Origin of the sequence: Pseudoxanthomonas fibrivorans (assembly GCF_041464125.1) — a bacterium.
GTDB lineage: Bacteria > Pseudomonadota > Gammaproteobacteria > Xanthomonadales > Xanthomonadaceae > Pseudoxanthomonas.
Window position 1 is genome coordinate 1634120 of record NZ_JBGNUG010000001.1, and the last position, 55935, is coordinate 1690054.

A 55935-nucleotide genomic window follows, 5' to 3' on the forward strand; every position below is an offset into this window, starting at 1 on the left:
CACCCCGTACGGCACGCGCGAGGTCACCGACCGCGCGGCCGACACCCGGCGGCCGGCGCTGCTGTACCAGTACGACAACGAGCAGCCGGCCGATCGCGCCGAGTTCGATGCGCGGGTGGCCTCGATCGCCAGCCTCGCCGGCCAGGGCTACGAGGTGCGCGCGATCAGCGGCTACGCATCGCCGGAGGGCACGGTCGCCTACAACCAGGCCCTGGCCCAGCGCCGCGCGGACCACGCCCGAGGCGGGATCTCGGCGCGCCTGCCCGCGGGCGCCAGCGCGCTGCCGGTGGCGAGCGGGGTCGGCGAACTGCTCGGCGAGTCCTCCAGCGCGCCGGGGCAGGAGGCGCGCAACCGGGAACTCACCACGGAGCTGCGCAACCGCCTGGTCGCGCTCGGCCCCGACGAACGACTGGACCTGCTGGGCGTCGACAGCGCGCGCCGGTCCGACCCGGTCCAGCGCCAGCAGGCGCTCGATGACATCGAGTCGTTCGTGCAGGGCCGCGATGCCCGCGGCCGCGGGCTCTCCGGACGCGCGCGCTGGGAACGGGTGTTCCCTTTCCTGCGCCGGGTCGAGGTGGAACTGCACCGCCCCGCGGTCACCCACACCGAACGCGTGGACCGCCCCGGGGCGCGCGGTGGCTGCAGCCCCGACCAGCAGGCGCAGATCGACCGCGAGCATCCGATCCCGGACGAGGCCCGCCTGCCGACGCGGAGCTGCGACGGATGAAGGACCACGACGCCATCCCGTCGCAGGCGGCTACGCCGCGGCACGCGCCGGTTCCCGACCTGGGCCGGTCGCTGGACGGGCCGGCGCAGGCGTTGCCGCCGGCGCTGGCCGTGGAACTGGCGCACCACTATGGCCGCGACTTCGGCGACGTACGCATCCACGCCGATGCCGACGCCGGCATGTCCGCCCTGGCGCTCGGCGCCGAGGCTTACACGGTCGGCCGCGACATCGTGTTCGCGCCGGGGGCGTATCGACCCGACAGCACGGCCGGCCGGCGCCTGGTGGCGCACGAGGCGGCGCACGTCGTGCAGCAGGGCGCGCAGCCGGCACGTGGCGGCGACCTGCGGCTGGACGCCGGCGAAGGCGCCGCCGAACGCGAGGCCGAGCAGGCCGGGGCCGCGTTCGGCCAGCCACGGGCGGCCGGCGCGCACCACCTGCAGCCACGGGGCGGAGGCGCCGTCGTGCAGCGTTCGCTGTTCGGTTCGATCCTCGGCGGCGTGCTGGGCGCCGGCGCCGGCATCGCGCTCGGCGCGTTCTTCGGACCGCTCGGCATGGTCGTCGGCGGCATCGCCGGCCTGGTGGCCGGCGCGGTGATCGGGGACCAGGCCTCGCGCCGCAGCCGCAGCCTGTCCGGCACCGAGAAGACCTACCTCTACGAGATCTTCCGCGACTCGGTGGACTACGACGACGTCACCATCACCCGCGGCAGCGCGTTCTCCGCCGGCGCGGCACGGACCATCGGCAACACGATCAACCTGCAGGACGAGCAGTTCACCGGCGACACGATGGACCTGTCGGACGACGGGATGCTGGTGCTCGCCCACGAGATGGGCCATGTCTGGCAGTACCAGAACGGCGGCCTGGACTACATCCCGTCGAGCCTGATTCCGCAGCTCCGGGCCGCGATCACCGGCGGCGACCGCAATGCGGCGTACGACTGGCGCAGCGCGGTGCGCAACCACGTCGACTGGGCCGACTGGAACGCCGAGCAGCAGGCCGAGTGCATCTCCGATTACAACGAGGCCCTCCGCCGGCTCAGGGCCAACGCCTACACCGCCGATGCCCGGCGCGCGCAGCGGCGGCTGGAGGACATCCAGACCGTGTCGCTGGCGGAGCCGTTCATCGAACGGGTACGCGCCGGCACCGGCGCGCCGGGATCGCGCCGGCACGGTGCCTCGGCGCCGGCGGACGAAGGAGGCGCGCCGTGAGCCGCACGCCGATCCGCATCGAACGCAGTGCGGCCACGGACGCCGGCGGTCGCGCCTCGCCGTACCGCTCGGCGGCCGGCAGCGCCCCCGGCCCGGCGCGGATGCGCGTGGGCGAAGCCGACGGCGCCGGTGAACGCGAGGCGTCGCGCGCCGCCGATGCGGTGGCCAGGGGAGGCGAGGCCCGCGTGCAGCCGTGGCCGGGCGCAGCGCCGTCGAACGGTGCGGGTGCGCCTGCCACTGCCCTGTCCGACACGGCCGCCGCGTGTGTCGATGCGGCGCTGGCCACCGACGGACAGCGGCTCGATCCGGCAAGCCGCGGATTCATGGAAGGCCGCTTCCACCGCGACTTCTCCCAGGTCCGCGTGCATGCCGATGCCACCGCGGTGGCCTCCGCCGAAGCGCTGCATGCGCACGCCTATGCCACCGGCAACCACATCGTGTTCGGCCGCGGTGCCTATGCGCCCCACACCGCGGCGGGTCGCCACCTGCTGGCCCACGAGCTCGCGCACGTCGCACAACAGCCAGGGACCGGCGCGGGACTGCCGCTGCAGCGGCTGCTCCAGCGCCAGCCGACCTCGCTGGCGGCGATCCCCGAGGCGGAGCGCCGCGCGATCCACGCCGGCATGACCGCGGTGAGCGTGCCGACGGAACGCATCACCGCGTTCTTCACGATCATGCCCAGCGGCCGGCCCAGCGAATCACGCTCGATCGGTGCCACCAACAGCTTCGACCCGGCCATCCCGGCGGCGATGCACACCGGCCTGGGCAGCATCGGGGCGTGGATCGCGGGCGACACCAATGCACTGCCGTTGAACAGCAGCATCGAAGTCGACCTGGACCTGAGCGCCCACGGCGGAGCCCGCACCACCTACCGCTTCACCCATTTCACCCACACCACCGGCAGCGGCCGCAGCGCCAGTTCGGCGAGCGTCATGCTGGTCGAACCGGTCGGCGCCACGCTGGCCGCGCCGGCCGCGCAGACCGTTCCGGCCAGCGGCACCTTCGCCGTGGGCAGCGCCAGCTTCACCGTCGGCGGCAACTGGAACGATGCCGACTACACCACCCTGCACCAGGCGCTGGGACTGCTCCCGGCCGCGGCGCTGACCGCCGCCACCGGACTGACCTTCCGCCGGGTCGGTGCCGGCACCGGCGCCGAAGGCGGGCACTACGACAGCGGCACCGACGCGGTCGAACTCAACAACCGTGCTTTCCCCGCCAGCAGCGACCTGCGCGTCGGCCAGCGACCGCTGGCCGTACGCAACGTGCTGCACGAAGTCGGCCACGCGATCGACCTGCGCGTGCTCGAGCGCGCCTGGCAGGCGTACAACAGCGCCGGCCAGACCCCCGCGGCGCGACGCACCCTGCTGGCCGTGCGCTCGCCGTCCGGCAGCCGTTGGGGCGCCGCCACCGACGGCAGCGGCAACGACGAGATCCAGGAGAACGCGGGCGATACCGCACCCGCGTTCCGCGCGGCGGTCCGCCGCGACGGCGTCCGCCGCGATACCAGCGGCGCGCGCACCACCCCCGAAGGCACCACCGCCACGCTGAGCGGCGGCGTCACCACCTACTCGGATACCGACTACCAGGAGATGTACGCCGAGTCCTTCGCCATGTACGTGGGCGCGCGCGAAACCCTGCGCCAGCTCAGGCCCGCCACCTTCGCCTATTTCCAGAGCATGTTCCCCTGAGCCGCGACCATGAGCCTGTCCTCTTCCCCGAAACTGATCAAGGGCGGCCTGGTGATCCTGCCGCCCGGCGGCAACGGCGCCCCGCGGCGCACGATCGCGTTGCAGTACAACCCGGACACGCTGAGCCGCAGCTACCAGGTGCAGGGCACGGGCGGCGACGGCGGCGGCGAGCGCGCGCAGCCGTTCCGGCTGAAGGGGCCCGCGATCGAGACGTTGCGGGTCGAGGCCGAGATCGATGCCACCGACCAGCTCGAGGCGCCCGACCGGAACGCCACCGCGGTACGCCACGGGATCGCCCCGCAGATCGCCGCGCTGGAGTCGCTGGTGAATCCCTCGGTCGAGGAACTGCTGGCGCTGGACGCGCTGGCCGCCGGCGGCACGCTGGAGATCCTGCCGCCCGAGGCGCCGCTGGTGCTGTTCGTCTGGAGCCGCAGCCGCGTCGCCCCGGTCCGCGTGACCGAGCTCTCGGTGACCGAGGAAGCCTTCGACGCCGCGCTCAATCCGCTTCGCGCCAAGGTCAGCCTCGGCCTGCGCGTGCTGACCACGGACGACCTCGGCTTCCGCCACCGCGGCGGCTCGCTGTTCATCAACCACCTGCGCACGCGCGAATCGCTCGCCGGCAAGGCCGCCGGCGTCTCGCTGGAGGCGCTCGGCCTGGATGCGCTGCCGTGAGGACCCTGCCATGAGCACCGACCCCATCCAGCTGCTGATCGACGCGGGCGCCATCCCCAGCGAACCGTTCGACCCGACGAGCCGCTACCGCGGCGTGCCGCTGGCACTGCACGCGCGCGGAGGCGGGGAGCCTCCCCTGCCCTACGTGCGCCGGCGCTTCATCGCCCAGCGACGCGACATCCCGGTGGCGGTGGAGGCCGCCGTGGCCGCGTTCGACCGCCCGGACCTGCTGGCCGCGCGCACGCTCGGCGAGCCGTTGCTGTACTGGCGCATCGCCGACGCCAATGCCGTGTCCGATCCGTTCGAACTGACCGGTCGGCCCGGCGACCGCGTCGCCATCCCCGGGAGCATCGGCTGAGCATGGACGCGCGCGGGATCAAGCTGAAACTGCTGATCGGACCGGTACCGGTACCGGCGCCGCGCGAGGTCGTCGAGGCGCTCGTCTCGGCGAAGGTCGAGGCCGGCTCCGGCGACACGCAGAGCGGTTTCGAGCTGACCTTCGAACTGCCGGCGCGCTCGCCGCTGCGCACCCTGTTCCTGCTCGGCGGCGGGGGCGGCGGCGTACCGCTGATGCGGGTGGTGCTGGTGGTGTCGATCAACGGCAGCGACGAGGTGATCGCCGACGGGATGGCCACCCACGTCGACACCGTGCCCGGCGAAGGCGGCGTGGCCCGGCTGGTGGTCAGGGGCAAGGACCTGTCGGCGCTGATGGACGTGATCGAGATCCCCGGCCTGCCGTTCCCGGCGATGCCGCCATCGGTGCGCGTGCTGCTGATCCTGTCGAAGTACGCGGCGCTGGGCGTGGCGCCGCTGGTGATCCCCGGCATCGTCGACGAACCGCCGTTGCCGACCGAACGCATCCCGACCCAGCAGGGTTCGGACTACGCCTACGTCAAGCGGCTGGCCAGCGAGACCGGCTACGTGTTCTACGTCGAGCCGGGCATCGCGCCGGGCAACAGCATCGCCTACTGGGGCCCGGAGATCCGGGTCGGCGCGCCGCAACCGGCGCTGACCACCGGGATGGACGCGCTGACCAATGTCGAGCAGCTGTCGTTCAACTTCGACCGCGAGCGCAAGAAGATGCCGATCGTGTACTTCCAGGAGGCCAACAGCAAGGTCGGCATCCCCGTGCCGATCCCCGACATCACCCCGCTCAACCCGCCGCTGGGCGCGATCCCGCCACTGCCGCCGAAGATCGAGAAGCTCACCGACACCGCGCACCTGGGCGTGGCCGGCGCGCTGGCCAGGGGCCTGGCGTTCGCCGGGCAGAACAGCGATTCGGTGTTCGGCAGCGGCCAGCTCGATGTCGCCCGCTACGGCCACCTGCTCCGGTCGCGCCGGCTGGTCGGCGTGCGTGGCGCCGGCCTGCCGTTCGACGGCCTGTACTACGTCAAGAGCGTGAGCCACCAGATCGAGCGCGGCGCGTACAAGCAGAGCTTCTCGCTCGCGCGCAACGGCCTGGTCTCCACGGTGCCGGTGGTGCAGACATGAGCGGCGAGCGCTTCTACGGCAAGTTCCGCGGCTCGGTGCGCAACAACATCGACCCGATGATGAAGGGCCGGCTGATGGTCGAGGTGCCCGACGTCGGCGGCAACCTGCTCAGCAGCTGGGCGATGCCCTGCCTGCCGGTGGCGGGCATGAACATGGGCATGTTCACGGTGCCGCCGATCGGCGCCGGGGTCTGGGTCGAGTTCGAGCGCGGCGACCCGGACTACCCGGTCTGGGTCGGCGGCTACTACGCCGAGGCCGACGTCCCGATGATGGCGCGCATGGTCTCCCCCGGCGTGTCCGGGATCGCCCTGCAGACCCTGGCGAAGAACGGCCTGGTGATCAGCGACATGCCCGGCCCGGCCGGAGGCATCCTGATCCAGACCACCACCGGCGCGATGATCTCGGTCAGCGACGTGGGCATCGTCATTTCCAACGGCAAGGGCGCGGTCATCAACATGACCGGCCCCACCGTCGACATCAACGCCGGCGCGCTGACGGTGGTGTGAGATGCCCATGCCCATCGTCCATCTCGGCGCCACGGTCATGTGCATGCACGCCGGCAATGCGGTGGCGACGATGCCGTTCCCGCGGGTGACGGTGTCCGGCCAGCCGGTGGTGCAGACCACCACGCCTTACGTCATCGCCGGCTGTTCGCTGTCGACGTCCTCCGGCCCGTTCTGCGCCAGCGGGCAGTGGATCGCCGGGGCGACCCGCGTGCTCGCCGGCGGCCTGCCGGTCGCGGTCGCCGGCGGCACCGCGGTGTGCATCGCCACCGGCACCGGCATGCAGGCCCTGGTCACCCAGGCCCGGGCATTGGCGACCTGAGGAGGGACGACCATGGACCACCTCGACTTTCCCTACCACTTCGACGGGCGCGGCCGCACCGCCGGCACCGGCGATGCCGCCCATGTGCGCGACCTGATCGAGCAGGTCCTGCTGACCGCGCCGGGCGAGCGGGTGATGCGGCCGGACTTCGGCAGCGGCCTGCTGCAGCTGGTGTTCGAACCGAACAGCGCGCCGGTGGCCGCGGCCACGCAGATGCTGGTCCAGGCCTCGCTGCAGCAGCACCTGGCGCACCTGCTCGCCGTGCGCCAGGTGCGGGTCGACAACATCGACGGCACCCTGCTCGTCGGCATCGACTACCAGCTGCTGCGCGACGGCAGCGAGCAGCAGGCCACGGTCCGGCTTCCCGGAGGTGGCCCATGAAGTTCCACTGCTGCGACCCGCGCCGGCTCGAGGTGCTGCGCCGCTTCGGCAGCGACAACGCGATCGACTTCGTCGAGGTGCTGGACCGCGCCGCGCCCCCGGGCGTGCCGCGCCAGCGCACGCTGTTCGTGCGCCTGCTGCGCGACGTGCCCGCCGGCACCGACGCCCTGGCCCCCGACAACCTCCGCATCGACGGCGGCGAACGCATCCGCCGGATCGGCGTCGCCTGGTGCGCGGCCGCCGACGCGTTGCCGGCGGACGCCGAGCCCGGGCTGGTCGACGGCGTGGACGATCTCCAGCGCACGCTGGTGGTGCGTACCGACGGCGAGGGCGACTTCTCGCGCTATACCCTTGCCCTGGTCGCCAACCCGGGCAGCGACGCACCGCCGCCGGGCTTCGATCCGCGCCTCTCGCACGTGGAATTCTCGTTCAAGGTCGAATGCCCGTCCGACTTCGATTGCGCGCAGCCGCAGGCGTGCCCGCCGGCACCGGCCGGGCAGCCGAACATCGACTACCTGGCGAAGGACTACCCCGGCTTCCGGCGCCTGATGCTGGACCGGCTCAGCCTGCTCGCGCCGGGCTGGACCGAGCGCTCCGCCGCCGACGTCGGCATCGCCCTGGTCGAACTGCTGGCCTATGCCGCCGACAACCTGTCGTACCGCCAGGATGCGGTGGCCAACGAAGCCTACCTGTCCACCGCGCGCCGCCGCCCCTCGGTGCGGCGCCACGCCCGGCTGGTCGACTACCGGATGCACGACGGCTGCAACGCGCGCGCGTGGGTGCAGGTACGCGTGGCCGCCGGCGGCGGCGCGCTGGTCCTGGCCCGGGGCACGCCGTTGCTGAGCCGCGTCGCCGGGACACCGGCGGTGGTGGCCCGCGGATCGCGCGCCGAACGCGAGGCAATGGCCACGGATCCGGTCGTGTTCGAAACCGCCCGGCGCGCGGAGCTGCACGAGGCGTGCAACGAGTTGCACTTCCACGCCTGGGGCGACCTCGGCTGCTGCCTGCCGCGCGGGACCACGACGGCCACGCTGGTCGGGCATCCACCGCTGCGCGCGGGCGACGTGCTGGTGCTGTGCGAGGTGCGCAGCCCGACCACCGGCAACCCGGCCGACGCGGACCGCGCGCGGCGCTGGGCCGTGCGCCTGACCGAGGTGGAAGCAACGCAGGACCCTTGCGGTCGCCTGTTCGAGGATCCGCCGGTCGACGCACCGCTGGACGTGACCCGCATCGCCTGGGATGGCGCCGACGCGCTGCCCTGGCCGCTGTGCCTGGGCGTGGCCGAACGCCCGGGCGAGATCATCAGCCTGGCGCTGGGCAACATCGTGCTGGCCGACCATGGCCGCAGCCTCGACGGCGAGAAGCTGCCCGTGGTGTCGGATGCCTTCCGCCGCCAGGCGGTCGCACCCGGCGTGGCCGGATGCCACTGCGACAGCGTACCGGCGTCCCCGGTGCCGGTGCGCTACCGGCCGACGCTGGCCGGACGCCCCCTGACCCAGGGTTTCGACCTCGACGGACTGCTGTCCGCCCTGCCCGGTTCGACCGCCGCGCCGTTCTGGCCGGCCAGCCTGCTGCTTCCGCTCGATGCGCGCCACGCGCTGCCGCGCATCGCGCTGCACGGCATCGACAGCGTCGGGGAACGGTCGTGGCTGCCGCAGCGCGACCTGCTCGGCAGCGGGCCCGGCGACGCGCATTTCGTCGTCGAAACCGAACACGACGGCCTGGCCCGGCTGCGCTTCGGCGACGACCGCCACGGCGAACGGCCCAATCCCGGCACGGCGTTCACCGCGCGCTACCGCGTCGGCAATGGCAGTGCCGGCAACATCGGCGCCGATGCGCTGGCGCACCTGGTGTTCGACCGCGACCTCTACGATGACCCGCTCGACGTGCCGGATCCAGACCAGATCGCCGGCGTGCGCAATCCGCTGCCCGCCTGCGGCGGGACCGATCCCGAAGACGTGGAGGCCGTGCGGCGCGACGCGCCATGGGCGTTCCGGACCCAGGAGCGCGCGGTCACCGCCGCCGACTACGCCGAGGCGGGCGAGCGCAGCGCGGAGGTGGCGCACGCCGCCGCCACGTTCCGCTGGACCGGCAGCTGGCACACGGTTTTCGTCAGCGCCGACCGTCCCGGCGGCGTCGGGGTCGACGATGCGTTCGAGGCCCGCCTGCGCCGGCATCTCGAGCGCTTCCGCATGGCCGGGTACGACCTCGAAGTCGATTCACCGCGTCCGGTTCCGCTCGACATCGCCCTGCACCTGTGCGTCGAGCCCGGCCACTTCCGCAGCGACGTGGTCGCCGCGGTCGGGCGCGTGCTCGATGCGCACCTGCACGCGGACGGCAGCCGCGGGCTGTTCCACCCGGACAACTTCAGCTTCGGCGACCCGGTCTACCTCAGCGCCGTGGTCGCCGCGGCCCAGGCGGTGGAAGGCGTCGGCTCGGTTCGCGTGGACCGCTTCCGGCGCATGGACGACGGCGGCAACGCCGCGCTCGAGGCGGGCGTGGTGCGCATCGGCCGCCTGGAGATCGCGCAGCTGGCCAACAACCCCAACTTCCGCGAACGCGGCCGGCTCGTACTGTCGGCAGGAGGCGGCCAATGACCCCGCTTGTCCCTGATGCCAAGGCCCGGATCGAACCGCCAGCGCCCGGCGGCGAAGCCTGCGGCTGCTGCGAAGGCATCGATGCCGGTACCCCGCAGGCCCACGTCAACCGGCACGGCCTGTCGGCCGTCGGCTACCGCATCGGCCAGCACGCCGACGTCCGCGCCAGCCTGCTGGCGGGGCTGTCGGATTCGCGGTTCGCGCCGCTGGACCGGCTGCTGACCCGGGATGCGGACGACTTCACCATCGGCCTGGTCGACGCCTTCGCCTGTGCCGCCGACGTGCTCGGCTTCTACCAGGAGCGCATCGCCAACGAATCATGGCTGCGCACCGCCGGCGAACGCGTATCGCTGCAGGAGATGGCACGCCTGGTCGGCTACCGGTTGCGGCCGGGGGTCGCCGCCGAGACGGCGCTGGCCTTCGCACTGGAGCCGCCGCGCCAGCCTCCCGCCGCCGCGGCCAAGGATCCCGGCGCCTTCGTCACCGGCATCCCGGAACAGGTGCTGCTCGAAGCCGGGCTCAAGGTCATGAGCGTACCCGGCCCCGGGGAGAAGCCGCAGACCTTCGAAACCGTGGAGACGATCGCCGCGCGGCCCGAGTGGAACGCGATGCGTCCGTGGCTGTCGGGGACCCGCGCACCGGCGCTGCACGATACTGGCACCTGGCTGCAGGGCGTGCGGACCGGGCTGAAACCGGGCGACGCGCTGTTGATCGTCGGCGCCGAGTTCGACGCGGATACCTCCAGCAACCGCTGGGACTTCCGCATCCTGTCCACGGTCACCGCGCATGCGGACCAGGACCGCACGTACGTGGCATGGAAGCGCGGGCTCGGGTCGCTTGCGCCGGCGATGAACCCGGCCGCGGCCGGACTGCGGGTATTCGCGCTGCGCCAGCGCGCCTCGGTGTTCGGCCACAACGCGCCGATGTGGCGGACCCTGCCGCGTGAATTCCGCAGCCAGTACAGCGCGAGCCATGTCGACGACGGGCAGTGGCCCGGCTTCGTGGTGTCCACCGCCGGCAGCGGCTACGTCGACCTGGACAATGCCTACGCGTCGGTCGTGCCGGGCGGTTATGCGGTGCTCGCGATCGGGCAGTACGACTATCCCGCGGAACCGGCGCCGGCGGGCACCTACGTGGAGCTGTACCGGATCAGCCAGGTCGCCGACGTATCGCGCGACGAGTTCGCCCTGTCCGGCAAATCGACGCGGCTGAGGCTGTCCGGCGCCAACCACGCCCTGTTCGCCGGCCAGGTGCGCGGCACCCGGGTATTCATCCAGTCCGAAGAACTGGCACTGGCGCCGTATCCGGTCGAAACGTCCGTCCAGGACGACGAGATCCCGGTCGCGGTGGCAGCGGACGGCCTGGACGCCGGGCGCCGGATCGTGGTCCAGGGCACCGCGCTGGATGGCAGCGCCGTGGTCCACGAAGCCGTGCTGGCGGGTCCGGCGCGGACCGATGCGCAAGGCGCCAGGCTCGACATCGCGCCGCCGCTGCCGAAGCCGCTGAAGCGCGACACCGTCGTGGTCGCGGCGAACGTCGCCCGGGCACGCCATGGCGAAACCGTCGCCCAGGTGCTCGGCTCCGGCGACGCCAGCCAGGCCCACCAGCGCTTCGAGCTCAAGCAGCTGCCGCTGAGCTTCCGCGCCGCGCCGACCGACCTCGGCGCCGCCAGCGAACTTTCCGTCCGCGTCGGCGGCGTGGAATGGAAGGAGCGAGCCACCTTGTACGGCAGCGCACCGGGCGACCGCGTGTTCACCCTGCAGACCGACGAGGCCGGACGCGAATGGGTGCACTTCGGCGATGGCCGCCGCGGCGCCCGCCTGCCCAGCGGCAGCAACAACCTGCGGGCGAGCTACCGCAAGGGGATCGGCCGCGACGGCAACGTGCGCGCGCAGACCCTCACCCAGCCGGTGACCCGGCCGCTGGGCCTCAAGGGCGTGGCCAATCCGGCGCCGGCGCTGGGCGGCACCGACCCGGAGAGCGCCGGACAGGCGCGTGAGTCGCTCCCGCTGACGACGCGCACGCTGGGCCGGGCGGTGTCGCTGCTCGACTACGAGGACTTCGCCCGCGCGTCCGCCGGCATCGCCAAGGCCCAGGCCGCGGTGCTGCGCCTCGGCCACGGCCCGGTGATCGGGATCACCGTCGCCGGCCAGGACGGCGCACCGATCACGCCGGACAGCGCGCTCTGGACCCACCTGCGCGACGCGCTGCTGGCGCACGGCGATCCGCGGGTGGAGCTGCGCCTGCTGGGCTACCAGGCCGGCACGTTCCGCCTGGGAATGAAGGTCAAGTGCGATCCCGACCACGAGGCGGCAACGGTGCTCGCCGCGGTCGAAGCCGCCTTGCGCGACGCGTTCTCCTTCGCCCGCCGCGAGCTCGGCCAGCCCGTGCAGCAGTCCGAGGTGGTCGCGGTCGTCCATTCCGTGCCCGGAGTGCGGGCCGTCGACCTCGACCTCCTCTACGGCGGCAGTGTCCCCTACGCGCAGACGCTGCCGTCGCGGCAGGTGCGCCTGCTCGCCTCGCGCATGCACGTGGCCGGCGCCACGCCCAAGCCCTCGGAACTGCTGATCCTGCATCCCGGCCCGCTGCAGCACCTGGAGGTGATGCCATGAGCCTCGATGCCGAACGCCTGTACGCGCTGCTGCCGGCGATCCTGCGCCAGCGCGACGTCGAGCAGGGCCGGCCGCTGCAGGCGCTGCTGGCGCTGTTCGCGCGCGAGCTGGAGGGGCTGGAAGAGGACGTCGAACAGCTCTACGACGACCAGTTCATCGAAACCTGCGCCGACTGGGTCGCCCCCTACATCGGCGACCTGATCGGCTATCGCCCGTTGCGCGGCGCCAGCCCGGCGGTGTCCTCGCCACGCGCCGAAGTGGCCAACACCATCGCCTACCGCCGGCGCAAAGGCACGGCGCTGATGCTGGAGCAGCTGGCGCGCGACCTGACCGCCTGGCCTGCGCACGTGGCCGAGTTCTTCGAGCAGCTGGCGACGACCCAGTACATGAAGCACCTGCGCCCGCATGCGCTGGCCAGCGCCGACCTGCGCTCGCAGGCGGCGATGCGCGGCCTGGGCGGCGCCTTCAACACGGTCGCGCATACCGTCGAGGTACGCCGGCCCGCGCGCGGCGCGCGCAGCGGCGGCGGGCGCTACAACATCCCCAACGTCGGCATCTTCCTGTGGCGGCTGCTGCCGTTGCGCCTCAGCGGGGTGACGCTGACGCCCCACCCCGGGGACGCCTCCGGCACGCGGTTCCGGCTCAATCCGCTGGGCGCGGACCTGGCCTTGTTCCGCACGCCGCGCAACGAGGAATCGATCGCCACGCTGAGCGGGCCGGCGCACGTGCCCGGGCCGCTGGGCGTGCGCGCGATGGCCGCGGCCGTGCGCGCCGCCAACGCACCCGGCGCCTCCGCCGAGGCGCAACGCGATGACGGCTACGGCCCCGGCGAAAGCCTGGTGTTCCTGCGGCCGGGCGCGCAGCCCGGACGCTGGGACCCGGTGCCGGCCGGAGAGATCGTGATCGCCGACCTGCGCGACGTGGGCGGCGGCGACTGGAACCACCAGGATGCGGTCCCGGCCGATCGCATCGCCGTCGATCCGGAACGCGGCCGCGTGGTGCTCGGCGCCGGCGTCGACCCGCAGCTGCGCGCGAGCTTCCATTACGGTTCCGCCCGCGCGATCGGCGGCGGCGAGTACGAGCGCACGCCCGCAGGCGAGCGCCTGGCCGTCCAGGTCACGGCGCGGGAGGCGGAGGCCCTGCAGCCGCACCTCGATGCGATCCGCGGCGGCGGGCGCCTGCTGGTCGGAGACAGCCGGACCTACGCCGGCGCCTTGGCGTTCGGGGTCGATCCGCAGGTGGATCCGCAGGCGCCGGGCCGGGAAGTGGTCGTCGCCGCGGCGAACGGCGCGCGACCGCTGCTGGCCGCCACCGGCGACATGGCGCTCGACATCGGCGCGCGCGGGCGGCTGGTCCTGGAAGGGCTGGTGGTCTCCGGTGGCGCCCTGGTCCTGGCCGCCGCCGCGGACGACGAGCCGCGCGAACTGGTCCTGCGCCACTGCACCCTGGTGCCGGGGCTGGCGCTCGATCCGGACGGCCGTGCGGTCTCCCCGGGCGCGCCGAGCCTGGTCATCGCGCACCCGTTCGCGAAACTCACGCTCGAGCACTGCATCGTCGGCGCGCTGCAGGTCGCCGACGGCGCCGAGGTACGCATCGTCGACAGCGTCGTCGATGCCGGCGCACCCACGTCGCCCGCGTACGCCGGCGCCACCGCCGGCATGCCCGGTGGCACGCTGGCCATCCACGACAGCAGCGTGGTGGGCAAGCTGCACGCGAAGGTCGTCGAGCTGGCGTCGGACTGCATCTTTCATGCGGCGCGTGCGGCGGCCGATCCTTGGCCCGCGCCGGTGTGGGCGCAGCGCACGCAGCAGGGCTGCGTCCGCTTCTGCTGGCTGCCCGCCGATTCGATCGTCCCGCGCCGGCACCGCTGCCTGCCCGATGCGGGACACCGCGACGCGCGCCCGCACTTCGCGTCGCTGCGCTACGGCCATCCGGCCTACATGCAGTTGCGCGCCAGCACCGCGCGGGAAATCCGGCACGGCGCCAGCGACGAAGGCGAGATGGGCGTCATGCACGCTCTGTCGCAACCGCAGCGCGAAGCCAACCTGCGCATCCGCCTCGATGAATACCTGCGTTACGGACTGGGCGCAGGCGTTTTCCACGTCACCTGATGGGGTTCCGCCATGGCCACTGATCTCTCGCGCATCCGCCACGACCCGCTGCTCGACTGGGCCGGCGTGCAACTCAAGCAGGGCGGCGTCCTGCTCGACGCCGACGCCAACGAACTCGTCGCCGTGCTCGACCGGCGCCTGCGCGCACTGGCCGGCGATGTGCTCGGCCGGAGCACCGTCTCGCAGACGACCCCCGACGCGTTCCGTATCGTCCCCACGGGCGGCGGCGACCTCGACATCGGTCGTGGCCGCCTGTACGTGGACGGCCTGCTCGCCGAGAACCATGGCGGCGGAGCCGCCGCGTTCGATTCCCTGCTGGCCGAGCCGCGTCGCGCCGATCCGGTGCGTTACAGCGCCCAGCCCTATCTTCCCCAGCCACCGCCGCTGCCTACCGCCGGCCGCCACCTCGTGTACCTGGATGTATGGCAGCGTGAAGTCACCGCGCTCGAGGCGCCGGGGCTGGTGGAGAGCGCGGTCGGCGTCGACGCCAGCTCGCGCCTGCAGACGGTGTGGCAGGTACGCGTGCTGGACGCCGATGCCGGCGCGGCTTCGAGCTGCGCGACGCCCGACGGCGAGCTGCCGGGGTGGGCGGAGGTCATCGCACCGAGCGGAGGACGGCTGACCACCGGCACGTTCGAGGTGCCTTCGGTGCAGGACCCGTGCGAACTTCCGCCGACCGGGGGCTACCGCGGCCTGGAGAACCAGCTCTACCGCGTCGAGATCCACGACCCCGGCCTGCCCGGCGCGGGCGCGACCTTCAAGTGGTCGCGCGAGAACGCCAGCGTCGGCGCACGCGTCGCCAATGTGGTGTCGGCGACGGAACTGGAACTGGACAGCCTGGGACGCGACGACGTGCTCGGCTTCGCCGATGGCGACTGGGTGGAGGTCCTCGACGACGCGCGCGAGCTGTCCGGCCTACCCGGCGAGATGCGCCGCATCGACATTCCCGACCCGAGCAACCGCCGGATCGGCTTCGCGCCCGCGTTGCCCGCGGCCCTGGCCGCGGGCACCGGCCTGCGGGTGCGCCGCTGGGACCAGAAGGGCCGCGTGTTCCGCGCCGGCGCGGGCGGCACCACCGTCCAGGTACAGGACCTCGACGCACCCGCGTCCACCGGCGTGATCGCCGTTCCGGCCGCCGGGACCGAGCTGCTGCTCGAGAACGGCGTCACGGTGTCGTTCTCGAACATCGGCGCTGCCGGGTTCCGTCGCGGCGACTGGTGGGTGTTCGCCGCGCGCACCGCGGACGCCTCGGTCGAGGAACTGCAGGCCGCGCCGCCGCGTGGCATCCACCACCACTACGCGCGCCTGGGCATCTGGGATGTCGGCACCGGCATCACCGATTGCCGGCAGCCGTGGCCTCCCTCGGGCGGCGACGACTGCGGTTGCACGCAGTGCGTCAGCGCCGAGGACCACAACAGCGGGCGCCTGACCATCCAGACCGCGGTCGACCGGCTGCGCGACACCGGCGGCACGGTCTGCCTGAAGCCGGGCAACTACCTGCTCACGGCGCCGGTGCTGATCGCCGGCGGCCGCTCGATCGCGATCCGCGGGCAGGGCAGCGCCACCGTGATCACCGCGCCCGGCACCGCCTTCCGCGTCGAGTCCGCGATGGCGGTCGCGATCGAGAAGCTGGCGGTGCTGTCGCTGGGGCGGGAGTCGGCGATCGAAGCGCGCACTGTGCTCGGCCTGGCCCTGCGCGAGCTGCTCGTGTTCGTGTTCCAGAACAGCGACCTGCGCAACGCGGCCATCTCGCTGGGTGGGCTGTGCGCGGGCGTGACCATCCGCGACAACCTGATCCTGGCGAGCGACGGCATCCGCACGGACACCGGGCAGCGCGGCGACGCCCCCGCGCTCGCCCTGCTCGCCGCGCTGGAGATCGAGCACAACGTGCTGTCCTGCCAGCGCCGCGGCATCGCCCTGGACGGCCCGGTCGCGTGGCTGTGGGACAACCGCATCGCCGCCAACCAGCTGCTGAACTGCCGCAACGGCGGCGTGCTCGCCGGGGGCCTGGCCGTGCCGGCGGCCTCGCTGCATGTCGTCGACAACAACCTGGGCCTGCAGGGCAGCGGCATCACCTGCGCCCTGGGCGGCGCATGGATATCGGGCAACAAGCTGGTTTTCCAGAACACCGACAACCGCACCGGCATCTTCGACGGCATCGCGCTCACCGCCGGGCTCAACCCGGCCGGCGTCGAGCAGGTCCACGTGCTGGCCAACCAGGTGGAAGGCTTCACCGGTACCGGAATCGCCGTGCGGGCTCCGGTCCGCGACCTGGTCGTCAAGCTCAACATCGTCAGCCGGTGCGGCAACGGAATCGTCATGGAGGAGGACGCCGAATCCGATTCCGCCAGCATCGAGAACAACCACGTGCGGGGGATCCTCGGCACCGCCGATGCGTCCGGTGCGGGCATCGCCGCGGGCATCTCGCTGCTGCGCACCGCCAGCGCCACGGTGGCCGGCAACCAGGTGCACGAGATCGGCACCGGCGGCCAGCTGCAGGCGCTGTGGGCCGGCATCGCCGCCTCCGGCGTGGTGCGCACGCGCATCGCCGGCAACGAGGTCAGCCGGATCGGTCCGGCCGTGCGCGCCGCGGGCCGCGCGGTCGGCATCCTCGTGCGCACGCCGTTCGAGCAGACCGAAATCGCCGGCAACAGCGTGCGCCGCGACGATGAAACCCAGCCGGACGAGTCGATGTGGTACGCGCTGGTGGTGCAGGATGGCCGCCGCGCGCCCGCCAACACGCTTACCAACCGCGCCGCCGGCTCCGTGGCCCATGCCACCGGCATGACCACGGTCGGGCTCGATGACCGCCGCACGCTGGTGATCACCGGGACCCGCGCCTACATCGCCAGCGCGAAGCCGGGGCTGGCCGCCGCCGCGGCGGCCGCAGGCTCGGTCGCGCTGGTCAACGGCAACAGCCTGTCCGCGCGCGGCAGCGTGCCGGCGGTCGAGCTGCAGCTGGGCGCGGAAGTGATGTTCAGCAGCAACCGCTGCGAGCTCGCCGGGTCCGGCCGGGTGCCGGGGGTGGCGATCCTGGCGCCGCTGCTGGTGTTCTCGTCGAACCGGGTCGCCTGCGCCGGCGACGTCGGCGCGACGCTGACCGCCGGCGCCGCGACGGTGCTCGGCAACGCGACCACGTCGCCGATCCGGCTCAACAACGCGCCGCTCGCGGCACCCTGGAATGCATTGAACGTCGCCGGCTGAGAAGGAGCAAACGCCATGCGCATTTTCGTGATCAAGCAGGACACCGACCTGAAAGGCATCGGGGAAGCCGTGCTGAAGAAAGCCGGTACGCCCGCGCGCGCCTCCCTGGACCGGATCAGGACGCTCAACCCGCACCTGGACGAGAACCGCGTCGCCGCGGGCACCGTGGTCCTGCTGCCGGACACCCCGGAGTTCGCCGCCGACGGGACCGATGCGGTCGCCGCTTCCGGCTTCGACGGATTCCAGCGCGACATGGCCGCATCGCTTCGCGCAGCCGGCGTACAGCTGCGCGAAGGCCTGGCCCGGCGCGAAGAGCACGACAAGGAAGTCGCCAAGGCGGTCAAGAGCGCCGCCATCACCCGGCTTGCGGCCGATGACGCCGAGCTGCGCGGCCACCTCGAAGGGGTCGGCAAGCAAGCGGACGCCCGCGCCAGGCAATCGAAGCAGGCCAGCGGCGAGTTCGCGGCGCTGGAGAAGGCGCTCGCCGCGGAGCTGAAGAAACTGGGCGGCCTGGCCGGCATCTGACCCGGGTCCGTGGCGCGCTCACGGACCCTGCGAAGGAGCCGTCCCGGCGGTGACCCGACCCGACCGGACCTGGAATCGGCGGAGAGATGTCCGCACAACGGCGCCGTTCCGAACGCATCCGTGCCGCGCGGCGCCATCCCGGGGCCGGCCCACCGGACCGCAGAAACACGAAAGGCCCCGAAGGGCCTTGTGAATCCACCAGTTACGGTGGTGGGCGGTACAGGGTTCGAACCTGTGACCCCTACCATGTCAAGGTAGTGCTCTACCGCTGAGCTAACCGCCCGGATGCTGCATCCCGCGCGGATTGCCCGCGACAGGGCGCGCATTCTACCCCGCCGCCGGGCCCGGCCACAACCGGCCCTCAACCCAGGCTGGCTTCCTTCAGCTTCCGGATCTGGTCGCGGATCCGCGCGGCGTCCTCGAACTCCAGGTCGCGGGCGTGCTGGTACATGCGCTGCTCCAGTTCCTGGATGCGGGCCGCGGCCTTGGCGGGGTCCATGACCGCGTAGTCGGCGGCCGCCTCGGCCACCTGCCGGGCCTTGCCGCGGCCGGCCTTGCCCCTGCCCTCGCCGGGCTCGGCGCGGGCCCCCTCCATCACGTCCATGATCGGCCGCACCACCTGCCGCGGCACGATCCCGTGGGCGGCGTTGTGTTCTTCCTGCTTCTCGCGGCGGCGGGTCGTCTCCTCGATCGCCGCCTGCATCGAACGGGTGATCGTGTCGGCGTAGAGGATCGCGGTGCCGCGAAGGTTGCGCGCGGCGCGGCCGATGGTCTGGATCAGCGATCCGGTCGAACGCAGGAAGCCTTCCTTGTCGGCGTCGAGGATCGCCACCAGCGACACCTCGGGCATGTCCAGGCCTTCGCGCAGCAGGTTGATGCCGACCAGCACGTCGAACTTGCCCAGGCGCAGGTCGCGGATGATCTCCACCCGCTCCACCGTGTCCACGTCCGAGTGCAGGTAGCGCACGCGGATGCCGTGCTCGGACAGGTAGTCGGTCAGGTTCTCGGCCATGCGCTTGGTCAGGGTGGTGACCAGCACGCGGTCGCCGTCGGCCACGCGCAGGTTGATCTCCGACATCAGGTCGTCGACCTGGGTGGCCACCGGTCGGATCTCCACCTTCGGATCGACCAGGCCGGTCGGGCGGACCACCAGCTCGACCACCTGGTCGGCGGCCTCGCGCTTCTCGTACGGGCCGGGCGTGGCCGAGACGTAGATCGAACGCGGCGCGCGCGCTTCCCACTCCTCGAACTTCAGCGGCCGGTTGTCCAGCGCCGACGGCAGCCGGAAGCCGAACTCCACCAGCGTCTCCTTGCGCGAGCGGTCGCCCTTGTACATCGCGCCGATCTGCGGGATGGTCACGTGCGATTCGTCCACCACCAGCAGCGCGTCCGCCGGCAGGTAGTCGAACAGGGTCGGCGGCGGCTCGCCGGGGGCCTTGCCGGTCAGGTGCCGCGAGTAGTTCTCGATGCCCGAGCAGTAGCCGACCTCGGCCATCATCTCCAGGTCGAACTGGGTGCGCTGCGCCAGGCGCTGGGCCTCGACCAGCTTGTTCTGCGCGTACAGCTGCTCCAGCCGCTCCTTCAGCTCGACCTTGATCGTCTCGATCGCCGAAAGCACCCGCTCGCGCGTGGTCGCGTAGTGGGTTTTCGGATAGATCGTGTAGCGCGGCAGCTTGCGCAGGACCTCGCCGGTCAGCGGGTCGAACAGGGCGATGTTCTCGATCTCGCCGTCGAACAGTTCGATCCGCACCGCTTCGGCGTCGCTTTCGGCCGGGTGCACGTCGATCACCTCGCCGCGCACGCGGAAGGTGCCGCGCTGCAGCTCGTACTCGTTGCGGGTGTACTGCAGCTGGGTCAGGTGGCGCAGCAGGTCGCGCTGGTCCAGGCGCTCGCCGCGCGAGAGGATCAGGCGCAGCGACAGGTAGTCCTCGGGCGCGCCCAGGCCGTAGATCGCCGAAACCGTCCCCACCACCAGCGCATCCGGCCGCGACAGCAGCGCCTTGGTCGCCGCCAGCCGCATCTGTTCGATGTGGTCGTTGATCGAGCTGTCCTTCTCGATGAAGGTATCGGTCGAGGGGACGTAGGCCTCGGGCTGGTAATAGTCGTAGTAGCTGACGAAGTACTCGACCGCGTTGTGGGGGAAGAACGCCTTGAACTCTCCGTACAGCTGCGCGGCCAGGGTCTTGTTCGGCGCCATCACCAGGGTCGGCTTCTGCACCGCCTGGACCACGTTGGCGATGGTGTAGGTCTTGCCCGAGCCGGTCACGCCGAGCAGCACCTGCCGGGCGAGGCCCGCCTCGAAGCCCTCGATCAGCTTCTCGATGGCCTGCGGCTGGTCGCCGGCGGGGGCATACGGGGATACCAGCTCGAAACGCTCGCTCATCCGCGGGGCGCCGTCTTGGGGGACTGGCCAGTATAGACAGCCGGTGCGTGCAGGCCGCGGATGCGCCAGCGCCCCGGGCCCCCGGTTGGCCGCTGGAGTCCGCCGTTCGAGGCGAGCCGATTTCCTACGCGCGGCGCCGGATATCGCCGATTACCCGCGGCATCGGCCCGGGCGATCCTGCATGCCCCGAGCGAAAAGGATTCGCCCATGCGCAAGGACGCGCCGGGACCCGAAACAGGCTTCACCCTCCTCGAGCTCTCGCTGTGCCTGGCCGTGGCCAGCGTGCTGGCGGTGCTGGCCGTCCCCGAGCTGCAGCGCATGACCCAGCGGTACCGGGCCGGCGCGGCGATGCACCTGCTGGCCACGGACCTGGCCCTGGCCCGCAACGCGGCGGTCAGCCGCGGGGTGCCGGTCACGCTGTGCCCGTCGCGGGGCGACGGCCGCTGCCGCGACACCCCGGACTGGAGCGCGGGATGGCTGGTCTACCGCGACCCGCAGCGGGCCGCCCAGCCGGCGTCGGCCGGGGACATCCTCCAGGACGTCCGCCAGCCGCTGCATGCCTCGGTACGCGTGGCGGCCTCCGCCGGACGGCTGCGCGTGCGCTACCAGCCGCAGGGTTTCAGCCCGGGCAGCAACCTGACCCTGCGTGTCTGCGCCGCGATGCGCCTGCAGGGCGAAGTGGTGGTCAACAACGCCGGGCGGCCACGCAGCCGGCGGGTCGACGGGCGCGTGGACTGCCCGTTCTGAGGACAACGGGCGCGCGGCCATGCCCCGGAAAGCACAAAGGCCGCTTTCGCGGCCTAAGTGCTTGAATCATGGCGCCCGAAGTTGGACTCGAACCAACGACCCCCTGATTAACAGTCAAGTGCTCTAACCGGCTGAGCTATTCGGGCGGGGCGCACATTGTAGGGGCAGTCCTCGGCCCTCGGCAAGCGCGCCGCGCCCGAGCTGCGGCATCGAGCGGCCTTGGCTACCAGCAGTCGGCCACGGAGCCCGAACCGCTGGCCGTGCGCGCACCCTGGGCATTGATCGACAGCGTGCCGCACTTGCTGTCGCGTTGCTGGGTACCGATCGGGGTCGCGGTGAGCGTGAAGGCCTTGGCGCCGGGCGTGCCGTTGAAGGCGATCGTGTAGAAACTGTCGAGGTCGGCGCCGCACTGTGCCGGATTGGGCGCGCCGGCGTAGCTGAGCTGGGTCGTGTAGTAGCGCTCCATGAAGTGCGCGCGCTCCTGCAGGCAGGTCGCGGCCGCCGCGCGGCGCGACCTCAGCACGTAGCTGTCGTAGCTGGCGTTGGCGATCGCCGCCAGGATCGCCACGATCGCCACGACGATCAGCAGCTCGACCAGGGTGAAACCGCCCGCCGCCCGGGACGGGCGACGGCGCATCGGATCAGTTCGCATTGAGCAGCTCCCTCCAGGAGACGCGCTTGACGTTGGCGGCACCCGCGCTGGTCTTCATCTTGGCGTAGGTGCCGTTGTCCAGGCTGGTGTACATGTACGACCCCAGGAAGATCGGGTTGTTCGGGCCGCTGTCGTAGCCCACTCCCGAGTACGGGGTACCGGTCGATCCGCCGTAATAGTCGCCGCTGTCGCCGACCGTGCCGGAATTGTTCATGTCGAAGAACGCGTTGCCCAGCCGCCCGCCGGTGAACGGGTCGATCGCCATGGTGAAGCCCTTGCCGGTCGGCGAACACGGGTCGTTCGAATCCGGGAAGCGGGTGGTGCCGACCAGCGCCATGCCCTGGAAGAAGTTGGGCACGACCATGCGCTCGCCCCGGGCGGTCGCGGTGCCGGCGGCCTCCTCCGGGGACTGCAGGTCGATGTACCAGCCATCGGTACCCGGCGCGGCGACCTTCTCGATGACGCGGCCAACGCTGTCCTGGTACTGGATGCTCACGTCCCTGAGGTTGGATTCGGTCACCAGTTCGTCGCGGTCGATGATGCCGTACCACGTCTGCACGACCTGGTTCGACGCGGTGCTGGTGTCGGTCATGCTCAGGTAGCGGCCGGTGCCGAAGAACAGCCAGGTATCCGGCGGGCTGTACGGGTTGCGCGCCGCCAGCGGGGCGGCGGTGATCGGCTGCCCGGTGCGGGTCTGGTAGAGCTTGGTGGCGTCGCCCGCCGCCAGGTCGAACTTCCACATCGCGCCGCTCATGTCGCCGGCATAAACGGTATCGAAGTTGCCGTCCGGGGTGCTCGGGATCGTCGTCCCGTACGCATCCCATACGTTGACCGGGGAGAGGCCGTTGTTCGGGGAGCCGATGTTGGTGTTGACGGTGCCGTCATTGGCGCCGGTCATCACATCCAGCGCGATGAGCGCGGAGGTACCGGCCGTGCTGTTGGGACCGTTGCCCAGGAACACGCGCCAGTCGCCGGTGGCGACCTTGGCGATGATCGGGCGGCCCAGGCTGTTGCCCAGCAGCGTGCCGATGGCCGCATCGGCCGCGGTCTTCTCCCAGAGCAGGACCGGGCTCGCCGGGTCGGTCACGTCCAGCGCGAACACGGTCTTGCCACCGCGCCCCATGGTCCCGACCAGCACCGTCTTCCAGGTGGAGCCGTCCTTGACGTCGGCGACGGTCAGCTCGCCGTCCACCGAATAGGCGTGGTCGTACTCCGGGTCCCAGTACGGATACTTGTTGGTGGAGGCGTCCAGCTGCTTCAGCACCGACATCGCCTCGGTCGGCATGAAGGCGAACAGCTCCTTACCGCAGTCGGCCCCGGTGGCCGTGCACGCGACCGAGGCATCCGGCGCCTTGAACGCATGCAGCATGCCGTCGTTCGCGCCGACATAGACGACCGGCGTGCGCGATGCGCGCGCGGTGGCGAAGGTGGCATAGCTGGTGTCGGTGGCGTAGAGGTTGGCGTTCGGCTTGCCGACGTACACCGGGGTCGAGTTGATGATGTCGCCGAGCATGCCACGGCGGTTGCGGAACTCGCGGGTGCTTCCGGTCGTCGTCGACTGGCGCTCGTTGGTGCGGTCGCCGAGCACGTACTTGAGCTGGTTGTCGGTGAGCGTCGACAGGCCGCCGGGCTTGACCAGGGTCGGGCTGGCCAGGACGTTGCCGCTCCAGTTGCTGATGAAGTTCGCCAGGCTGCCGCCGTTGTTGTAGAAGATCTTGCGCTGGGTGTAGTCCAAGGTCGTGGCCGAGGCGTTGACCTTCACGTCGCCGGCGGCCTGGCCCATCCAGTCCGAGGCATCCCAGCGGTCGGTCAGCGTGCCGTTGGTGGTGTCCACGTCGCTCGAGGTGAGCCGGCCGCCCCAGCCGTTGGAGATGTACTTGGCCTGGTAGGTGCGCGAACCGGTTTCCAGCTTGGTGGTGTTGCTGGCGAACGAGCCGCCGGAACCGCTGATGTCGTCGGCGATCCGCTGGAACGCCGAGTTCAGGCCGCGGATCATCGCCTCGCCGTTGTTGGCCAGGTACATGTTGTTCGGCAGGCGGAAGTCGCCCGTGCCGCCCAGCCCGGTCTGGGCGCCGGCGTTCTGGGTGGCCGTGGTCCAGGTGGAACGGTTGGCGTCGAACCAGGCAACCGTCTGCCGGGTCGCGTTGCCGTCCGCGTCGTAGGAGTCCTGCGGGATGGTGTAGCCGCCGTAGCGCGTGGCCAGGTAGTACTGGTTGGTGGTGGCGCCCTTGAGGTCGTTCAGCTCGACCACGTCCACCCAGTACGTGCTCACGGACTGGCCCTTGCGGCGGGTCGGGTTGGTATTGAGGGTGGTGTTGGGGACGTCGGGGCGGATGTCGGTGACGTGCGCCCAGTACGCCAGCGCGGACAGCCGCAGGCGCGAAGAGTCGCCCAGGCCCATGTAGCCCAGCCACTCCGAGACGAAGTTGGCGGAGATGTCGCCGTTGCCGGTGTGGTTGGAATCCTCGTTGTGGGTCGCGGTGTCGCCGATGCCCAGCAGCACGTTGGTCTGGCACTGGTAGAGGATCGGATCCGCCTCCACGCCCTCGCCGTCCTCCCATTCGGTGCCGGTGTTCGCACCGGTCTTGTACCAGTCGTTGATCACCGGCAGGCCATCGGCGTTCTGGTAGTTGGTCAGGCCGGACGACGGCAGGTTGCTGTAGGACGCGACGTTGCCGACGCCGCGCAGGTAGCGAAGCGCGGTGTAGAACATCTCGCCGACGTTGTCGTACGACTTGAGTTCGGCCGCACCGGTGTCGATCTGTCCGAAGCGGTTGAGGTAGTTGATGACGCCGCTGTACCGGACCTGGCATCCGCTCCCATCGGGCGCGTTGTTGCAGGCGCCAACGCGGGTGGACGTCGAGCTGCTGTCGTCGCTGTCCGGATCGTTGATGAACATGCCGGTGGCCGGGTCCCACTCGGGGTTGTCGATCCCCGAGATGCGGGTGCGATCCGGATACGGGCTTTCGGTGCCGGCCTGCTCGGCCGCCGTCACCGGGCCGATCAGCTTCTGGCGCGCGCGCATCACGCCGCCGTTGCGGTTCTGGCCGCTCTCGGTCAGGTAGGAGAACAGGCTGTAGCGGGTCTTCTTCGAATTCTGCTGGAGCAGGCCCTCGGGCTTGTAGTTGCTGCCGTAGCGCACGCAGAAATTGCGCGTGTCGAGGGTGCCGTCGCAGACCTTGACGCGCATGCTCAGCGCGTAGAGCTGGTTGCGGCCGTAGGTCGTGTGCTGGTAGCGCGTCTGGTTGACCCGGTCGACCGCGCCGCCCGTGTAGTTGCTGTTGGTGTAGCAGCGGTTGTTGCTGCTGCGGAGGAACGGATGGCTCGCCGGGCAGGCCAGGACGGACGTGGTGGTGCACCCGGTCTCGTTCGGGGCACACGGCGTGCTGTCGGTCACCGTGGTGTTGTCGGCATTGGCCAGCGTGTGGAAGGTCGGGTTGTACGGCAGCGCGGTCACGGCGCCACCGGCCGGAACCTGGCCGCCATTGCCGACCGGCCGGGCCAAGGCGGTGGTACCCAGCGAACCGTCGTTGTCGACGAGGGTGAACCACATCTGGCTGCGCAGGCCGCCGATGCGGGTGGTCATCCATGCGGTGGCGGCGGGCGTGGCGCCGGCGACGCTCGCCGCGCTGTTGAGGCGGCGCAGCGGGGTGTAGTTGCTGCTCAGGCGGTCGGAGTTCGCCTTCTCCAGGTAGGTGACCCCCGGCATCTCGCTGGTGCTCTTGGTCACGCTGGAGCCGCCCGAACCGGTGATCGTGACCGTCGGCGGCGTACCGTCGACCGGCCGATGCACGCGGTAGCCGCCCGTCAACGCCAGGCGGAACGTGTCGATCGCCTGCATGCCCGTCCAGTTGAGGAAGTTGCCGCTCCACAGCTTCTGGCTGGGCGTGCCGCCGGTCAGGCCGGAACAGCTGCGGCTGACGGCGGCCACCACCGGGTAGAAATAGCGGTTGAGCTCGGTCGCGTCGTAGTTGTAGGCATAGCAGAGGTCGGGATTGAAATAGCCTGCGTAGGCGGTCGCGGTCGAATAGTTCGCGCTGCCCTTGCCCACGCCGGGCTGGTTGGCGTGGGTGACCACGGTCGGCCACTCCACCGACGGGACCAGCACCATGTTGCCCGGCACGGTCTTGGTCACGGTCGGCGGCTTGTTGTCGATGACCACGCCGGACATCGCCGACAGGGAGCTGAGGCCGGCGAGCAGGCCGACGGCGAAGGCGGACAGCCGGCTGCCGATGCGTCGCCGGTCGGCGCGCGCGGGAGCGGCGGTGTGGGTGTTCATGGCAGTGTCCCCTCGAAGGGCATCCGTGTTCCTGGTCATGGCGATCACCTCGCCACCACGTTGGCCTGCAGCACCACGACCGCGCGGTCGGAGCCGGCGGCCGGGCTGTGGCTGCGGGCGAAGATCCGGTACATCGCTTCCTGCACGATGCCGCCGCCGCCGCCGCCGTACTGGGTGGACCCCGCGCTCGAGCCCAGGCCCAGTTCGTCATGGGTATCGCGCAGGCCCATGTACTGGATGTAGTACTGGGGTGCGCCGGCGGAATTGTTGGCGGTGCCGAGCTGGTCGACCGCGTTGAACCAGCAGTCGTTGGTCAGCGCGCTGCCGCTGCAGGCCGAGCCGCCGGCATAGGCCGTGGACGGCACCGCGCACTTGCTGTCGTCGATGGTTCCGGTCCGCGCAGGGTCGTCCCCGCACTTGACCCCGATGACCCAGCCCTGGCCGTTGGCGAGGACCGTGGCCCGCACCTTCTCCTCGGCCTCGCGCAACGCCGACTCGGCCTGCTGGAAGGCTAGGCTGCGGTCGTACATGTTGGCGCTCATGCGCTCTTCCAGCAGCGTGCCGCGCAGGACCGCAAGGCCCAGCAGGGTCATCACCAGCAGCAGGACCAGCACGACGACCAGCGACGCACCGCGCTGGAGGCGGGGGGAATTGACGGTTGCTCTGCTCATAGCACGCGACTCCGCAATGCGACGACGTTCTCGAGGGTGCGGGTGATCGGCTGGTTGGCGCCGGTGGCGTCGGTCCCGGCCCGTTCGGTGTCGCGCAGGGTCAGCACGATGCGCACGGCGCGCACGGCGTTCCAGGCGTCGGCGGTGGTGAGGCTGTCCGCATCCACGTAGCCGCCGGCGGTCAGGTACTGGAACTGCAGGCCGGTCACGCCCTGCACCACTTCCTCCGCCGCCGCGCTGTTGACCTGGCGATACAGCGAGGCGCCGTTGGAGGCGTCGCCATCGGGATCCCGCACGTACCAGCGCACGCCCTGCAGCGCGGTGATGGTCGCGAACTTCGGGAACTGGTAGGCGGTGGCGGCGCCGGCGCAGGCACCCGCGTTGGGCTGCGGGAAGTAGGCGCAGGCGTTCGTGCCGGCGCCCGCCCCGTAGCTGAGCGTGCCGCTGGCGGCATTGCCGCCGCTGGCGCCGTTGGCCCGGAACACGCCCAGCACCTTCATGTCGCAGATCATCACCGGCTCGCCGCTGGCGATCGCCGGCGTGCCGGGGGTGAAGGTCAGCGTGGTCCCGCCCGAGGTGGTGGCGGCGGTGGTGGTGCGCATGTCGTCGGCGGTGCGCAGCAGCTGGATCACGTCCGTGCCGGATTCGTGCGTCGGGCCGCCGGACTCGAAGCCGTGCAGCGGCTGGGTGACCGCCATGAACCAGTTGGTGCCGGTCGGCACCGCGGTGGCGCTGCCGTCGACGATGGTGCCGGCGTCCAGGTCCACGTCGCAGGGATTGGCGCCCGCCTCGCGGATGTCGCGGGACATCATCTCGAAAGCGATCTGCGAGCTTTCCTGGACGCGACCCAGCCCCTGGGTCGCGTTGTAGGCCTGCTTGTTGGACAGGAAGATGCCGATCGCCGCGCCGACGACGAGCAGCCCGAGGACCATCGCCACCAGCATTTCGATCAGGCTGAAGCCCGCCTGCGTCCGGGCGGAGCGGAGACCGCGTGCATGCAGGCGGCTCATAGCGCGGCCACCGTGACGACCCGGCGCTTGGCGCCGCCCAGCCCGGTTTCGGTGGCGGTGCCGTTCGTGTTGGGCGTGCTGCCGCGGCTGTCGTCCCACTGCACGGTCACCGTGCAGGTGCCGCCGCTGATGGTGTTCGCCACGCAGGAGATGCTCCCGCAGGTCGAGCTGTCGCCGGCGACGCCGACCGACCGCTTCAGCGAGCCCAGCCAGTTGTTGACCTCGGCCTGGGCCGACTGCTGGCCGACCGGCTGGCTGGCGTCCGCGGCCGCGGCGCTGCACTGCGGGTCGGTGCCGGAGGTGTTGTAGTACCCGGCGATGGCATCGATCCGGTTGGCGCGCATCACGTCGAGGATGGCGTAGCTCTGGACCACGGCCTGGCTCCGCTCCAGCGAGCTCTGGCCGTTGCGCAGCGCCGTGGCCTGCATCGCCGCGATGCCGAGCAGGCCGATGCCCATGATCAGGACGGAAATCATCACTTCCAGCAGGCCGACGCCTGCCTGCGCACGGCGCGCCGGCAGGCTGCCGGCGGCGCGGCGCGCGGGGGCGCGGGAACGGGTGGTCTTCTGGATCACGGGCAGCTCCCCGGTGAGGAATACGCATCGGGGACGGCCTTCAACCGGCTGCCCCCGCCAATGCTGATGGTGCGGACGTTCTGCGCCGGACGCGTGGTCGGGATGCAGACCGTGAACGACGTGGCGAGCAGCCCGCCGGTGGTGTTGCGCGCAAGCCCGTCGGCGCGGAAGTCGATCGTGGTGGCATTGCCGGCCAGCTCGAGCGGCGGCTTGATGGTCGTGGTGCGCAGCAGTTCCGGCGCGGTGCCCGGCAGGATCACGATCCAGCTCGTCCAGTCGCCTGCGCCGGCGGCGCAGGTCGCACCGTCCGCGCTGCGGCATAGGCGCACCGTCCGGTTGCGGCGGACCGCTTCGGAACGCGCCAGCTGCAGGTCGGCCATGAACTCGTTGGCCTGGCTGGTGAGCCGGTTGCTGTTGATGACCGAGGTGAAGCTGGGCGTGGCCAGCCCCACGAGGATCGCCAGTACGGCGACCGTGACCATCAGCTCCACCAGCGTGAAACCCCGCTGCCGGGACACGGCGGCGGCGCCTTGCCGGCGGGATCGCCAGTACGAGGGCATGCGCGACTCCCCTTCTTGAGTGGGTGCCACGCTAACGGACCGCCCCGGGCCGGTTCCATCCAATCCCGACAGGCGGAGCGAAGCCCGTCCCAGGCGGCGCACGGACTCCCCGGCCGCCCTCGCTCAGGGCATCATTCGCCGATGCGCGCCCCCGCCCGGACCCCGCCGTCCCTCTCGCCCGCCCCGCTGGACGTGGCCTGGCAGGCCCCTGTCCTGATCTGGATCGTCATCGCCGGCGAAGGCGTGGCCGCCATCCTGGCCTTCGCCCAGCCGGCGCCGACCGACCGCTGGGTGTACTTCGGCCTGGCCTCGCTCGCGGTGCAGTGGACGCTGCTGCTGACGCTGGGCACCCTGTACATGCTGCGGCCCCTGCTCGCCAGGGCCCGCCCCCTGCATGTCGCCTGCCTGGCCATGGTGGCGCTGCTGCTGTCGAGCTGGATGGTCTACCTGGCCGCGGCCACGCTGCCCGGCGCGCTGTGGTCGGCCAGCACGCGCATGCCGGAGGACGCGCTGCTGCGCGTGACCGGGATCACGGTGTGCGTCGGCCTGCTCGGCCTGGCCGCGTTCTACAACCACTGGCGGGTGCGGCAGCTGGCCATCCGAGCCAAGCAGTCCGAACTGGAATCCCTGCAGGCCCGGATCCGTCCGCACTTCCTGTTCAACACGTTGAACACCGGCGCCGCGCTGGTACGCCAGCGGCCGGGCGAGGCCGAGCGCGTGCTGCTCGACCTGGCCGACCTGTTCCGGGCCGCCCTCGCCGGGCCGCGCAACATCGCGCTCGGCGAGGAACTGGCGCTGGCCAGGCGCTACCTGGAGATCGAACGCCTGAGGTTCGGCGACCGCCTCGACGTCCAATGGCAGGTGCCCGCCGACCTGCCGGACGTGCAGGTGCCCGCGCTGTCGGTGCAGCCGCTGGTGGAAAACGCGATCCGCCACGGCATCGAGCCCTCGCCCGCCGGCGGCGACGTGCGCATCGGGATCGAGCTCCACGGCCGCTGGTTGCAGGTGGCGATCAGCAACTCGATCCCCGGCATGCCGGTGCCTTCAACCCGCGGGCACCACGTCGGCCTCAATTCCGTCAGGGCGCGGATCCAGGCGATGACGGGCGGCCAGGGCCGGATCGAAACCCGCACCGACCAGGGCCGCCATGTCGCCACCCTGCTCCTGCCGCTGCCAGCGGTCGCGGGTCAGGCCACCACCCGGTAGCACGGCCGGTATTCGCCGGCGATCTTCATCCGGCGCTGCTCGACGAACGCGCGCAGCAGGGCGTCGAGCGCCTGCATCATGTCCGGCGCGCCGTGGATCTCGAACGGCCCGTGCGCCTCGATGCGGCGCATGCCGTCCTCCTTGACGTTGCCCGCCACGATCCCCGAGAACGCGCGCCGCAGGTCGGCGGCCAGCGCCGATGCCGGGCGCCCGTGGTGCAGGTCGAGCGCGGCCATCGCCTCGTGGGTCGGGACGAACGGGCGCTGGAACTCCAGCGGGATCTCCAGCCCCCAGTTGAAGTAGAACGAGTCCTTGTGCGCGATGCGCGCCTCGCGCACCTTGCGGATGCCGGCGGCCATCTTCCGCGAGACCGCGGCGGGGTCGCCGATCACGATCTCGTAGCGCGAAGTCGCGGCCTCGCCCAGGGTCAGGCGCAGGAACCGGTCGATCTGCTCGAAGTACGGCGCGGCGATGGTCGGGCCGGTCAGGATCAGCGGGAACGGCAGCTCCGCGTTCTCCTCGCGCAGCAGGATGCCGAGCAGGTACAGGATCTCCTCGGCGGTGCCGACGCCGCCGGGGAACACGATGATGCCGTGGCCCAGGCGCACGAACGCCTCCAGCCGCTTCTCGATGTCCGGCATGATCACCAGGTGGTTGACGATCGGGTTCGGCGATTCGGCGGCGATGATCCCCGGCTCGGTGATGCCGATGTAGCGGGTCCGGCTGCGGCGCTGCTTGGCGTGCGCGATCGTCGCGCCCTTCATCGGGCCCTTCATCGCGCCCGGGCCGCAGCCGGTGCAGATGTCCAGGCCGCGCAGGCCGAGCTCGTAGCCCACCTGCTTGGTGTAGATGTACTCGTCGCGCGAGATCGAATGGCCGCCCCAGCAGACCACCAGGTTGGGATCGGACGGCTGCAGGATGCGCGCGTTGCGCAGCAGGCCGAACACCGAGTCGGTGATGCCGGCCGAGGATCCGAGGTCGCCCGCGCGGTCCTCGCCCAGCTCGATCGCGGTCCATGCCAGGTCGCGCACGGTGGCGAACAGCAGTTCGGCGACGCCGCGGATGATCTCGCCGTCGACGAACGCCATGGCCGGCGCGTTGGCCAGGTCGATGCGCACGCCGCGGTCCTGCTGGGTGACCTGGATATCGAAGTCGGGATACAGGTCGCGCGCCGCGCGCGGGTCGTCGCTGGCGCTGCCGCTGGTCAGCACCGCCAGCGCGCAGCGGCGCAGCAGCTCGTGCATGCCGCCGGCGGAGGCGTCGCGCAGCCGCGCCACTTCCGTGCGCGAGAGGACATCCAGCCCGCCGCGCGGGTAGATGCGTGCATCCTGCACGGGCAGCGTGCTCGAAGCCGTTTCGTTCATGGGCCTGGCGAATCCGTGGAAACCGGCCGCCGACTCTACTCCAGCGGGCGTCGCAACGCACCGTGCCGCGCAAAAGGAAACGGCCGGGTCGCCCCGGCCGTTCCTGGTCACGCGCTCAACGGTTCAGGCGATCAGAAGTCGTAGCGCAGGCCCACCGACATCGACCACTGCGAGATGCCGTTGGTCTGGCTGTCGGAGTTGGTCGGGATACCTTCGGCCGAGGTCTGGCCGAACTCGGGAACGCCGTTGAAGTTGCCGCGGTAGCCGTACACGTACTGGCCGTTGTAGATGCCCTGCAGCGTGGCGACGGCATTGTTGGCGTTGAACCCGTAGTCGATGATGTGGCCCCAGTCCTTGTTGATCAGGTTGCCCACGTTCTGGATGTCCAGCCAGATCTTCGACTTGTGGCCCTTGAAGAAGCCCGGCAGCTCCTGGCTGATGCGGACGTCGAAGGTGTTCACCCAGCCGGCGCGGAACGCATTCTCCGGCGCGTAGCTGCCGCGGTAGCGGGCCAGCTCCGGGTTCTGCTCCATCCACGCCCAGAACGCCTGCTCCATCGCCGCATTCGGCGTGAACGCACCGGTCGCGCTGAGGGAGCCGAACAGCACGTCGCCCGGGCCCGACGGCACGTAGAACAGGTCGTTGAAGGTGCGACCGTCGCCGTTGGCGTCGCCGGTGAAGATGTAGCTGTACGGACGGCCGCTGCGGCCTTCGTAGAACAGGCCCACCTGGGTGGCGTTGTCGCCGAAGAACTTGTGCGACCAGTTCAGCGCGCCGCTGAAGCGGTCGCGGATCTCGTAGCGGGCGGTGCTGGTGGACGGCTCGTTGATGTTGAAGCCGTACTGCGAACCGAAGCCCGAGCCGGCAGTCGAGCTGGTCAGCGCGCCCACTTCCTCGGCCTGGGTGTAGGTGTAGCCCACGGTCCAGGACCAGTCGCTCTCGTCGCTGAACGGCTTGGCCAGCGACAGGGTCAGCTGCTGGCCCTTGCCCTTGTTGGTGTTCTCCAGCAGGTAGACGTCACCGAAGTACAGGTTGCGGCCGTAACGCGAGTTGTTGGTGTACGCGGCGCCGGTGGTCGGCAGCTGGCCGACGAACGCCGGGTTCCAGTACAGCACGCGGCCGTCCGGACCGAGGTAGCCCGGGCCGACGTTGAGCGTGCGGTAGAACAGGCCGTTCTTGACGTCGGTCAGCAGCAGCTCGGCCGACGCGACGGTGCCCCACCACGGGGTTTCCACGTCGAACGCCAGGTTGGCCTTCCACACCGACGGCAGCTCGAAGTCCTCGCTGATCGCGTTGACGTTGCGCACGCCCGAGCCGCCCGGCGGGATCGGCTGGTTCAGGCCGTCGGCGGTGAACCGGACGGTCTGCCAGGCAGTGATGTTCTGGTAGGAGACGTAGTTCATGCCGGTGCTGCTGTAGGCATTGCCCACCCACACCTGCGGCGCGTCGCCCTGGAACAGGCCCACGCCACCGCGCAGCTGCATCGGACGCTCGGAGTCGAACGTGTAGTTGAAGCCGAAGCGCGGCTGGATGATGAAGTCGCCGTTGTACGTGGTGGTGTTGTCGATGCCGAAACCGCCGGTGTAGCCGCTGCCGCAGGCGGCGTTGGCGGTACCCGGGGCGGCGGCGAAGCACGCGTTGTACGGCGGGCTCGGGCTGGCGTCGGGCTTGTCGGCGCGCACGCCGAAGGTCAGGGTCAGGTTGCTGTTGACGTACCAGGTGTCCTGGATGAACAGCGCGGTGTTCTTGTTGGTGTAGCGGGCCGCGATCGCATCCGGATCGGTCGGGTTGGCCTGCAGGTCGTAGTCGAAGTACTGGCCACGGATCAGGTTGCCGAAATCGTTCACGCCGTTCACGCGCGGGACGTAGAAGCTGTAGTTGCCCCACGAATCCTGCAGGAAGTAGTTGTAGATCTCGTTCTCGCTGTACTCGGCGCCGAACTTGATGTCGTGGTCGCCCACGGTCCACACGCCGGCGCCGTAGTAGCTCCAGGTCTCGGTCAGCAGGGTGTTGCCCGGCGAGCTGCGCTCGGTGCCCAGGCGGATCAGGTCGCCGTTGGTGATCGCGTTGGTCGCGTTGCCGTCGTCGAAGTAGACCTGGATGGTCGGCGCGGTGGTCGGGCTGATGCGGATCGCCGAGTAGTCGCGGTACGACACCTTGAACTCGGTCGAGAACGTGTCGGACCAGTCGCTGAACAGCTGGCCGACGTAGCTCTCCACGGTCTTGGCGTGGTTGAACCAGTTCGAGCTCAGCGCCAGGACGCTGTTGCTCGACGCCTCCGGACGGACGCGGTTCTGCTCCAGCTTGCTGTAGCGCAGGTTGGCGCGGTGGTTCTCGTTGATGTTCCAGTCCAGCTTCAGCGCGTACTCTTCCAGCTCGGTGTCGCCGCTGCCGCTCAGCTCGCCCGGGTCGAAGCCCCACTCCTCGCGCGCGATGCGCTGCACTTCGGCCACGTCGGCCGCGCCGAAGTCGGCGCCGCCGGCGGTCAGCGGCGTGCTGCCCTGGCTCTGGCCGGCCGGGCCGATGTCGGTCTGCTTCATCTTCTCGTAGTTGGCGAAGAAGAACAGGGTGTCCTTCACGATCGGGCCGCCCAGGGTCACGCCCCAGGTCGTCTCGTCGGTGAACTCGTCGAACGGCAGGCCGGTGACGTCGGTGTTGCTGCCGGCCACGCGCGCCGGGTAGTCGCCGAACCAGTCGCCGTCGCGGTAGCTGCCGTAGACCGAACCGTGGAACTCGTTGGTGCCGGACTTGGTGACGGCGTTGACGTTGGCGCCGGCGGCGCCGGCGAGCGCCACGTCGTAGTTGGACAGGTTGATGTCGATGGCCTCGATGGCCTCCATCGACACCGGCTGGCGCATGGTCGGCATGTTGTTGCCTTCCAGGCCGAAGGTGTCGCTGGCCGAGACGCCGTCGATGGTGATCTTGTTGAAGCGCGGGTTCTGGCCGCCGGCGGTGATGCTGCCCGAGGCGCGGTCGGTGAAGGTCACGCGCGGATCCAGGCGCATGAAGTCCTGGATGTTGCCGTTGACCGACGGCAGCGAGTCGATCACCTGGCGGTCGACGCTGGTGCCCGAGCCCATGTTGGTGGCGCTGAACACCACCGAGCCGCCGGACACGCCGGTCACCTGCACCGCGCCCAGCGTGGTCACGTCGCCGGCCAGCTCGGCGTTGACGGTGCTGACCTGGTTCAGGGCCAGGTAGACGCCGTCCTCGGTCTTGGTGCCTTCGCCGGGCTTGGTGATGGTGATGGTGTACGGGCCGCCGACGCGCAGGCCGCGCGAGTTCCAGCGACCGGTGGCATCGGTGGTGGCGCGACTGACCGTGCCCGACTCGACGTGGGTGATGGTGACTTCGGCGCCGGCGACCGGCTGGCCGCCGCTGCCGGTCACGAGGCCGCCCACACCGGACGAGGTGCTCTGGGCGAAGGCGGGGGCGGCGGCGAGCGCGGCAACCAGACCCAGGGTGAGTTTGGACATCCGGAGTCGACGGGGATCAGTCATTGGAGAAGGCCTCGATGGTGGTGGCAGTCGGGCGGCAGCCCGAGGGCGGTGCGACAAAGGCATCCCTGCGATGCTCATCACAGGGGTTAACATGAGATTAACATGCTAGGTTGCAGGTGTGACGACCATGTGACAAATATTTATTGCGGCGCAGCAACACGGCGCCGTGTGGTCACACCCGGACAGGCCTCCCGGACGGCTCTCAGCGGGTCGCGGGCAGGCCCAGGTAGGTCGCCAGGCCGTCAAGCAGCATCTGCACCGAAATGGCCACGAGCAGCATGCCCATCAGGCGCTCGACCGCGGTCAGCGCACGCCGGCCGAGCAGCCGGTACAGCAGCGGCGCGGCGAGCAGGATCGCAGCGGTGCCGGCCCAGGCCAGCAGCAGGGCGGCGCTCCACTCGCCCAGCCGGTGCGGCTCGTTGCTGCCCATCAGCATCACCGCCGCCATTCCCGACGGCCCGGCCACCAGCGGGATGGCCAGCGGCACGATGAAAGGTTCGCCGTCCGGGATCTCGCCCATCAGGCCCTCGGGCCGCGGGAAGATCATGCGGATGCCGATCAGGAACAGGACGATGCCCCCGGCGATCGAGACCGACTCCTGCCTCAGGTGCATCAGCTCCAGCGCGTACTTGCCGCACCACAGGAACAGCATCAGCACCGCCAGCGCGATCAGCAGCTCGCGGATCAGCACGATGCGCTGCCGCTTCGGCGGCAGCGGCTTGAGCACGCTGAGGAAGACCGGGATGTTGCCCAGCGGGTCGAGGATCAGGAACAGCAGCAGCGCCGCCGACAGGACGGTCATGCCGCGTGGCTCCCGTCGGCGGTCCAGATCCGGCCGCGCCACGGATGGCCGTCCGGTGACAGCAGGGTGACGCAGGTGCCCGCATAGTCCTGCGGGTCGCGCAGGCTGCCGTCGAGGTCGTCGGCGTACGCGCGGGCGCGCAGCGGGGTGCGCATCGGCCCCGGCTGCAGCCCGGTCACGCGCACCGCGGTACCGGTCAGCTCCGCGTCGAGCATGCCGACCAGGGCCCGCAGGCCGTGCTGGGCCAGGCCGTAGCCGCCCCAGTACGCCTGGCCGACCCGCACCGGGTCGTCCACCGCCAGCACCACGGCGGCGTCGGCCGACTGCCGCAGCAGCGGCAGGCAGGCCTGGACCAGCCACCAGGGGGCGGTCAGGTTGACGTGGATGGCCCGCGCGAAGGCCGCCGGGTCCATGTGCTCCAGCGGGGTCAGGCCGCGGAACTCGGCCGCGCAGTGCAGGACGCCGTCCAGCCGGCCCAGCTCCGCCTGCAGGCGGTCGGCCAGCTCGGCGTAGTCGTCGGGCGAGGCCCCCTCGAGGTCGAGCGGGTACAGCAGCGGCTCGGGCCCCGCCTGGGCGACCGCGTCGTACAGGCGGTTGAGCCTGGGCAGGCGGCGGCCGAGCAGGACCAGGGTGGCGCCGGCGACGGCGCAGGCCTGGGCGGCCGCGGCCCCGAGGCCGCCGTGGGCGCCGCTGAGCAGGATCACGCGCCCGGCCAGCGGGCGGGCCGGGGCGACGGGCAGTTCGAACAGGCTCACTGCGACTGCGCTTCGCTGACCATGCGCTGCAGCTCGCCGGACTCCAGCAGTTCCAGGGTGATGTCGCAGCCGCCGATCAGTTCGCCATGCAGGAACAGCTGCGGGAACGTCGGCCAGTTGGAGAAGCGTGGCAGGTTGGCGCGCACTTCCGGCTCTTCGAGCACGTTGACCGTGTGCAGGTTCTCGGCGCCCGCCGCCTGCAGCGCCTGGATGGCGCGCGCGGAGAAACCGCACATCGGATACGCCGGGGTGCCCTTCATGAACAGCACGACCGGATGGCTCTCGACCTCGGCCTGGATGCGCTCCATCACCGCCATTGCGACTCTCCTGGACGCCGGGGGACCACCCCGCCGTCGGCTAAACTGAAGCGGCAATTGTAAGCCCTGGGCGCCGCCGCGCCGACGCCCACCTCCTGCCGCGAGCACGCATGCCCATCGAATTGCCCCCCCTCCCCTACGCCGCCGGCGCGCTGGAACCGCACATCTCCGCCGCGACCGTGAGCCTGCACCACGACGGCCACCACCGCGCCTACGTGGAGGAGGCCAACCGCCTGCTGGGCGGCAGCGGACTGGAGGACCTGCCGCTGGAGGACATCGTCCGCCGCGCCCGCGGGCGCCTGGCCGAGCAGGCGGCGCAGGCCTGGAGCCACGGCTTCTACTGGGCCTGCCTGTCGCCCCGCGGCGGCGGCGATCCGGACGGACGCCTGGCCGAACTGCTGGCCCGGCAATACGGCGACGTGGGCCGGTTCCGCGAGGAGTTCAACCGGATGGCACTGGGCCTGTTCGGCTCGGGATGGGTCTGGCTGGTGCAGCGTCCGGACGACAGCCCCGGGATCGTCGCCACCCGCGGCGGCGCCACCCCGCTCACCGGTGCCGACCGGCCGCTGCTGGCGTGCGATGTCTGGGAGCACGCCTATTACCTGGACCGGCAGAACGCCCGCGCCGCGTATCTCGACGCGTTCTGGAAGGTGGTGGACTGGACGGCGGTGGCCTCTCGCCTGCGCTGAGGCGCGGCGCCAGCGGCCATCACGCCTGCCGCAGCGCCGCCACCGGCGGCGCGACCTGCGCCGGGCGATCCAGCGCCTGTCCCACCCGTTCCAGCGCGGTGGCCAGCTCCAGTGGAACCTCCGACCGCAGGGTGGCGTGGCCGACCTTGCGCCCGCCGCGCGGCTCCTTGCCGTAGTCGTGCCAGTGCCCGCCGGCCTCGGCGAGCACGGGCGAGGCATCGGGCATGTCGCCGATCCAGTTGAGCATGCACGCGTGGCCGCGCATCGCGGTCGCACCCAGCGGCAGGCCCAGCACCGCGCGCAGGTGGTTCTGGAACTGCGAGGTCTCCGCGCCTTCGATGGTCCAGTGGCCGGAGTTGTGCACGCGCGGCGCCAGCTCGTTGGCCAGCAGCCGGCCGTCGCGGCAGAACAGCTCCAGCGCGAACACGCCGACGTAGTCCATCCGCTCGGCCAGTCGCCGCGCGTACCCGGTGGCGGTCTCGGCCAGCGCGGCATCGACCCGCGCCGGCGCCAGGCTGGCCGACAGCACGCCGTCGACATGCCAGTTCTCGGTGAGCGGCCAGGTGCGGAACTCGCCGTCGCGGCCGCGCACGGCCACCACGCTCAGTTCGCGCTCGAACGGCACGAAGGCCTCGACGATCAGCCCGACCGTCGCCGCCTGCGCGCCCAATGCGTCCCACGCCGCGTCGGCATCGGCCAGCGAGCGGATCCGGAACTGGCCCTTGCCGTCGTAGCCCAGCCGCCGGGTCTTGAGGATGCAGGGCACGCCGACGCTCGCGAGCGCCTGGTCGAGCCCGGCGCGGGTCGCGACGGCGGCGAATTCCGGGACCGGGATGTCGAGTTCGCGGAACAGGGTCTTTTCCGCGAGCCGGTCCTGCGCGATCGCCAGCGCGCGGGGGTTGGGGAATACCGGCACCCGCGCCGACAGCCATTCGGCGCTCTCGGCCGGCACGTTCTCGAAGTCGAAGGTGGCCACGTCGACCTTGCCGGCGAACTCGGCCAGCGCGGCCTCGTCGCGGTAGTCGCCGACCAGCAGCGGCGCGAACTGGCCGGCGCAGGCGTCGGCCACGGTGTCCATGACCAGGAAGCGCAGGCCCAGCGGCGCGCCGGAAAGCGCCAGCATGCGGGCCAGCTGCCCGCCCCCGAGGATGCCGACGGTGGTCATTGCCGCGGGTCGTCGTGGGCGATGACGTCGTCGGTCTGGCGCTGCCGGAACTCGGCCAGGGCCTGCGCGATCGGCGGGTGGTCGACCGCCAGCAGCGCGGCGGCGAACAGGCCGGCGTTGGCCGCCCCGGCATTGCCGATGGCGAAGGTCGCCACCGGGATGCCCGCCGGCATCTGCACGATCGACAGCAGCGAATCCATGCCGTTGAGCGCCTTGCTCTGCACCGGCACGCCCAGCACCGGCACCGCGGTCTTGGAGGCGAGCATGCCCGGCAGGTGCGCCGCGCCGCCGGCGCCGGCGATGATCGCGCGCAGGCCGCGCGCCTGGGCGCTGGCGGCGTACTCGAACAGCACGTCCGGGGTACGGTGCGCGGAGACCACCCTCACCTCGTGCGGGACGCCGAGCGCCTCCAGCTTCTGCGCGGCGTGCTGCATGGTTTCCCAGTCGGAACGCGATCCCATGACGAGACCGACGAGCGCGGCGGCGGGCGGATTGGCGTGGGCTGGCATGGCCGTCCTCGGTGACAAGGCCGTATTCTAGCCGCTTCCCCGCCGACCGCCCCGCCCCGCCCATGGACCGCAAGCTGCTCGACCTGCTGTGCTCGCCCGACACCCGCCAGCCGCTGGCGCTGCTGGAGCCGCGCGGCCTGGACGCGCTGAACCGCGCGATCGCCGCAGGCCAGGTCCTGCGTGGCGACGGCAGCGTGCAGGCCGGACCGCTGCGCGAAGCGCTGGTGACCCGCGATCGCAGGCAGGTGTTCCGCGTCGACGACGGCATCCCCGTGCTGCTGGTCGAGGAAGCGCTGGCCACCTCGCAGGTGGCCGACTTCCCGTCCGCGTGAGCCCGGCCGTGCCGCGCTTGGACGCCCCGCCCGATGCGCTGGTCCTGGCCGAGGTGCGGCGCGCGCTGGAGGAGGACATCGGCGGCGGCGACGTCACCGCCGCACTGCTGCCGGACGTGCCCGAGCGGGCCTACCTGCTGTGCAAGGAAGACGCGGTCATCGCCGGTCGCCCCTGGTTCGACGCCTGCCACCGCGCGCTGGACCCGGAGGTGCGGATCGACTGGCGGACGGCCGAAGGCGAGCGCGTCGCAGCGGGGACGGTGCTGGCCGTGCTGGCGGGCCGGAGCCGGGCCCTGGTCAGCGCCGAGCGCACCGCGCTGAACTTCCTGCAGACCCTGTCGGGCACCGCCACCACCACCGCGGCCCATGTCGATGCCGTGCGCGGCACCGGAACGGTGGTCCTGGACACGCGCAAGACCCTGCCCGGCCTGCGCGTGGCGCAGAAGTACGCGGTCCGCGCGGGCGGCGGCGGCAACCACCGCATCGGGCTGTACGACGCGGTGATGCTCAAGGAAAACCATGTCCGCGTGGCCGGCTCGGTGGCCGCCGCGATCGCCGCCGCGAGGGCCACGCACCCGGCCCTGCCGCTGATCGTCGAGGTGGAGACACTGGCGCAGCTGCGCGAGGCGCTCGTGGCCGGCTGCGACCGCATCCTGGTCGACGACTTCCCGCCGGAGGACCGGCGCGAGGCCGTGCGGATCGCCCGGTCCGCGCCGTTCGACGGGCGCATCCCGCTGGAGGTCTCCGGCGGCGTGGACCTGGCCGGCCTGCGCGCGATCGCCGCCGACGGCGTGGATTTCATCTCGATCGGCGCGCTGACCAAGCACGTGCGCGCGATCGACCTGTCGATGAAGCTGGGACCGCCGCCCGCCTGACGGGGCGCGGACACGGCCCCGCCGGAATCCTTCGGGCGCCAGCCGCTGGCCCCATGCCGGTGCCGATGGCGTTGTCCCACACGGGGATGCCGCCGGCCATGCACACGATGTCCACCTGCGCCGGCTAAGCTCGACCCGGCCCGGGAAAAGGACACTTCATGCGCCTCATCCGCCGCACGCTACTGGTCATCCTCCTGCTCGCGCCGTGGCCGCTCGCCGCGCAATCCGGCGGCGTGGAGGTCTGCGACGTACCGCCGCGCTTCGGCGTCGAAGCGACCGCCGCGGCGATCGTGCGCACCGCCTGCCAGGAACACCGCATGTGGCTGCGGCCCTTCATCGAGACCGATGGCCGGCTGGTCTCGCTGGGCGTCACCGAAGCCGAACGCGCCCCGTTGTTCGACGAGGTGACGCCGGCCTGGCAGCAAGTGGCCCGGTACTGGCGCGAAAGCGGCACGCTGTCGTCGATGGCGGCGGGCGGCACGCCGGGGGCGTCGAGCTGCATGTACCCGGGTGCGAGCCGCGAGGTCGCCAGCGACTGCCGCGCCTTCCTCCTCGACAACCCCTGGTCGGCGGCCTTCATCTCCTGGGTGATGGTGCGCGCGCCCCTGCCCGGGTTCACCGGGTCGCCGCGGCATCTCGACTACATCGCCCGCGCCTGGCGCGACCCGGACCAGAGTCCGTACATCTATGCCGATCCGTTCTCCGGCAAGGCCGCCCCGGGCGACCTGCTGTGTTTCCTGCGCGCCGACGACCACGGGCTGGGACCCTCGGGCCTGCGCGCCGCGCTGTCCGGCCAAGGCAGGATGCCGACGCGATCGCATTGCGACATCGTGGTCGCCGCGAACGTCGGCGGCGACCACACGCTGTACCTGGTCGGCGGCAACGTGCTCAACGCGGTGGTGATGCGCAAGCTTCCGCTGGACCGCACCGGACGGCTGCTGCCTACGGCGGTGGGCATGGTGATGGCGGCCCCGGGCGCGGGCCGGCAGGACGCCTCCAGCCCTGCCGGCACGCCCATGGGGCCGCGTGCTCCGGGCGGCGCGGCCGGGGCGATCGCGACGGAGGATTCATCCACGCCGTTCAATGCGGCCGCGTGCCGGCCCGGCCACCCGGAGGCCTGCAGCTTCAACCGCCGCGACTGGGCGGTCCTGCTCAAGCTCAAGCCGCAGGCGCAGTTGCGCGGTGCCTACCCGCCGCCGGCTGCGGTACCGGCCACCCAGAGCGGCGGCGCCGCATCGCCCTGATCCGTCCGCCGGTCGCGGGCACGCGCGCTTCCGCTAAAGTGCGCGCATGCCCAGCCTGATCCTGCTCATGATCGCCGGCGCCGCGGTGGCGGCCTGGTGGAACGCGGCACGCGCCGCCGCCGAACGCGCCGAACGCCTCGGCCGCGACGCCTGCGCGGCCGCGGACGTGCAATGGCTGGACCAGAGCGTGCACGCGACGGGCGTGCGGCTGTACCGGCGCGAGGATGGCTGGCTCGGACTGGAGCGCACGTTCCGCTTCGACTACTCGCACGATGGCGTCGAGCGCCACAGCGGGCGGCTGGTCCTGCGCGGCGACCGGCTGGTCTCGTTCGTCGGCCCGTCTTCGGGCGCGCACGTGCTTCCGTTCGAGCGCGCGCGCCGGGACTGAGGCGCTACTTCACGACCCGCAGGTGCGGGCGCTTGCCCGGCGTCGGATCGGCCGGCCCCTCGGGCGGCGTGTCGTCGTGGCCGTCGCCATCGTGCACGTCTTCGCCATGCGCGTGCGGGCCGCCCGCCCCTTCTTCCGGCAGCACCATGCCCTGGCCGGTCTCGCGCGCGTAGACCGCGAGCACCGCGCCCACCGGCACGCTCACCGGCTGGCTGACCCCGCCGAAGCGGGCGGTGAAGCCGATCCACTCGTTGTCCATCTGCAGCCCGGCGACCGCGCGGTCGGCGATGTTGAGCACCACCTTGCCCTCGCGCACCACGCCGGGCGGCACGCGCACGCCCGGCACGCCCGCATCCACCAGGATGTGCGGGGTCATGCCGTTGTCGTTGATCCACTCGGTCAGCGCCCGCAGCAGGTACGGGCGGTAGCTGGTCATGCGCGGTGCGTCATCGCTCATGCGTGCAGTCTACGCCGCGGCGGCGGGTCTTGCCCGCGGCCGCGCCGGCTTCAGGCCGGCATGTCGCGCAGCTTCTTTTCCTGGTCGGTGAGGCTGCGCAGGAAACCGGGGTTGCGGAAGATCCGGTTGCCGTAGTCCTCGATCGCCTTGCCGTCCTTCGGCAGCGGCACGTCCAGCGCCTGCAGGCGCCAGATGATCGGCGCCATCGCGCAGTCGGCCAGGCTCATCTCGGGATTGAGGAAGAACTTGCTGGCGCGGAACAGCGGCAGCGACTCGGTCAGCAGCTCCTTCAGCCGCTTGCGCCCGGCCTCGGCCTGCTGCTTGTTGCCCAGCTGGATCGCCTGCACCTGCGGCACCCAGTCGTGCTCGATGCGCAGCATCGCCAGCCGCAACCGTGCGCGCGACAGCGGGTCGACCGGCATCAGCGGCGGGTGCGGGTAGCGCTCGTCCAGGTATTCGCTGACCACCGAGGCGGCGTACAGCACCAGCTCGCGCTCGACCAGGGTCGGCACCGAGTGGTAGGGATTGAGGTGGATCAGGTCTTCCGGCGGGTTCTGCGCGTCCACCGGCACCAGGTCGTAGGTCACGCCCTTGGCCGCCAGGACCAGGCGCACCCGATGACATAGCACGTCATCGACGGAGGAGAACAACGTCAGGGTATTGCGCATGCGCACGCTCGCTGCCATCAAGGCCTCCGACGGCCGGAATCCGCCGACCGCACCCGCGCTGCCAGGCCCCTCGCCGGCAGTCGCCATATTCCCCCGAGTGTGCCGGTCAGCGCCGGAAAAGCGCAAGGCCGGGATGATCCCGGCCCCGGCGTCCCGCCCGTGCGCGCCCGCAGGGCGCACCCGGCGTCAGTGCACGTCCGACCAGTACTCCTGCTTGAGCAGGTAGCCCAGGAAGGTCAGCGCGACCAGGAACAGGATGACCCACACGCCGAGCGCCTGGCGCTTGAGCGCGGCCGGCTCGCCGGCGTACTCGAGGAAGTTGGTGATGTCGCGCACCGTCTGGTCGAACTCGACCGCCGACAGCCGGGCCGGGCCCGCGACCAGCAGCCGCTCCGGATGCCGCGTGCCGGCCGCGTCGGGCTCGCCGAACTCGGCGTGCTGCAGGCCCTGCAGCTCCCACAGCGGGTTGGGCATCGACACGTTCGGGAACAGCTGGTTGTTCCAGCCCAGCGGCCGCGATTCGTCAAGGTAGAACGACTTGAGGTAGGTGTAGATCCAGTCGCTGCCGCGCACCCGCGAGATCAGGCTCAGGTCCGGCGGCATCTTGCCGAACCACTCGGTGCCGTCGGCGTCGCGCATCGTCACCTGGATCTGCTCGCCGAACTTGGCGCCGGTGAAGTTCAGGCTGCCCATCACTTCCTCTTCGGTCAGGCCCAGGTCCTCGGCCATCCGCGAGTAGCGCAGGAACTTGAGCGAGTGGCAGCTCGCGCAGTAGTTCATGTACAGCTTGGCGCCGCGCTGCAGCGACGCGCGGTCGGACAGGTCGTTGCCTGCCTGCTGCACCGGCCCGCCGGCGGCGGCGAGCGCGGCGGCGGAGAACAGGAGACCGGCGGCGGCCGAAGCCAGCAGGGCAATCCACTTCTTAGTCATGCGTCGTCACCCGTTCCGGCACCGGCTTGGTCTTGTCCAGCTTGGTCCACAGCGGCATGGTCAGGAAGAAAAGGAAGTAGTACACGGTCAGCACGCGGCCGACGATGGTCTCCACCGGGTCGGTGCCGGGGCCGGCGCCGATCTTGCCCAGCCAGACGAAGCTGAAGGCGAACACCAGCAGCAGCGCCCAGGAGAGCTTGCCGCGGTAACGGTAGGACTTGACCTTGGCCCGGTCCAGCCACGGCAGCGCGAACAGGATCGCGATCGCGCCGAACATCACCAGCACGCCGCCCAGCTTGTCGGGCACCACGCGCAACATGGCGTAGAACGGGGTGTAGTACCACACCGGCTTGATGTGCTCGGGCGTCACCAGCCGGTTGGCCTCGGTGAAGTTGTCGTGCTCGAGGAACCAGCCGCCGAACGCCGGGGCGAAGAAGATGATGAAGGCGGCGATGATCAGCATCGCGAACACGTAGAACGTGTCCTTCACCGTGTAGTACGGGTGGAACGGCACGCCGTCGGCCGGCGCGGTCGGCGACCAGCGGTTGCCCTTCGGGCCCTTCTTGATCTCAACGCCGTCCGGGTTGTTCGAGCCGACCTCGTGCAGCGCGCCCAGGTGCAGGACGACCAGCAGCAGCAGGACCAGCGGCAGGGCGATCACGTGCAGGGCGAAGAAGCGGCCCAGGGTGGCGTCGGAGGGCAGGTAGTCGCCCATGATCCACTCGGTCAGGCCGCTGCCGATCACCGGGATCGCGCCGAACAGCGAGATGATCACCTTGGCGCCCCAGAACGACATCTGGCCCCACGGCAGCACGTAGCCCATGAAGGCCTCGGCCATCAGGACCAGGTAGATCAGCATGCCCAGGATCCACACCAGCTCGCGCGGCTTCTGGTACGAGCCGTACATCAGGCCGCGGATCATGTGCAGGTAGACGACGATGAAGAACAGCGAGGCGCCGGTGCTGTGCATGTAGCGGATCAGCCAGCCCCACTCCACGTCGCGCATGATGTACTCGACCGAGGCGAAGGCTTCCGCCGCGCTCGGCTTGTAGTGCATCGTCAGGAAGATGCCGGTCACGATCTGGTTGACCAGCACCACCATCGACAGCACGCCGAAGATGTACCAGATGTTGAAGTTCTTCGGCGCGTAGTACTCGGACATGTGCTTCCGGTACATCGGCGCCAGCGCCGGAGCGCGCGCGTTGACCCAGTCCATCACGCCGGTGGCGGTGCGGGTGAAGATGTTCGCCATCGCTTACGCCCCCTGCGGATCGACGCCCACGACAATCGTGTTGTCGTCGGCGTAATGGTGCGGCGGCACGACCAGGTTGGTCGGCGCCGGCACGCCCTGGAACACGCGCCCGGCCATGTCGAAGCGCGACTTGTGGCAGGGGCAGAAGTAGCCGCCCTTCCACTCCGGGTCGAACGGCTCGGGGCGGATCTCGGCGGCCATCTCGGGCGAGCAGCCCAGGTGGGTGCAGAGCCCGACCAGCACCGAGATCTCCGGCTTGAGCGAGCGCAGCTCCGGGTTGGCCGCCAGCACGTAGGCCGGCTGCTGGTCCGCGTTCTGCGACTTGGGATCGCGCAGGTGGCCATCCAGGGTCGGCAGGGCGTCGAGCACGGCCTTGGAGCGCTTCACGATCCAGATCGGCTGGCCGCGCCACTCCAGGATCAGGCGCTGGCCCTCCTGCAGGGCGGTGATGTCGGCGGTCACCGGCGCGCCGGCGAGCTTGGCCCGGGCGCTGGGGTTCCACGACTTGATGAACGGTACTGCGGCGAAACCGGCCCCGACTGCGCCGACCACGGCGGTGGTCGCGGTCAGGAACCGGCGTCGGCCCGTGTTCACGGGCTTGTGGACCTCATCGTTGGCCATCCGGCACTCCGAAAATCTTCTGCTGGTAGCGTCTGCTGCCTGCGACCCGCGCCCCGCCCGTCACGGCGCGGTCCGGTCGCAAAAGACGGCGAAGTGTAACGGAAGCCTTAACAGGCCGACAATGGCGGCCGTCGCCTCCGCGGGCACCATCAGCGCGCCGCCAGCACGCCGCGGTAGCGTTCGGCGAGGACGCCGACCCGCTGCACGTAGCGCTGGGTCTCGCTGTAGGGCGGCACGCCCTTGTAGCGGTCGACCGCCCCTTCCCCGGCGTTGTAGCCGGCCGCGGCCAGGGTCAGGTCTCCGTTGAAGCGCCTGAGCAGCCAGGCCAGGTACTGAACCCCGCCACGGATGTTCTGGCTGGCGTCGTAGCTGTCGGCGACGCCGAAGCGGCGCGCGGTGGCCGGCATCAGCTGCATCAGCCCCTGGGCGCCGGCATGCGACAGGGCGGCGGGGTTGTAGGCCGACTCGGCATGGATGATCGCGCGCACGATCGCCTCCTCGACCCCGAATTCGCGCGCCGCGGCGGCGATCTCGGCCTGGTAGGCGCTGGTGTTGAGGCGCACGGTGGCGAAGCTGACCCCCGGGTTGACCGCGCAGGCGTAGCACCGCTCGATGTAGCTGTAGGCGATGGTGCGCACCTGCCCGGCCCCGGCGCCACCCGCTGGCGGCCGGCTGCTGAAGTGGCGCACGCCATCCTTCATGTACGAATAGACCTGGCCACTCACCCGGCGCTGCGGCGCGCTCGCCCGGGGCGCGGGAAGCGGCGCGGGCACGATGGCATCGGAGCGGCTCGAGGCCGGGACCATCACCGCGGCCGCCGGCGCGGCGGGGGCAGGCGCGGCAGGTGCCACCGGCACGGCCGCACGCCGCCGGTCGGGCGTGTACTGGCTGAAGACCTTGCACTGGGCGCCGGGAATGCGCTTGTTGACGTAGCTGGAGACCCCGTCCGCGCCGACGCAGCGGTACAGCGTGCCCGCACTGGCCGGCAGCGCGGCCAGCGCCAGCAGCATGGCGCCCGCTTTCCCCAACATCCCCTTCATGGCGCGGAGTATCCCGGCTTCCCTGGCCATTGCCAAGCCATTGGCCGACAAGTGGAAAAACGTGCCCGGCGTCGCGGATCGGCCGCCCGCCGCGGGGTAGCCCGGCTACAATGCGCGCCCCGCCCGCCTGGATTAACCGCCATGACCGGGATGAACGCCACGCCGGACACCGCTCCGGACGCCGCCATCGCGCCCGCCACCTCCCCTGCCGCCGTCCTGGTCCCGCTCCCGGGCGCCGTGCCGCGGGCGATCCCCGGCGGGGCCCGCGGCAAGCTCTACATCAAGACCCACGGGTGCCAGATGAACGAGTACGACTCGGCCAAGATGGCCGACGTGCTCGCCGAACACGAGGGCCTGGAGCTGACCGACGTCCCCGAAGAGGCCGACGTCGTGCTGGTCAACACCTGCTCGATCCGCGAGAAGGCCCAGGAGAAGGTGTTCAGCCAGCTCGGCCGCTGGAAGGCCCTGAAGAACAATGGCCGCGAGGTGATCATCGGCGTGGGCGGATGCGTGGCGTCGCAGGAAGGCGAGGCGATCGTCAGGCGCGCCCCGTACGTGGACCTGGTGTTCGGCCCGCAGACCCTGCACCGCCTGCCCGAGCTGATCCGCGCCCGGCGCGAGCAGAACCGGCCGCAGGTGGACATCAGCTTCCCGGAGATCGAGAAGTTCGACCGCCTCCCGGAGCCCCGCGCCGAAGGCCCCAGCGCCTTCGTCTCGATCATGGAAGGCTGCTCCAAGTACTGCAGCTTCTGCGTGGTGCCCTACACCCGCGGCACCGAGGTCAGCCGCCCGTTCGAGGACGTGCTGGTCGAGGTGGCGCAGCTGGCTTCGCAGGGCGTGCGCGAGATCAACCTGCTCGGCCAGAACGTCAACGCCTACCGCGGCCCCATGGACGCCACCGATGAAGTGGCGGACCTCGGCCTGCTGATCCGCACCATCGCCCAGATCGAGGGCGTCGGCCGGATCCGCTTCACCACCTCGCACCCGCTGGAGTTCTCCGACTCGCTGGTGGAGGCCTACCGCGACGTGCCGCAGCTGGCCGACTACCTGCACCTGCCGGTCCAGGCCGGCAGCGACCGGGTCCTCAGCGCGATGAAACGCGGCTACACCGCGCTCGAGTTCAAGCAGAAGATCCGCAAGCTGCGCGCGGTGCGCCCGGACATCTCGATCTCGTCGGACTTCATCGTCGGCTTCCCGGGCGAGACCGATGCCGATTTCGAAAAGACCATGAAGCTGATCGAGGACGTGGGCTTCGACCAGAGCTTCTCCTTCATCTACTCCCGCCGCCCCGGCACGCCGGCCGCGGACCTGGAAGACGACACGCCCGAGGCGGCCAAGCACGCCCGCCTGGAGCGCCTGCAGAAGCACATCAACGAACACGCCGCCGGCATCTCGCAGCGGATGGTCGGCACGGTCCAGCGCGTGCTGGTGGAAGGCCCCTCGAAGAAGGACCCCACCGAGCTCACCGGCAAGACCGAGAACATGCGCTCGGTGAACTTCCCGGGGTCACCGCGCCTGGTCGGCCAGTTCGTCGACGTGGAGATCACCGGGGCGCTGACCAACTCGCTGCGCGGGCGGATCGTCCTTCGCGGCGACGCCACCGGCTGAGCGGCGGCTCAGTCCAGCCGCTTGCGGAAGCGCAGTACCGCGGCGGTCATCATCACCGCGGCGAAGGCCACCAGCGCGAGGACGTCCGGCCACAGCTCCCACAGGCCGGCGCCGCGCAGCATGATCCCGCGCACCAGGCGCATGAAGTGGGTCAGCGGCAGCACCTCGGCCAGCCATTGCGCCGCCTTCGGCATGCCCGAAAACGGGAACATGAAGCCCGACAGCAGGATGGACGGCAGGAACACGAAGAACGTCATCTGCATGGCCTGGAACTGCGAGGCCGCGCGGGTGGAGATGAGCAGGCCAAGGGCCAGGTTGGCCAGGATCAGCAGGCCCGCGGCCAGGTAGACGTCGAGCAGGCTCCCGCCGAGCGGCACCTGGAACAGCCACAGGCCCAGCGCCAGCACCACCGTGGTCTGGACCAGGCCGATGGCCACGTACGGCAGCACCTTGCCGACCATCAGCTCGAAGCTGGTCACCGGACTGGCGATCAGCAGTTCCATGTTGCCGCGCTCGCGTTCGCGCACGATCGCCACGGCCGTGAACAGGACCATGGTCATGGTCAGGATCACCCCGATCAGCCCCGGCACGATGTTCACCGCCGAGCGCCGCTGGGGATTGTAGAAGGCGACCACCGACACCGGCTGCTGGGCGCGCACGTCGATCACCGCCGCGTCCAGCGGCATCCGGGCCAGCTGCACGGCGGCGCTCTGCACCGCGTTGTCGCTGCCGTCGACCAGGATCTGCACCGACTCGCGCCCCTCCGCGCGGCGCGCCTCGAAGTCCGGCGGAATCACCACGCCGATGCTGATCCGGCCGCGGCGCATCTGCTCGACCAGCTCCTGCGGGGTGGCCGCGTCGAGCACCGGGCGGACGACGCCGCTGGCGACGATGTCCATGGCCAGCGCGCGCGAGGCCGAGGTCCGCGCCTGGTCGACGAATCCGGTCGAGAGGTCGCGCAGGTTGGTGTTGATCGCGTAGCCGAACAGCAGCAGCTGCACCACCGGTATGCCGATGATCATCGCCAGGGTGATGCGGTCGCGGCGCATCTGCCTCAGCTCCTTGACCATCACCGCCAGCAGCCGGCCCGCCTTCATGCGCCCGGCTCCCTGCGATGCAGGCCCTGGGTGGCGGCGACGAACACGTCCTCCAGGTTGGCGCGGACCGCGGCCACGTCCGCCTCGACGCCTGTCCGCGCCAGCGCATCCCGCACCGCGGCCACCGAGCCGTCGGCGTCGAGCAGCACGCGCAGCTGGTTGCCGATCTGGGCGACGCTGGCGACCCCGGCCGCGCCCTCGAGCGCCCGCTGGGCGCGGCGCGGCGCGGCGGCTTCGACCAGCAGTGCGCGCCCGTCCAGGGCGTCGGCCAGGCCGGCGGGCGTGCCGTCGGCCACCAGCGCGCCGCGGTCGAGGATGGCGATGCGGTGGCAGCGCTCGGCCTCGTCCATGTAGTGGGTCGACACCAGCAGCGTGGTGCCGGCGTCGGCGAGTTCGAACAGCTTCTCCCAGAAGTCGCGCCGGGACTCGGGGTCGACCGCGCTGGTGGGCTCGTCCAGGAACAGCACTTCGGGGCGGTGGATGACGGCGCCGGCCAGCGCCAGGCGCTGCTTCTGGCCCCCGCTCATGGTGCCCGCCAGCTGCTTCTGGCGGTCGCCGAAGCGGTAGCGCTCGACCAGTTCGTCGATCCGCGCCCGCGCGGCGCGGCGCGGCAGCCCGTACACGGCCGCGAGGAACTCGAGGTTCTCGCGCACGCCCAGGTCCTCGAACAGCGAGAACTTCTGGGTCATGTAGCCGATCCGGGTGCGCAGGCGCTCGGCCTCTTGCGGAATGCGCAGGCCGAGCACCTCGATCTCGCCGCTGGTGGGCGTGAGCAGCCCGCACAGCATGCGGATGGCGGTCGACTTGCCCGAGCCGTTGGGACCGAGGAACCCGTACACCGACTGGCGCGGCACGTCGAGGTCGAGGTGGTCGACCGCGACCAGCGCGCCGAAGCGGCGGGTCAGGCCGCGCACGCGGATCGCGAGCGGGCCGTCGGCGTCGACCGTGGTCGCGCCGCCGGTGGCGGTGGCCTCAGTCGACGGCATCGAAGCGCACCTCCACCGGCACGCCGGCCGGCAGCTCCGAGGCGGCGGGTTCGAGCTGGACTTCGGCCAGGTAGCTCAGGCGCTCGGCGTCCTGGCCGGTCAGCGCGAAGTACGGGGTGAACGCGGGTTCGCTCTGGATCATCCGCACGCGCCCCGGAAAGGCCTGGTCGTGGCCGGCCACGTGCACCGCGGCGCGGTCGCCGATCCTGACCCGCGCCCGCAGCGCCTGCGGCACGTAGATGCGCGCGTGCGGCGCGTCGCCGACCAGCAGCACCGCCAGCGGTGCGCCCACCGGCGCCTGGTCGCCGGCCTCGTACGGCAGGCTGTCGACGCGACCGGCGCGTGGCGCGACCACGTCGAGCTTGCGCAAGGTGGTCGCGCGCGCATCCGCCTGGGCCGACGCCGCCGCCAGCGCGGCTTCGCCCTGCGCCAGCTGCTCGGCACGGGTGCCGCGCTCCAGCTCCAGCAGCGCCGCCTGCGCCTGCTGCGCCTGCGCAGCGGCGCTGGAGGCATCGGCGCGGGCCCGGTCCACCACCGCGGCGGCGACGAGCTGCCGCGCGCCCAGCGGACGCAGCCGCTGGTAGTAGGCCTGCGCATCGGCGGCCAGCGCACGGGCGCTGGCGAGGCTCGCCCGTGCCTGCGCGATGTCCTCCTCGCGTGGTCCCGCACGCAACTCCTGCAGCACCTCCCCGCTCTGCCGCGCCTGGGCCTGCAGCGCGGCGAGCTCGGCCTGTCCGGTCGCCTGCTCCAGCTGCAGCAGCGGCGCACCGGCGGCCACGCGCTGGCCTTCGCTGACCTCGATCCGGACGATGCGCTCGGCCGCCGGCGCCGGCAACGTCACCCGGTCCCATTCCAGGGTGCCGAGCGCCTGGGGCGGCTGGCGCCCGCAGGCGACCAGCAGGACGCAGGCGCACAACAGGCAGAAATTCCGGACGTCAGTCACGGCGCAACTCCAGTCCACGATCGAGCAGGGCCAGCGCATGGCGGCGCAGGTCGTCCACGCCGAGGTCGCCGGCGTCGAAGATCTGCCGCCAGATCGGCGCACCGGCGGCGGGAAACAGGGTCAGGCCTACCAGCGAGACCATCAGCAGGCGCGGATCCAGCGCCGGATTGAGCTCGCCCCTCGCCTGCGCGGCGGCGAAGCGGGAGGCCATGAGCACCGGGATCGCGGGGGCGATGCGCCCGGTCAGGAGGCCGCGCAATGCACCGCCCTCGCTGACCACCTCGCGCACCCACAACGCCGGCAGCCAGGGATGGCGGACCACCACGTCCGCCATCCCGTCGACGAACGCCGCCACCAGCGCGGCCATGTCGTCCCCTGCGCCGGCGACCGCCTCGCGCAGCGGGGCGAGGGCCGGCAGCACGCGTTCCTCGACCACCGCATCGAGCAGCTGGCGGCCGTCGCCGAAGTAGTAATGCAGCAACGCCGGCGTTACCCCCGCATGCCGGGCGATGTCGCGCAGCGACGTGGCGGCGATGCCCTTGTCCGCGTAGCAGGCCAGTGCGGCGTCGAGCAGGCGCGGGCGCAGGTCGGGGGCGTCGGCGCCCGGGCGACCGCGACCACGCGGCGGCGCGCTGCCGGCGCCGCCGCCAGCAGCGGACCTTCGACGGCGGGCGGGAGGGGTCGACCGGGCCATGGAACTTATTTAACCCCTCAATTAATTAAGCGCAAGTGACGGTGCTCCGTGGCTGGCCGGCACGTGACGGGCGCGCTACCCTCTGCCTCCCCTGCCGACCGATCGCGCGGTTCCAAGCGCCCCATGCCTGCCCCCGCCCACCGCGATTTCACCCTCGAGCCTTCCGATACCGAACGCCTGGCCAACCTGGCCGGCCCGTTCGACGGCCACCTGCGCCAGATCGAGCTGCGCCTGGGCGTGGAGATCGCCAACCGCGGCAACGTGTTCCGGATCAGCGGCGACGAGGACGCGGTGGCCAGCGCCGAGCACCTGCTGCGCGCGCTCTATGCCGAGTCCGGCGAGGCCACGTTCGACAGCCACGCCATCCACCTGCGCCTGAACGAAGCCAACGTCGACCAGCTCGACGACGGGGGCTTCCAGCCGCAGGACGTGGCGGTGAAGGTGCGCCGCGGCACCATCCGCGGCCGCGGCGCCAACCAGGCGCGCTACCTGCACGCGATCGCCACCCACGACATCAACTTCGGCATCGGCCCGGCCGGTACCGGCAAGACTTTCCTGGCCGTGGCCATGGCCGTGGACGCGCTCAACGAATCGCGGGTGCAGCGGCTGGTGCTGGTGCGCCCGGCGGTCGAAGCGGGCGAGAAACTCGGCTTCCTGCCCGGCGACCTCACCCAGAAGGTCGACCCGTACCTGCGCCCGCTGTACGACGCGCTGTACGAGATGCTCGGCGTGGAGAAGGTGGTCAAGCTGCTGGAAAAGAACGTCATCGAGATCGCACCGCTGGCCTACATGCGCGGGCGCACGCTCAACGATGCGTTCGTGATCCTGGACGAGGCGCAGAACACCACCATCGAGCAGATGAAGATGTTCCTGACCCGGCTGGGCTTCGGCTCGACCGCGGTGGTGACCGGCGACATGACCCAGGTCGACCTGCCCAAGCACGTCAAGTCCGGGTTGCGGGATGCGATCGACGTGCTGCGCGAGGTCGACGGGGTGAGCTTCACCTTCTTCGAGGCGCGCGACGTGGTCCGCCATCCGCTGGTGGCCAGGATCGTCAGCGCCTACGACCGCCGCGACGCGCACGACCGCGAGAGCGGCCCGGCATCATGACCCACGGCGCACGCATGACCGCCATGTACCGGATGACGCCATGACCAAGGGCCCCGTCCGCCTCGACGTCACCGTCAGCTATGCGGCGCCGCGCGCAGGCGTCCCGTCCGCGGTGAGCTTCCGCAAGTGGGTCGCCGCAGCGCTCAAGAGCCGCATCCGCGAAGCCGACCTGGCGATCCGGATCGTCGATGCGCGCGAGGGACGCGCGCTCAACCGCCACTACCGCGGCAAGGACTACGCGACCAACGTCCTCAGCTTCCCGGCCGACCTGCCCGAAGGGGTCAAGATGCCGCTGCTGGGCGACCTGGTGATCTGCGCGCCGGTGGTGGCGCGCGAAGCGAAGGAACAGGGCAAGCCGGCGGCGGCGCACTACGCGCACCTGACCGTGCACGGCGTCCTGCACCTGCTCGGCTGGGACCACGATGACGACAAGGAAGCCGAGGCGATGGAACAGCTCGAACGCGAGATCCTCGCCGGCCTCGGCCTGCCCGACCCCTATGCGGAGGAATGATCCGGACATGCCACGGGCCCGACTGCTCCGACCCGCATTGCTCGCCGCCCTGGTGGCGGCTGCCGCGCCGCCGGCCCAGGCGGCCGGCGCAGCGCCCGGTCCGTCGACCCCGCCGGACCTCGCCGCCCTGATCGAATGCCGCCTGGGGCACGCGGACTTCATGGGCTACCTGGACATGCTCCGGGATCCGCTGAAGGCGGTGGCGCTGGGCTGGCGACCGCAGGCGCAGGTGAACCCCTTCATGGTCGAGTACCGGCTCAACTCGCCGGTGACCGTCTTCGGCCGCGCCAGCGACCACATCGCCTTCGCCGGCGACGGCGTGGTGGCCGTGCTCGACCTGGCCGATCCGCGCGTGCTCGCCCGCGAACTGCAGCTGGAAACCGGGGTGGATACGCCGCAGAAGGCGATCTTCGGCCGTGAGGCACGCGCCACCGAAGTGGCGGGGCCGGACGGGCGCGCCGGCTGGCTCGACACCGCCGTGCTCAATGTCTCCAACGTGGATTCGCACCCCGGCAAGACCCTGGCCGGCTGCAGCTACAGCCTGGATCCGCCCGAACCCGCCGAGGCGCCGGCGCCGGGCACGGAAACGGCGGCGCCCTCGCCCGGGAACGCCCAACCGCGCTAGACTGGCCGCAACGCCCGGATTCCCGGGCGCCTGTTTCTCCAACGAATGTCCGAAGACGACAGTAGTCGCACCGCGCCGGAGCCGCACGAACGCCGGCGCTCCTGGCTGGAGCGGATCAGTTCCGCATTTTCCGGCGAACCCGATACGCGCGAGGACCTCGTCGCGATCCTGCGCGATGCGCAGGGCGACGGCCTGATCGACACCGACACGCTGCGGATGATGGAGGGCGCCCTGTCGGTGTCCGAGCTCACCGTGGGCGACGTGATGGTCTCGCGCTCGCAGATGGTCTCGCTGTCGGCCGGCGCGCGCTTCCTGGACCTGATGAAGCAGGTGGTCGAATCCGGCCACTCGCGCTTCCCGGTGCATGGCGAGGACCGCGACGAGATCCTCGGCATCCTGCTGGCCAAGGACCTGCTGCGCGGCGTGGTCGCCGACAACGGCCCGGGCGACATCCACGGGTTGCTGCGCCCGGCGGTCCTGATCCCCGAATCGAAGAAGCTCAACCTGCTGCTCAAGGAATTCCGCCTCTCGCGCAACCACATGGCGATCGTGGTGGACGAGTACGGCGGGGTGGCCGGCCTGGTCACGATCGAGGACGTGCTCGAGCAGATCGTCGGCAAGATCGACGACGAGCACGACGACGCCGAGGACGGCAGCGCCCTGATCGCGGCGCAGGCCGACGGCCAGTACGTGGTCGACGCGCTCACCCCGATCGGCGACTTCAACGAGCGCTTCGGCGCGGCGTTCCCGGACGACGAGTACGACACGATCGGCGGCCTGGTGACCGAGGCGATCGGCCACCTGCCGGAGGTCGGCGAGGAACTGACCCTGGACCGCTTCGAGTTCCGGGTGATCCGCGCCGACGCCCGCCGCGTGCGTGCGTTCCAGGTGGCGGTGATGGCGCCGGACCCGCAGGACGCCGCGTGATGCCCGCGCAGTCCCGGCGGCCGGCGTGGCCGGCCGTGCTGGCCGCCTGCGCGCTGCTGCTGGCCCTGCTGCCGCCGTTCGCCGCGCGCGCCGCCGACGCGCCGCGGATCGGCGTGATGACGATGCAGCCGGGCGAGGTGTTCTTCGAGCGCTTCGGCCACGATGCGATCGTGGTGGTCGACCCCGACAGCGGCGAGGCCACGTCCTACAACTTCGGCTTCTTCGATCCCACCGAGCCGGACTTCCTGCCGCGGTTCCTGCGCGGGGAAATGATGTACCACCTGGTGGCGCTGCCCGCCGGCGAGGACCTTGCCCAGTACCGCGCGGCCGGGCGCGGGGTGAGCGTGCAGTGGCTGGACCTCGAGCCGGCGCAGGCCCGCGCCCTGGCCGATGCGCTGGCCG

The 55935-nt window shown here is 71.2% G+C and carries 51 protein-coding genes and 2 tRNA genes (2 of these 53 only partly in view); 27 read left to right on the top strand and 26 right to left on the bottom strand.

Annotated elements, in window-relative coordinates:
- The 14 genes in view from ACA089_RS07605 to ACA089_RS07670 are tightly spaced (at most 15 nt apart) and all read left to right on the top strand, a layout consistent with a single transcriptional unit that may run on beyond the window.
- On the top strand, positions 1-727 hold the 3' end of the coding sequence (locus ACA089_RS07605) for an eCIS core domain-containing protein (protein WP_372015259.1). 1409 nt of this gene lie to the left of the window's left edge; the window shows 727 of its 2136 coding nt (coding positions 1410-2136); its start codon lies off the left edge, out of view; its stop codon occupies positions 725-727.
- Positions 724-1935 (top strand): eCIS core domain-containing protein, encoded by a 1212-nt coding sequence (locus ACA089_RS07610; RefSeq protein ID WP_372015262.1) that lies wholly within the window; start codon positions 724-726, stop codon positions 1933-1935. The genes ACA089_RS07605 and ACA089_RS07610 overlap by 4 nt, the downstream gene beginning before the upstream one ends.
- Positions 1932-3623, top strand: coding sequence for an eCIS core domain-containing protein (locus tag ACA089_RS07615; protein WP_372015265.1), 1692 nt, complete (start codon positions 1932-1934; stop codon positions 3621-3623). The genes ACA089_RS07610 and ACA089_RS07615 overlap by 4 nt, the downstream gene beginning before the upstream one ends.
- Before the next feature lie 9 nt (positions 3624-3632).
- On the top strand, positions 3633-4295 hold the full coding sequence (locus ACA089_RS07620) for a CIS tube protein (RefSeq protein ID WP_372015268.1): 663 nt from the start codon (positions 3633-3635) through the stop codon (positions 4293-4295).
- 10 nt (positions 4296-4305) lie between these two features.
- Entirely contained in the window at positions 4306-4653 is a 348-nt protein-coding gene (locus ACA089_RS07625; protein ID WP_372015271.1) for a Base plate wedge protein 53, read from the top strand.
- Positions 4654-4655: 2 nt separating this feature from the next.
- On the top strand, positions 4656-5786 hold the full coding sequence (locus tag ACA089_RS07630; RefSeq protein WP_372015274.1) for a hypothetical protein: 1131 nt from the start codon (positions 4656-4658) through the stop codon (positions 5784-5786).
- Positions 5783-6292 carry a phage baseplate assembly protein V gene (locus ACA089_RS07635; protein WP_372015277.1) on the top strand — a complete coding sequence of 170 codons (510 nt, stop codon included), beginning with the start codon at positions 5783-5785 and terminating at the stop codon, positions 6290-6292. The genes ACA089_RS07630 and ACA089_RS07635 overlap by 4 nt, the downstream gene beginning before the upstream one ends.
- Positions 6293-6299: 7 nt before the next feature.
- The gene (locus ACA089_RS07640; RefSeq protein WP_372015279.1) at positions 6300-6611 is read left to right on the top strand and encodes a hypothetical protein; all 312 of its coding nucleotides are present in this window, start codon (positions 6300-6302) and stop codon (positions 6609-6611) included.
- A 12-nt stretch (positions 6612-6623) separates the two neighbouring features.
- Positions 6624-6992: a GPW/gp25 family protein gene (locus ACA089_RS07645; RefSeq protein WP_372015282.1), complete on the top strand. Its 369-nt coding sequence runs from the start codon at positions 6624-6626 to the stop codon at positions 6990-6992.
- Complete coding sequence (locus ACA089_RS07650; RefSeq protein WP_372015285.1) at positions 6989-9589, top strand: putative baseplate assembly protein; 2601 nt, start codon at positions 6989-6991, stop codon at positions 9587-9589. Before ACA089_RS07645 ends, ACA089_RS07650 begins: the two co-directional genes overlap by 4 nt.
- The gene (locus ACA089_RS07655) at positions 9586-12201 is read left to right on the top strand and encodes a putative baseplate assembly protein (RefSeq protein WP_372015288.1); all 2616 of its coding nucleotides are present in this window, start codon (positions 9586-9588) and stop codon (positions 12199-12201) included. Before ACA089_RS07650 ends, ACA089_RS07655 begins: the two co-directional genes overlap by 4 nt.
- Entirely contained in the window at positions 12198-14312 is a 2115-nt protein-coding gene (locus tag ACA089_RS07660) for a hypothetical protein (protein WP_372015291.1), read from the top strand. Before ACA089_RS07655 ends, ACA089_RS07660 begins: the two co-directional genes overlap by 4 nt.
- A 12-nt stretch (positions 14313-14324) precedes the next feature.
- The gene (locus ACA089_RS07665) at positions 14325-17516 is read left to right on the top strand and encodes a DUF6519 domain-containing protein (protein WP_372015294.1); all 3192 of its coding nucleotides are present in this window, start codon (positions 14325-14327) and stop codon (positions 17514-17516) included.
- A 15-nt stretch (positions 17517-17531) separates the two neighbouring features.
- Positions 17532-18041, top strand: a complete 510-nt coding sequence (locus ACA089_RS07670) for a hypothetical protein (protein ID WP_372015296.1) — start codon at positions 17532-17534, stop codon at positions 18039-18041.
- A gap of 208 nt (positions 18042-18249) precedes the next feature.
- Here the strand turns inward: ACA089_RS07670 and ACA089_RS07675 are convergent.
- Positions 18250-18324, bottom strand: a tRNA-Val gene (locus tag ACA089_RS07675).
- Between the two features lie 78 nt (positions 18325-18402).
- Positions 18403-20424 carry an excinuclease ABC subunit UvrB gene (gene uvrB / locus ACA089_RS07680; protein WP_372015299.1) on the bottom strand — a complete coding sequence of 674 codons (2022 nt, stop codon included), beginning with the start codon at positions 20422-20424 and terminating at the stop codon, positions 18403-18405.
- Positions 20425-20631: 207 nt separating this feature from the next.
- Here uvrB and ACA089_RS07685 point away from each other — a divergent pair, with 207 nt between their 5' ends.
- Positions 20632-21171 (top strand): GspH/FimT family pseudopilin, encoded by a 540-nt coding sequence (locus ACA089_RS07685; RefSeq protein ID WP_372015302.1) that lies wholly within the window; start codon positions 20632-20634, stop codon positions 21169-21171.
- Positions 21172-21240: 69 nt separating this feature from the next.
- Here ACA089_RS07685 and ACA089_RS07690 read toward each other — a convergent pair.
- The 7 genes from ACA089_RS07690 to ACA089_RS07720 all read right to left on the bottom strand — a co-directional run bounded on the left by ACA089_RS07690 (position 21241) and on the right by ACA089_RS07720 (position 28876).
- Positions 21241-21317: transfer RNA gene (locus ACA089_RS07690), tRNA-Asn, on the bottom strand.
- Between the two features lie 77 nt (positions 21318-21394).
- Entirely contained in the window at positions 21395-21823 is a 429-nt protein-coding gene (locus ACA089_RS07695) for a type IV pilin protein (protein WP_372015305.1), read from the bottom strand.
- Complete coding sequence (locus tag ACA089_RS07700; protein ID WP_372015308.1) at positions 21813-26102, bottom strand: pilus assembly protein; 4290 nt, start codon at positions 26100-26102, stop codon at positions 21813-21815. Before ACA089_RS07700 ends, ACA089_RS07695 begins: the two co-directional genes overlap by 11 nt.
- Positions 26103-26146: 44 nt before the next feature.
- Positions 26147-26773 carry a pilus assembly PilX family protein gene (locus ACA089_RS07705; RefSeq protein WP_372015311.1) on the bottom strand — a complete coding sequence of 209 codons (627 nt, stop codon included), beginning with the start codon at positions 26771-26773 and terminating at the stop codon, positions 26147-26149.
- Complete coding sequence (locus ACA089_RS07710; RefSeq protein ID WP_372015314.1) at positions 26770-27783, bottom strand: prepilin-type N-terminal cleavage/methylation domain-containing protein; 1014 nt, start codon at positions 27781-27783, stop codon at positions 26770-26772. The genes ACA089_RS07705 and ACA089_RS07710 overlap by 4 nt, the downstream gene beginning before the upstream one ends.
- Positions 27780-28355: a type IV pilus modification protein PilV gene (gene pilV / locus ACA089_RS07715; RefSeq protein WP_372017694.1), complete on the bottom strand. Its 576-nt coding sequence runs from the start codon at positions 28353-28355 to the stop codon at positions 27780-27782. Before pilV ends, ACA089_RS07710 begins: the two co-directional genes overlap by 4 nt.
- On the bottom strand, positions 28355-28876 hold the full coding sequence (locus ACA089_RS07720) for a GspH/FimT family pseudopilin (RefSeq protein ID WP_372015317.1): 522 nt from the start codon (positions 28874-28876) through the stop codon (positions 28355-28357). The genes pilV and ACA089_RS07720 overlap by 1 nt, the downstream gene beginning before the upstream one ends.
- A 183-nt stretch (positions 28877-29059) precedes the next feature.
- Here ACA089_RS07720 and ACA089_RS07725 point away from each other — a divergent pair, with 183 nt between their 5' ends.
- A complete protein-coding gene (locus ACA089_RS07725; protein ID WP_372015320.1) occupies positions 29060-30124 on the top strand; it encodes a sensor histidine kinase in 1065 nt (354 codons plus the stop codon).
- Here ACA089_RS07725 and ppnN read toward each other — a convergent pair.
- The 5 genes from ppnN to grxD all read right to left on the bottom strand — a co-directional run bounded on the left by ppnN (position 30106) and on the right by grxD (position 36862).
- On the bottom strand, positions 30106-31488 hold the full coding sequence (gene ppnN, locus ACA089_RS07730; RefSeq protein WP_372015322.1) for a nucleotide 5'-monophosphate nucleosidase PpnN: 1383 nt from the start codon (positions 31486-31488) through the stop codon (positions 30106-30108). The two genes, ACA089_RS07725 and ppnN, sit on opposite strands and share 19 nt — an antisense overlap.
- Positions 31489-31619: 131 nt before the next feature.
- A complete protein-coding gene (locus tag ACA089_RS07735) occupies positions 31620-34988 on the bottom strand; it encodes a TonB-dependent receptor (protein WP_459077393.1) in 3369 nt (1122 codons plus the stop codon).
- A gap of 202 nt (positions 34989-35190) precedes the next feature.
- On the bottom strand, positions 35191-35790 hold the full coding sequence (locus tag ACA089_RS07740; protein ID WP_372015328.1) for a YhgN family NAAT transporter: 600 nt from the start codon (positions 35788-35790) through the stop codon (positions 35191-35193).
- A complete protein-coding gene (locus ACA089_RS07745; protein ID WP_372015330.1) occupies positions 35787-36545 on the bottom strand; it encodes an SDR family oxidoreductase in 759 nt (252 codons plus the stop codon). The genes ACA089_RS07740 and ACA089_RS07745 overlap by 4 nt, the downstream gene beginning before the upstream one ends.
- Positions 36542-36862 (bottom strand): Grx4 family monothiol glutaredoxin, encoded by a 321-nt coding sequence (grxD, locus tag ACA089_RS07750; protein WP_372015332.1) that lies wholly within the window; start codon positions 36860-36862, stop codon positions 36542-36544. Before grxD ends, ACA089_RS07745 begins: the two co-directional genes overlap by 4 nt.
- Before the next feature lie 110 nt (positions 36863-36972).
- Between grxD and ACA089_RS07755 the strand changes: the two genes are divergently transcribed.
- Positions 36973-37551, top strand: a complete 579-nt coding sequence (locus ACA089_RS07755; protein WP_372015335.1) for a superoxide dismutase — start codon at positions 36973-36975, stop codon at positions 37549-37551.
- A 19-nt stretch (positions 37552-37570) separates the two neighbouring features.
- Here ACA089_RS07755 and ACA089_RS07760 read toward each other — a convergent pair whose 3' ends face one another.
- On the bottom strand, positions 37571-38716 hold the full coding sequence (locus ACA089_RS07760) for a 5-(carboxyamino)imidazole ribonucleotide synthase (protein WP_372015338.1): 1146 nt from the start codon (positions 38714-38716) through the stop codon (positions 37571-37573).
- Positions 38713-39225 carry a 5-(carboxyamino)imidazole ribonucleotide mutase gene (gene purE, locus ACA089_RS07765; protein WP_372015341.1) on the bottom strand — a complete coding sequence of 171 codons (513 nt, stop codon included), beginning with the start codon at positions 39223-39225 and terminating at the stop codon, positions 38713-38715. The genes ACA089_RS07760 and purE overlap by 4 nt, the downstream gene beginning before the upstream one ends.
- 62 nt (positions 39226-39287) lie before the next feature.
- Between purE and ACA089_RS07770 the strand changes: the two genes are divergently transcribed.
- The 4 genes from ACA089_RS07770 to ACA089_RS07785 all read left to right on the top strand — a co-directional run bounded on the left by ACA089_RS07770 (position 39288) and on the right by ACA089_RS07785 (position 42064).
- Positions 39288-39557 (top strand): Trm112 family protein, encoded by a 270-nt coding sequence (locus tag ACA089_RS07770; RefSeq protein ID WP_372015344.1) that lies wholly within the window; start codon positions 39288-39290, stop codon positions 39555-39557.
- Between the two features lie 8 nt (positions 39558-39565).
- Positions 39566-40432 carry a carboxylating nicotinate-nucleotide diphosphorylase gene (gene nadC, locus ACA089_RS07775; protein ID WP_372015346.1) on the top strand — a complete coding sequence of 289 codons (867 nt, stop codon included), beginning with the start codon at positions 39566-39568 and terminating at the stop codon, positions 40430-40432.
- Positions 40433-40590: 158 nt separating this feature from the next.
- On the top strand, positions 40591-41676 hold the full coding sequence (locus ACA089_RS07780) for a DUF2272 domain-containing protein (protein ID WP_372015347.1): 1086 nt from the start codon (positions 40591-40593) through the stop codon (positions 41674-41676).
- Positions 41677-41722: 46 nt separating this feature from the next.
- Positions 41723-42064, top strand: coding sequence for a DUF3301 domain-containing protein (locus ACA089_RS07785; RefSeq protein ID WP_372015350.1), 342 nt, complete (start codon positions 41723-41725; stop codon positions 42062-42064).
- A 4-nt stretch (positions 42065-42068) separates the two neighbouring features.
- Here ACA089_RS07785 and ACA089_RS07790 read toward each other — a convergent pair whose 3' ends face one another.
- The 6 genes from ACA089_RS07790 to ACA089_RS07815 all read right to left on the bottom strand — a co-directional run bounded on the left by ACA089_RS07790 (position 42069) and on the right by ACA089_RS07815 (position 47032).
- On the bottom strand, positions 42069-42521 hold the full coding sequence (locus ACA089_RS07790; protein WP_372015353.1) for a ClpXP protease specificity-enhancing factor: 453 nt from the start codon (positions 42519-42521) through the stop codon (positions 42069-42071).
- Positions 42522-42571: 50 nt separating this feature from the next.
- On the bottom strand, positions 42572-43207 hold the full coding sequence (locus ACA089_RS07795; RefSeq protein ID WP_372015356.1) for a glutathione S-transferase N-terminal domain-containing protein: 636 nt from the start codon (positions 43205-43207) through the stop codon (positions 42572-42574).
- Between the two features lie 168 nt (positions 43208-43375).
- Positions 43376-44119 carry a cytochrome c1 gene (locus tag ACA089_RS07800; protein WP_372015359.1) on the bottom strand — a complete coding sequence of 248 codons (744 nt, stop codon included), beginning with the start codon at positions 44117-44119 and terminating at the stop codon, positions 43376-43378.
- Positions 44112-45371, bottom strand: coding sequence for a cytochrome b (locus tag ACA089_RS07805; RefSeq protein WP_372015361.1), 1260 nt, complete (start codon positions 45369-45371; stop codon positions 44112-44114). The genes ACA089_RS07800 and ACA089_RS07805 overlap by 8 nt, the downstream gene beginning before the upstream one ends.
- A 3-nt stretch (positions 45372-45374) precedes the next feature.
- Positions 45375-45992, bottom strand: coding sequence for a ubiquinol-cytochrome c reductase iron-sulfur subunit (gene petA / locus ACA089_RS07810; protein ID WP_372015364.1), 618 nt, complete (start codon positions 45990-45992; stop codon positions 45375-45377).
- Between the two features lie 149 nt (positions 45993-46141).
- Positions 46142-47032 (bottom strand): lytic transglycosylase domain-containing protein, encoded by an 891-nt coding sequence (locus ACA089_RS07815; protein ID WP_372015367.1) that lies wholly within the window; start codon positions 47030-47032, stop codon positions 46142-46144.
- A 150-nt stretch (positions 47033-47182) separates the two neighbouring features.
- On the opposite strand from ACA089_RS07815, the gene miaB reads away from it, so the two are divergent.
- Positions 47183-48640: a tRNA (N6-isopentenyl adenosine(37)-C2)-methylthiotransferase MiaB gene (gene miaB / locus ACA089_RS07820; RefSeq protein ID WP_372017696.1), complete on the top strand. Its 1458-nt coding sequence runs from the start codon at positions 47183-47185 to the stop codon at positions 48638-48640.
- A gap of 8 nt (positions 48641-48648) precedes the next feature.
- On the opposite strand, the gene ACA089_RS07825 is transcribed toward miaB, so the two are convergent.
- Genes ACA089_RS07825 through ACA089_RS07840 form a run of 4 tightly spaced genes read right to left on the bottom strand, consistent with a single transcriptional unit; the run spans position 48649 to position 52360 of the window.
- Complete coding sequence (locus tag ACA089_RS07825; protein ID WP_372015370.1) at positions 48649-49737, bottom strand: ABC transporter permease; 1089 nt, start codon at positions 49735-49737, stop codon at positions 48649-48651.
- Positions 49734-50657 carry an ABC transporter ATP-binding protein gene (locus ACA089_RS07830; RefSeq protein WP_372017698.1) on the bottom strand — a complete coding sequence of 308 codons (924 nt, stop codon included), beginning with the start codon at positions 50655-50657 and terminating at the stop codon, positions 49734-49736. Before ACA089_RS07830 ends, ACA089_RS07825 begins: the two co-directional genes overlap by 4 nt.
- A gap of 52 nt (positions 50658-50709) precedes the next feature.
- Positions 50710-51666, bottom strand: coding sequence for an HlyD family secretion protein (locus ACA089_RS07835; RefSeq protein WP_372015372.1), 957 nt, complete (start codon positions 51664-51666; stop codon positions 50710-50712).
- Positions 51659-52360 carry a TetR/AcrR family transcriptional regulator gene (locus ACA089_RS07840; RefSeq protein WP_372015373.1) on the bottom strand — a complete coding sequence of 234 codons (702 nt, stop codon included), beginning with the start codon at positions 52358-52360 and terminating at the stop codon, positions 51659-51661. The genes ACA089_RS07835 and ACA089_RS07840 overlap by 8 nt, the downstream gene beginning before the upstream one ends.
- 123 nt (positions 52361-52483) lie before the next feature.
- Between ACA089_RS07840 and ACA089_RS07845 the strand changes: the two genes are divergently transcribed.
- The 5 genes in view from ACA089_RS07845 to ACA089_RS07865 are tightly spaced (at most 45 nt apart) and all read left to right on the top strand, a layout consistent with a single transcriptional unit that may run on beyond the window.
- On the top strand, positions 52484-53470 hold the full coding sequence (locus ACA089_RS07845) for a PhoH family protein (RefSeq protein WP_372015376.1): 987 nt from the start codon (positions 52484-52486) through the stop codon (positions 53468-53470).
- A gap of 40 nt (positions 53471-53510) precedes the next feature.
- On the top strand, positions 53511-53981 hold the full coding sequence (gene ybeY / locus ACA089_RS07850; RefSeq protein WP_372015378.1) for an rRNA maturation RNase YbeY: 471 nt from the start codon (positions 53511-53513) through the stop codon (positions 53979-53981).
- A 7-nt stretch (positions 53982-53988) separates the two neighbouring features.
- Entirely contained in the window at positions 53989-54606 is a 618-nt protein-coding gene (locus tag ACA089_RS07855; protein ID WP_372015379.1) for a hypothetical protein, read from the top strand.
- Between the two features lie 45 nt (positions 54607-54651).
- On the top strand, positions 54652-55533 hold the full coding sequence (locus ACA089_RS07860; protein ID WP_372015382.1) for an HlyC/CorC family transporter: 882 nt from the start codon (positions 54652-54654) through the stop codon (positions 55531-55533).
- Positions 55533-55935, top strand: the beginning of a protein-coding gene (locus ACA089_RS07865; RefSeq protein ID WP_372015384.1) for a lipoprotein N-acyltransferase Lnb domain-containing protein. The gene runs 803 nt beyond the window's last position; 403 of the gene's 1206 nt are visible here — the first part of the coding sequence; it begins with the start codon at positions 55533-55535; its stop codon lies beyond the right edge, outside the window. The genes ACA089_RS07860 and ACA089_RS07865 overlap by 1 nt, the downstream gene beginning before the upstream one ends.

Excerpts from the sequence above, each read along its gene's own strand:
- ACA089_RS07610 (WP_372015262.1), top strand. The coding sequence starts at position 724 with ATGAAGGACCACGACGCCATCCCGTCGCAGGCGGCTACGCCGCGGCAC.
- ACA089_RS07620 (WP_372015268.1), top strand. The coding sequence starts at position 3,633 with ATGAGCCTGTCCTCTTCCCCGAAACTGATCAAGGGCGGCCTGGTGATC.
- ACA089_RS07625 (WP_372015271.1), top strand. The coding sequence starts at position 4,306 with ATGAGCACCGACCCCATCCAGCTGCTGATCGACGCGGGCGCCATCCCC.
- ACA089_RS07630 (WP_372015274.1), top strand. The coding sequence starts at position 4,656 with ATGGACGCGCGCGGGATCAAGCTGAAACTGCTGATCGGACCGGTACCG.
- ACA089_RS07635 (WP_372015277.1), top strand. The coding sequence starts at position 5,783 with ATGAGCGGCGAGCGCTTCTACGGCAAGTTCCGCGGCTCGGTGCGCAAC.
- ACA089_RS07640 (WP_372015279.1), top strand. The coding sequence starts at position 6,300 with ATGCCCATCGTCCATCTCGGCGCCACGGTCATGTGCATGCACGCCGGC.
- ACA089_RS07645 (WP_372015282.1), top strand. The coding sequence starts at position 6,624 with ATGGACCACCTCGACTTTCCCTACCACTTCGACGGGCGCGGCCGCACC.
- ACA089_RS07650 (WP_372015285.1), top strand. The coding sequence starts at position 6,989 with ATGAAGTTCCACTGCTGCGACCCGCGCCGGCTCGAGGTGCTGCGCCGC.
- ACA089_RS07655 (WP_372015288.1), top strand. The coding sequence starts at position 9,586 with ATGACCCCGCTTGTCCCTGATGCCAAGGCCCGGATCGAACCGCCAGCG.
- ACA089_RS07660 (WP_372015291.1), top strand. The coding sequence starts at position 12,198 with ATGAGCCTCGATGCCGAACGCCTGTACGCGCTGCTGCCGGCGATCCTG.
- ACA089_RS07665 (WP_372015294.1), top strand. The coding sequence starts at position 14,325 with ATGGCCACTGATCTCTCGCGCATCCGCCACGACCCGCTGCTCGACTGG.
- ACA089_RS07670 (WP_372015296.1), top strand. The coding sequence starts at position 17,532 with ATGCGCATTTTCGTGATCAAGCAGGACACCGACCTGAAAGGCATCGGG.
- uvrB (WP_372015299.1), bottom strand. The coding sequence starts at position 20,424 with ATGAGCGAGCGTTTCGAGCTGGTATCCCCGTATGCCCCCGCCGGCGAC.
- ACA089_RS07685 (WP_372015302.1), top strand. The coding sequence starts at position 20,632 with ATGCGCAAGGACGCGCCGGGACCCGAAACAGGCTTCACCCTCCTCGAG.
- ACA089_RS07695 (WP_372015305.1), bottom strand. The coding sequence starts at position 21,823 with ATGCGAACTGATCCGATGCGCCGTCGCCCGTCCCGGGCGGCGGGCGGT.
- ACA089_RS07700 (WP_372015308.1), bottom strand. The coding sequence starts at position 26,102 with ATGAACACCCACACCGCCGCTCCCGCGCGCGCCGACCGGCGACGCATC.
- ACA089_RS07705 (WP_372015311.1), bottom strand. The coding sequence starts at position 26,773 with ATGAGCAGAGCAACCGTCAATTCCCCCCGCCTCCAGCGCGGTGCGTCG.
- ACA089_RS07710 (WP_372015314.1), bottom strand. The coding sequence starts at position 27,783 with ATGAGCCGCCTGCATGCACGCGGTCTCCGCTCCGCCCGGACGCAGGCG.
- ACA089_RS07725 (WP_372015320.1), top strand. The coding sequence starts at position 29,060 with ATGCGCGCCCCCGCCCGGACCCCGCCGTCCCTCTCGCCCGCCCCGCTG.
- ppnN (WP_372015322.1), bottom strand. The coding sequence starts at position 31,488 with ATGAACGAAACGGCTTCGAGCACGCTGCCCGTGCAGGATGCACGCATC.
- ACA089_RS07735 (WP_459077393.1), bottom strand. The coding sequence starts at position 34,988 with ATGACTGATCCCCGTCGACTCCGGATGTCCAAACTCACCCTGGGTCTG.
- ACA089_RS07740 (WP_372015328.1), bottom strand. The coding sequence starts at position 35,790 with ATGACCGTCCTGTCGGCGGCGCTGCTGCTGTTCCTGATCCTCGACCCG.
- grxD (WP_372015332.1), bottom strand. The coding sequence starts at position 36,862 with ATGGCGGTGATGGAGCGCATCCAGGCCGAGGTCGAGAGCCATCCGGTC.
- ACA089_RS07755 (WP_372015335.1), top strand. The coding sequence starts at position 36,973 with ATGCCCATCGAATTGCCCCCCCTCCCCTACGCCGCCGGCGCGCTGGAA.
- ACA089_RS07760 (WP_372015338.1), bottom strand. The coding sequence starts at position 38,716 with ATGACCACCGTCGGCATCCTCGGGGGCGGGCAGCTGGCCCGCATGCTG.
- purE (WP_372015341.1), bottom strand. The coding sequence starts at position 39,225 with ATGCCAGCCCACGCCAATCCGCCCGCCGCCGCGCTCGTCGGTCTCGTC.
- ACA089_RS07770 (WP_372015344.1), top strand. The coding sequence starts at position 39,288 with ATGGACCGCAAGCTGCTCGACCTGCTGTGCTCGCCCGACACCCGCCAG.
- ACA089_RS07780 (WP_372015347.1), top strand. The coding sequence starts at position 40,591 with ATGCGCCTCATCCGCCGCACGCTACTGGTCATCCTCCTGCTCGCGCCG.
- ACA089_RS07785 (WP_372015350.1), top strand. The coding sequence starts at position 41,723 with ATGCCCAGCCTGATCCTGCTCATGATCGCCGGCGCCGCGGTGGCGGCC.
- ACA089_RS07790 (WP_372015353.1), bottom strand. The coding sequence starts at position 42,521 with ATGAGCGATGACGCACCGCGCATGACCAGCTACCGCCCGTACCTGCTG.
- ACA089_RS07795 (WP_372015356.1), bottom strand. The coding sequence starts at position 43,207 with ATGGCAGCGAGCGTGCGCATGCGCAATACCCTGACGTTGTTCTCCTCC.
- ACA089_RS07800 (WP_372015359.1), bottom strand. The coding sequence starts at position 44,119 with ATGACTAAGAAGTGGATTGCCCTGCTGGCTTCGGCCGCCGCCGGTCTC.
- ACA089_RS07805 (WP_372015361.1), bottom strand. The coding sequence starts at position 45,371 with ATGGCGAACATCTTCACCCGCACCGCCACCGGCGTGATGGACTGGGTC.
- petA (WP_372015364.1), bottom strand. The coding sequence starts at position 45,992 with ATGGCCAACGATGAGGTCCACAAGCCCGTGAACACGGGCCGACGCCGG.
- ACA089_RS07815 (WP_372015367.1), bottom strand. The coding sequence starts at position 47,032 with ATGAAGGGGATGTTGGGGAAAGCGGGCGCCATGCTGCTGGCGCTGGCC.
- miaB (WP_372017696.1), top strand. The coding sequence starts at position 47,183 with ATGAACGCCACGCCGGACACCGCTCCGGACGCCGCCATCGCGCCCGCC.
- ACA089_RS07825 (WP_372015370.1), bottom strand. The coding sequence starts at position 49,737 with ATGAAGGCGGGCCGGCTGCTGGCGGTGATGGTCAAGGAGCTGAGGCAG.
- ACA089_RS07840 (WP_372015373.1), bottom strand. The coding sequence starts at position 52,360 with ATGGCCCGGTCGACCCCTCCCGCCCGCCGTCGAAGGTCCGCTGCTGGC.
- ACA089_RS07845 (WP_372015376.1), top strand. The coding sequence starts at position 52,484 with ATGCCTGCCCCCGCCCACCGCGATTTCACCCTCGAGCCTTCCGATACC.
- ybeY (WP_372015378.1), top strand. The coding sequence starts at position 53,511 with ATGACCAAGGGCCCCGTCCGCCTCGACGTCACCGTCAGCTATGCGGCG.
- ACA089_RS07855 (WP_372015379.1), top strand. The coding sequence starts at position 53,989 with ATGCCACGGGCCCGACTGCTCCGACCCGCATTGCTCGCCGCCCTGGTG.
- ACA089_RS07860 (WP_372015382.1), top strand. The coding sequence starts at position 54,652 with ATGTCCGAAGACGACAGTAGTCGCACCGCGCCGGAGCCGCACGAACGC.